This window comes from Streptomyces sp. NRRL B-1140 (genome assembly GCF_001280065.1).
Classification (GTDB): domain Bacteria; phylum Actinomycetota; class Actinomycetes; order Streptomycetales; family Streptomycetaceae; genus Streptomyces.
Map to the genome: position 1 here is coordinate 1 of NZ_LGEA01000148.1, position 57,071 is coordinate 57,071.

48 protein-coding genes, 1 pseudogene and 1 riboswitch (1 of these 50 running past the window's edge) are annotated in these 57,071 nt (G+C 71.9%); of the genes and pseudogenes, 15 read left to right on the forward strand and 34 right to left on the reverse strand.

Going from position 1 to position 57,071, the window contains the following annotated elements; translation table 11 throughout:
* Positions 1-19 precede the first annotated feature (19 nt).
* Positions 20-2,206, reverse strand: a complete 2,187-nt coding sequence (locus ADK65_RS33310) for an ATP-binding protein (RefSeq protein WP_063788077.1) — start codon at positions 2,204-2,206, stop codon at positions 20-22.
* A gap of 606 nt (positions 2,207-2,812) precedes the next feature.
* The gene (locus ADK65_RS33315; protein WP_053674797.1) at positions 2,813-4,078 is read right to left on the reverse strand and encodes an MBL fold metallo-hydrolase; all 1,266 of its coding nucleotides are present in this window, start codon (positions 4,076-4,078) and stop codon (positions 2,813-2,815) included.
* 138 nt (positions 4,079-4,216) lie between these two features.
* Between ADK65_RS33315 and ADK65_RS33320 the strand changes: the two genes are divergently transcribed.
* Entirely contained in the window at positions 4,217-5,497 is a 1,281-nt protein-coding gene (locus ADK65_RS33320) for a glutamate dehydrogenase (protein WP_078956274.1), read from the forward strand.
* The gene (locus ADK65_RS33325; protein ID WP_078956275.1) at positions 5,494-6,105 is read left to right on the forward strand and encodes a TetR/AcrR family transcriptional regulator; all 612 of its coding nucleotides are present in this window, start codon (positions 5,494-5,496) and stop codon (positions 6,103-6,105) included. The genes ADK65_RS33320 and ADK65_RS33325 overlap by 4 nt, the downstream gene beginning before the upstream one ends.
* A 172-nt stretch (positions 6,106-6,277) precedes the next feature.
* Here the strand turns inward: ADK65_RS33325 and ADK65_RS33330 are convergent, their stop codons facing one another.
* The 3 genes from ADK65_RS33330 to ADK65_RS33340 form a co-directional block, all read right to left on the reverse strand.
* Positions 6,278-7,063, reverse strand: a complete 786-nt coding sequence (locus tag ADK65_RS33330) for an SGNH/GDSL hydrolase family protein (protein WP_053674801.1) — start codon at positions 7,061-7,063, stop codon at positions 6,278-6,280.
* 308 nt (positions 7,064-7,371) lie between these two features.
* Positions 7,372-8,274 (reverse strand): M23 family metallopeptidase, encoded by a 903-nt coding sequence (locus tag ADK65_RS33335; RefSeq protein ID WP_053674803.1) that lies wholly within the window; start codon positions 8,272-8,274, stop codon positions 7,372-7,374.
* 4 nt (positions 8,275-8,278) lie between these two features.
* A riboswitch (cyclic di-AMP (ydaO/yuaA leader) is annotated at positions 8,279-8,435 on the reverse strand.
* 314 nt (positions 8,436-8,749) lie between these two features.
* Positions 8,750-10,825 (reverse strand): alpha-galactosidase, encoded by a 2,076-nt coding sequence (locus tag ADK65_RS33340; protein ID WP_053675179.1) that lies wholly within the window; start codon positions 10,823-10,825, stop codon positions 8,750-8,752.
* Between the two features lie 179 nt (positions 10,826-11,004).
* Between ADK65_RS33340 and ADK65_RS33345 the strand changes: the two genes are divergently transcribed.
* Positions 11,005-11,802, forward strand: coding sequence for a tyrosine-protein phosphatase (locus tag ADK65_RS33345; RefSeq protein ID WP_053674804.1), 798 nt, complete (start codon positions 11,005-11,007; stop codon positions 11,800-11,802).
* Positions 11,803-11,818: 16 nt separating this feature from the next.
* On the opposite strand, the gene ADK65_RS33350 is transcribed toward ADK65_RS33345, so the two are convergent.
* From ADK65_RS33350 to ADK65_RS33440, 20 genes are all read right to left on the reverse strand, one after another.
* Positions 11,819-11,938, reverse strand: coding sequence for a DUF6126 family protein (locus tag ADK65_RS33350; RefSeq protein WP_053674807.1), 120 nt, complete (start codon positions 11,936-11,938; stop codon positions 11,819-11,821).
* Complete coding sequence (locus ADK65_RS33355; RefSeq protein WP_053674809.1) at positions 11,935-12,582, reverse strand: helix-turn-helix domain-containing protein; 648 nt, start codon at positions 12,580-12,582, stop codon at positions 11,935-11,937. Before ADK65_RS33355 ends, ADK65_RS33350 begins: the two co-directional genes overlap by 4 nt.
* Before the next feature lie 61 nt (positions 12,583-12,643).
* Positions 12,644-14,059 (reverse strand): aspartate aminotransferase family protein, encoded by a 1,416-nt coding sequence (locus ADK65_RS33360; protein WP_053674811.1) that lies wholly within the window; start codon positions 14,057-14,059, stop codon positions 12,644-12,646.
* Positions 14,056-15,951 carry a 1-deoxy-D-xylulose-5-phosphate synthase gene (gene dxs, locus ADK65_RS33365; RefSeq protein ID WP_053674813.1) on the reverse strand — a complete coding sequence of 632 codons (1,896 nt, stop codon included), beginning with the start codon at positions 15,949-15,951 and terminating at the stop codon, positions 14,056-14,058. Before dxs ends, ADK65_RS33360 begins: the two co-directional genes overlap by 4 nt.
* A gap of 28 nt (positions 15,952-15,979) precedes the next feature.
* Entirely contained in the window at positions 15,980-17,137 is a 1,158-nt protein-coding gene (gene ispG, locus ADK65_RS33370) for a flavodoxin-dependent (E)-4-hydroxy-3-methylbut-2-enyl-diphosphate synthase (protein ID WP_053674815.1), read from the reverse strand.
* A 4-nt stretch (positions 17,138-17,141) separates the two neighbouring features.
* Positions 17,142-18,164, reverse strand: coding sequence for an adenosyl-hopene transferase HpnH (hpnH, locus tag ADK65_RS33375; protein ID WP_053674817.1), 1,023 nt, complete (start codon positions 18,162-18,164; stop codon positions 17,142-17,144).
* Positions 18,165-18,169: 5 nt separating this feature from the next.
* Entirely contained in the window at positions 18,170-18,811 is a 642-nt protein-coding gene (locus ADK65_RS33380; protein ID WP_053674818.1) for a 1-hydroxy-2-methyl-2-butenyl 4-diphosphate reductase, read from the reverse strand.
* Positions 18,811-20,868 carry a squalene--hopene cyclase gene (gene shc, locus ADK65_RS33385; protein WP_053674820.1) on the reverse strand — a complete coding sequence of 686 codons (2,058 nt, stop codon included), beginning with the start codon at positions 20,866-20,868 and terminating at the stop codon, positions 18,811-18,813. The genes ADK65_RS33380 and shc overlap by 1 nt, the downstream gene beginning before the upstream one ends.
* 122 nt (positions 20,869-20,990) lie before the next feature.
* A complete protein-coding gene (locus ADK65_RS33390; RefSeq protein WP_107092439.1) occupies positions 20,991-22,124 on the reverse strand; it encodes a polyprenyl synthetase family protein in 1,134 nt (377 codons plus the stop codon).
* A complete protein-coding gene (hpnE, locus tag ADK65_RS33395; RefSeq protein WP_053674823.1) occupies positions 22,124-23,533 on the reverse strand; it encodes a hydroxysqualene dehydroxylase HpnE in 1,410 nt (469 codons plus the stop codon). The genes ADK65_RS33390 and hpnE overlap by 1 nt, the downstream gene beginning before the upstream one ends.
* Entirely contained in the window at positions 23,530-23,664 is a 135-nt protein-coding gene (locus tag ADK65_RS40055) for a DUF6380 family protein (RefSeq protein ID WP_420709131.1), read from the reverse strand. The genes hpnE and ADK65_RS40055 overlap by 4 nt, the downstream gene beginning before the upstream one ends.
* Positions 23,661-24,611: a presqualene diphosphate synthase HpnD gene (hpnD, locus tag ADK65_RS33400; protein ID WP_053674825.1), complete on the reverse strand. Its 951-nt coding sequence runs from the start codon at positions 24,609-24,611 to the stop codon at positions 23,661-23,663. The genes ADK65_RS40055 and hpnD overlap by 4 nt, the downstream gene beginning before the upstream one ends.
* Positions 24,608-25,510, reverse strand: coding sequence for a squalene synthase HpnC (gene hpnC, locus ADK65_RS33405; protein ID WP_053674827.1), 903 nt, complete (start codon positions 25,508-25,510; stop codon positions 24,608-24,610). The genes hpnD and hpnC overlap by 4 nt, the downstream gene beginning before the upstream one ends.
* Before the next feature lie 362 nt (positions 25,511-25,872).
* Positions 25,873-26,664 carry an ABC transporter ATP-binding protein gene (locus ADK65_RS33410; protein ID WP_053674829.1) on the reverse strand — a complete coding sequence of 264 codons (792 nt, stop codon included), beginning with the start codon at positions 26,662-26,664 and terminating at the stop codon, positions 25,873-25,875.
* Positions 26,657-27,586 (reverse strand): ABC transporter permease, encoded by a 930-nt coding sequence (locus tag ADK65_RS33415; RefSeq protein WP_053674831.1) that lies wholly within the window; start codon positions 27,584-27,586, stop codon positions 26,657-26,659. The genes ADK65_RS33410 and ADK65_RS33415 overlap by 8 nt, the downstream gene beginning before the upstream one ends.
* 105 nt (positions 27,587-27,691) lie before the next feature.
* The gene (locus ADK65_RS33420; protein ID WP_053674833.1) at positions 27,692-28,564 is read right to left on the reverse strand and encodes a glycosyltransferase family 2 protein; all 873 of its coding nucleotides are present in this window, start codon (positions 28,562-28,564) and stop codon (positions 27,692-27,694) included.
* A gap of 5 nt (positions 28,565-28,569) precedes the next feature.
* Positions 28,570-29,349, reverse strand: coding sequence for a CDP-alcohol phosphatidyltransferase family protein (locus ADK65_RS33425; protein WP_078956276.1), 780 nt, complete (start codon positions 29,347-29,349; stop codon positions 28,570-28,572).
* The gene (locus ADK65_RS33430; protein WP_053674835.1) at positions 29,327-30,388 is read right to left on the reverse strand and encodes an iron-containing alcohol dehydrogenase family protein; all 1,062 of its coding nucleotides are present in this window, start codon (positions 30,386-30,388) and stop codon (positions 29,327-29,329) included. The genes ADK65_RS33425 and ADK65_RS33430 overlap by 23 nt, the downstream gene beginning before the upstream one ends.
* Positions 30,376-31,128 (reverse strand): sugar phosphate nucleotidyltransferase, encoded by a 753-nt coding sequence (locus ADK65_RS33435; protein WP_053674837.1) that lies wholly within the window; start codon positions 31,126-31,128, stop codon positions 30,376-30,378. Before ADK65_RS33435 ends, ADK65_RS33430 begins: the two co-directional genes overlap by 13 nt.
* A complete protein-coding gene (locus ADK65_RS33440; RefSeq protein WP_053674839.1) occupies positions 31,125-32,939 on the reverse strand; it encodes a DUF5941 domain-containing protein in 1,815 nt (604 codons plus the stop codon). Before ADK65_RS33440 ends, ADK65_RS33435 begins: the two co-directional genes overlap by 4 nt.
* Before the next feature lie 276 nt (positions 32,940-33,215).
* Here ADK65_RS33440 and galE point away from each other — a divergent pair, with 276 nt between their 5' ends.
* The 3 genes from galE to idi all read left to right on the forward strand — a co-directional run bounded on the left by galE (position 33,216) and on the right by idi (position 36,185).
* A complete protein-coding gene (gene galE, locus ADK65_RS33445) occupies positions 33,216-34,205 on the forward strand; it encodes a UDP-glucose 4-epimerase GalE (RefSeq protein ID WP_053674841.1) in 990 nt (329 codons plus the stop codon).
* 128 nt (positions 34,206-34,333) lie between these two features.
* Positions 34,334-35,272, forward strand: coding sequence for a cation diffusion facilitator family transporter (locus ADK65_RS33450; protein WP_053674843.1), 939 nt, complete (start codon positions 34,334-34,336; stop codon positions 35,270-35,272).
* Between the two features lie 319 nt (positions 35,273-35,591).
* Positions 35,592-36,185, forward strand: a complete 594-nt coding sequence (gene idi, locus ADK65_RS33455; RefSeq protein ID WP_053674845.1) for an isopentenyl-diphosphate Delta-isomerase — start codon at positions 35,592-35,594, stop codon at positions 36,183-36,185.
* A 21-nt stretch (positions 36,186-36,206) separates the two neighbouring features.
* Here the strand turns inward: idi and ADK65_RS33460 are convergent, their stop codons facing one another.
* The gene (locus tag ADK65_RS33460; RefSeq protein ID WP_053674847.1) at positions 36,207-36,713 is read right to left on the reverse strand and encodes an ATP-binding protein; all 507 of its coding nucleotides are present in this window, start codon (positions 36,711-36,713) and stop codon (positions 36,207-36,209) included.
* A gap of 218 nt (positions 36,714-36,931) precedes the next feature.
* On the opposite strand from ADK65_RS33460, the gene ADK65_RS33465 reads away from it, so the two are divergent.
* Positions 36,932-37,687: an enoyl-CoA hydratase/isomerase family protein gene (locus ADK65_RS33465; RefSeq protein ID WP_053674848.1), complete on the forward strand. Its 756-nt coding sequence runs from the start codon at positions 36,932-36,934 to the stop codon at positions 37,685-37,687.
* On the opposite strand, the gene ADK65_RS33470 is transcribed toward ADK65_RS33465, so the two are convergent.
* Together ADK65_RS33470 and ADK65_RS33475 are read right to left on the reverse strand one after the other, a co-directional pair.
* Positions 37,674-38,309: a DJ-1/PfpI family protein gene (locus ADK65_RS33470; RefSeq protein WP_053674851.1), complete on the reverse strand. Its 636-nt coding sequence runs from the start codon at positions 38,307-38,309 to the stop codon at positions 37,674-37,676. The genes ADK65_RS33465 and ADK65_RS33470 overlap by 14 nt on opposite strands.
* Positions 38,310-38,358: 49 nt before the next feature.
* Positions 38,359-39,318 carry a GlxA family transcriptional regulator gene (locus tag ADK65_RS33475; RefSeq protein WP_053674853.1) on the reverse strand — a complete coding sequence of 320 codons (960 nt, stop codon included), beginning with the start codon at positions 39,316-39,318 and terminating at the stop codon, positions 38,359-38,361.
* 113 nt (positions 39,319-39,431) lie between these two features.
* Between ADK65_RS33475 and ADK65_RS33480 the strand changes: the two genes are divergently transcribed.
* From ADK65_RS33480 to ADK65_RS33490, 4 genes are all read left to right on the forward strand, one after another.
* Positions 39,432-40,301 (forward strand): SCO6745 family protein, encoded by an 870-nt coding sequence (locus ADK65_RS33480; RefSeq protein ID WP_053674855.1) that lies wholly within the window; start codon positions 39,432-39,434, stop codon positions 40,299-40,301.
* Positions 40,302-40,375: 74 nt separating this feature from the next.
* Complete coding sequence (locus ADK65_RS39690) at positions 40,376-40,501, forward strand: LPFR motif small protein (protein ID WP_267889763.1); 126 nt, start codon at positions 40,376-40,378, stop codon at positions 40,499-40,501.
* A 99-nt stretch (positions 40,502-40,600) separates the two neighbouring features.
* Positions 40,601-43,000: a Tex family protein gene (locus ADK65_RS33485; RefSeq protein WP_053674857.1), complete on the forward strand. Its 2,400-nt coding sequence runs from the start codon at positions 40,601-40,603 to the stop codon at positions 42,998-43,000.
* 113 nt (positions 43,001-43,113) lie between these two features.
* On the forward strand, positions 43,114-43,662 hold the full coding sequence (locus ADK65_RS33490; RefSeq protein WP_053674859.1) for a putative glycolipid-binding domain-containing protein: 549 nt from the start codon (positions 43,114-43,116) through the stop codon (positions 43,660-43,662).
* On the opposite strand, the gene ADK65_RS33495 is transcribed toward ADK65_RS33490, so the two are convergent.
* Together ADK65_RS33495 and ADK65_RS33500 are read right to left on the reverse strand one after the other, a co-directional pair.
* Positions 43,659-45,299, reverse strand: a complete 1,641-nt coding sequence (locus ADK65_RS33495; RefSeq protein WP_053674861.1) for an ABC-F family ATP-binding cassette domain-containing protein — start codon at positions 45,297-45,299, stop codon at positions 43,659-43,661. The genes ADK65_RS33490 and ADK65_RS33495 overlap by 4 nt on opposite strands.
* A gap of 28 nt (positions 45,300-45,327) precedes the next feature.
* On the reverse strand, positions 45,328-46,350 hold the full coding sequence (locus tag ADK65_RS33500; RefSeq protein ID WP_053674863.1) for a hypothetical protein: 1,023 nt from the start codon (positions 46,348-46,350) through the stop codon (positions 45,328-45,330).
* Positions 46,351-46,417: 67 nt separating this feature from the next.
* Here ADK65_RS33500 and ADK65_RS33505 point away from each other — a divergent pair, with 67 nt between their 5' ends.
* Positions 46,418-47,368, forward strand: coding sequence for an NAD(P)/FAD-dependent oxidoreductase (locus ADK65_RS33505; RefSeq protein WP_053674865.1), 951 nt, complete (start codon positions 46,418-46,420; stop codon positions 47,366-47,368).
* Positions 47,369-47,455: 87 nt separating this feature from the next.
* Here the strand turns inward: ADK65_RS33505 and ADK65_RS37700 are convergent.
* The 3 genes and pseudogenes from ADK65_RS37700 to ADK65_RS33525 form a co-directional block, all read right to left on the reverse strand.
* Positions 47,456-49,153: pseudogene (locus tag ADK65_RS37700) on the reverse strand (BCCT family transporter); the annotation flags it as partial.
* 85 nt (positions 49,154-49,238) lie between these two features.
* The gene (locus ADK65_RS33520) at positions 49,239-50,513 is read right to left on the reverse strand and encodes a M14 family metallopeptidase (protein ID WP_053674872.1); all 1,275 of its coding nucleotides are present in this window, start codon (positions 50,511-50,513) and stop codon (positions 49,239-49,241) included.
* Entirely contained in the window at positions 50,510-52,474 is a 1,965-nt protein-coding gene (locus ADK65_RS33525; RefSeq protein WP_053674874.1) for a Xaa-Pro dipeptidyl-peptidase, read from the reverse strand. The genes ADK65_RS33520 and ADK65_RS33525 overlap by 4 nt, the downstream gene beginning before the upstream one ends.
* A 211-nt stretch (positions 52,475-52,685) precedes the next feature.
* Between ADK65_RS33525 and ADK65_RS33530 the strand changes: the two genes are divergently transcribed.
* Both ADK65_RS33530 and ADK65_RS33535 read left to right on the forward strand, forming a co-directional pair.
* Positions 52,686-54,179, forward strand: coding sequence for a M1 family metallopeptidase (locus ADK65_RS33530; RefSeq protein ID WP_053674876.1), 1,494 nt, complete (start codon positions 52,686-52,688; stop codon positions 54,177-54,179).
* A gap of 194 nt (positions 54,180-54,373) precedes the next feature.
* A complete protein-coding gene (locus tag ADK65_RS33535; protein WP_053674877.1) occupies positions 54,374-55,261 on the forward strand; it encodes an arginase family protein in 888 nt (295 codons plus the stop codon).
* 28 nt (positions 55,262-55,289) lie between these two features.
* On the opposite strand, the gene ADK65_RS33540 is transcribed toward ADK65_RS33535, so the two are convergent.
* Positions 55,290-56,756, reverse strand: a complete 1,467-nt coding sequence (locus ADK65_RS33540; RefSeq protein ID WP_053674879.1) for an amino acid permease — start codon at positions 56,754-56,756, stop codon at positions 55,290-55,292.
* Between the two features lie 218 nt (positions 56,757-56,974).
* Between ADK65_RS33540 and ADK65_RS33545 the strand changes: the two genes are divergently transcribed.
* Positions 56,975-57,071, forward strand: the beginning of a protein-coding gene (locus ADK65_RS33545; protein ID WP_053674881.1) for a MerR family transcriptional regulator. Its footprint extends 626 nt past the window's final position; only the first 97 of its 723 coding nucleotides appear in the window; it begins with the start codon at positions 56,975-56,977; its stop codon lies beyond the right edge, outside the window.

Here is a 57,071-nt window from a genome sequence, read left to right on the forward strand (position 1 = left end):
GGGTGGGAAAGGGGGGTGGTCATCCGGCGGGCGCGCTCCCGTCCTGCCGGGTGCCGGCCGTGCGGTGGCCGGAAGGGGATCCGGGCGTGGGCCCGCTCGAGGGGGACAGCTCCGGGGGGAGCGCCTCGAGGTGAAGCGGCCGGACGGGCATCGGCTCCCTGGGGACGGACCCGCTGGGTGCGGGGTTCATGTGGGCCGGCCCCACGGCGGACGGATCCGTGTGGGCCGAGCCCACGGGGGTGGAGTCCAGAGGGGACGGGCCCCCGTGGGCGGAACCGGCGTGGGACGGACCGGTGTGGGCCGGGTCCGTGTGGGAGGACTCCATGGCGTCCCACTCCGTGTGCCCGGCCTCCATGTTCTGCTGGGCTTCCGCGAGGCTGATGCCGCGCTGGAAGGCCGCCATCAGACCGGGGTCGTGGCCCACGAGGCGGTCGGGGTCCTGGCGTGGTGTCGGGCCGTCGCGCAACTGGGGCGCGATGTGCTCCTGTGCGCGCCGACGGGGCAGTTGGGGCTTGCCCATGGTGCCGCGCACGGTGCCGTTGAGAGGGGTGGGCAGCGCGGTGACGTTCTCGGCGAGCACACGCCGGTCGTCGGCGCTGATGCCGGGTTGGGCCTCGGCCGGGGTCGGACGCTCCCGACGGGCACCGCGCAGAGGCAGGGGCGCGGGCCGGCCGGCCGGCGCGCTCCCGTCCGGGGCCGGTTCGGTCTCCGGTACGTGTCCCGTCGGGGCCCCGGGTGCCGCGGACGGCATCGACGCCCCGGGTCCGGAGGTGGGCCGCTGGTGGGGAGAGGCCCCGGATCCGGCCCCCTCGTCCGGGGGCCGCCCGGCGGACGGGGCGCCGGTGACGGCACTCGGCCCGGCTGGGCCACGCCCGGCCCGGCCTTCCCGGCCGGCCGATGGCCCCGCCACGGCAGGCGGCTGCGCACCCGCCGTTCCGCCCTCCGGCTGCCCCGCTCCCGCGGGCGTCCCAGCGCCGGACTCCGCCCCCGCCTCTGCTCCCAGCAGCGCCTGCGGTACGACGAGCACCGCCTGCACTCCGCCGTAGATGTTGGTCTGGAGCCGGACGGTGATGCCGTGCCGCCGGGCGAGCTGGGAGACGACGAAAAGGCCGATGCGGCCGTCCGCCAGGAGCCGGGCGACGTTCACCTGGTCGGGGTCGGCGAGCAGCGCGTTCATCCGCGTCTGCTCCTCCAGGGGCATGCCGAGTCCGCGGTCCTCGACTTCGACGGCGAGCCCGGAGGTGACGAGGTTGGCGCGCAGCAGGACATGGGTGTGCGGGGCGGAGAACACCGTGGCGTTCTCGACGAGTTCGGCCAGGAGGTGGATGACGTCGGCGACGGCGTGCCCCCGCAGCTGTCCGTCGATCGGCGGCACGAGCTTGACCCGGGAGTACTGCTCGACCTCGGCGATGGCCGACCGCAGCACCTCGGTCATGGAGACCGGGTTGCTCCACTGGCGGCGCGAGACGGCTCCGCCCAGCACGGCGAGGTTCTCGGCGTGACGGCGGATACGGGTGGCGAGGTGGTCGACGTGGAAGAGCCCCTTGAGCAGGTCGGGGTCCTCCATCTCGTTCTCCAGCTCGTCGAGGATGGAGATCTCGCGGTGCACCAGGGACTGCAGGCGCCGTGCGAGGTTGACGAACACCTCGAGCTTCTGTTCGCTCCCGGCCTGGCTGGAGAGCTGGGAGGCCTGCACGACGGCGGTGACGGCGCCGTCGTGTGCGCGGGACAGGTCGGCGGCGAGGAGGTCGAAGTCGTCGGCGTCCTCGGAAGGGCCGCCGGTCCGGCTCTGCGGTGCGGGCTGCGGCGGGCCGTCGCCGCGGCGCAACGTCTCGACCAGGGTGCGCAGATCGGCCTCGCGCCGGGCGGTGCCGCGGCGCAGCGCGCCGATGCGGTCGTGCACGGAGCGGGCGGCCCGGTCGGCCGCGACGGCGGCGACGACGATGCCGACGAGGGCCACGAAGACCGCGCCGCCGAGCACCGCCCAGAGGATGGGGCCCGGCCGGGTTCCGGTGGACCGGACGGTGAAGAGCACGGCGGCGCAGCCGCTGAGCGCGACGGCGACGGGGGGCAGGATCGCGAGCCGCAGCAGCTGAGGCCGTATGTGGGTCTCGGGCAGCGCGGGTGCGGTGCGGACGGCGGGCCGCCCGTGCCGCCCGCCCTCGCGGCGGTCTGCGTGCGCGGCGGGTGCGCGGAGGTGAGCCATCGGTGTCCTCGTACTGGTACGTCGGGCCTGGGTGCCGGGAGAGCTCGCGGGCGTGCGAGCGGGTTCGCGCGGCCGCTTGCGCGCGCCCCGGGACGCGCGCCCGGACTCCCCTCGCTTCCGCCCGCCCCCGGCGCCACCGGGGCCCGCGTGCCGGCCCGGGCCGCGGGCCCCGGTCGCCCGAGCGCCGGTTCCGGCACCCCCCGCGCCCCCGGTCGCGGCGTCGCCGGTCCAGGCATCGGTGTCTCCGGCCGCGCCCGGGCCGGCGTCGGTGGCGCGCGGGCAGCGGGGATCCCCGTCGTGCCGACTCCCTCGTCCGCCCTGCGCCCGCACGTGCCGGCCCCCCGCTTCCCGATCCGCCCTGTTTCCCGACGGCCACTGACAGTAGTCGTCAGCGCATCATGTGCGGTGGGCAGTTGACAAACTCATACGGTGAGCGTCCCGCTCTGGTATGAGGTCTCGTACGACAGACCGATAACACCCGTCCGCGTCCGAGCCTGAACAACAAGAGATCGATCCGACCTGGTCAGAAGCGGTCACGCAGAGACGGCGAGGGCCGGGGAGCTTCTCGCTCCCCGGCCCTCGCCGCCGGTCTGCCGTACGCCCGGGTCAGCCCGCCGCGAGCGTCTCGGGGTCCTCCGTGCCCTTGCCTGCACCACGAGAACCGTCACTCACCGTGTCGGCCTGGGCCATGGCTGCCCTGTCCGACGCGGTCTTGATCGTGGCGTCGGCGAGGGCTTCCGCGGCCGGGAAGCCACCCGCCGGGGCGAGCGCCACCCCACGCCACCACGGCTCGGACGGGACGTTCTCGGCGGCGGGCTCGAACGGCTCACCGGGGCGCGGCAGGGCGACCCCGGCGCCCACCGCGCGGGCGGCCGCGAGCGTCCCCTCGCCGGGCTCCGCCCACGGGTGCGTCGCCAGGTTGAAGGTGGCCCAGTGGATCGGCAGCATCGGGCCGTGCTCCGGGCCGCCCTGGAGGTCGAGGTGGGCGCGCATGCCCTCCTCGGGGGTCATGTGGATGTCGGGCCAGAAGTCGGAGTACGCACCGATCTGGATCATTGTCGCGTCGAACGGCCCGTGCGCGGCGCCGATCTCCTTGAAGCCGTCGAAGTAGCCGGTGTCGCCGCTGTGGTAGATCCGGTGCTCCTCGCCGGCGACGACCCAGGAGGCCCACAGGGTGTGCTGGGTGTTGCGCAGCCCCCGGCCGCAGAAGTGCCGGGCCGGGGTGGCGGTCAGGGTGAGGCCGCCGATCCCGGTGGACTCGTGCCAGTCCAGCTCGCGCAGCCTGCCGGTGGACACACCCCAGTGCTCCAGGTGCGCGCCGACGCCGAGGGGCACGGCGAACAGCGTGTCCGTGCCCGCGAGTGCCTTGATGGTGGGCATGTCCAGGTGGTCGTAGTGGTCGTGCGAGATGACCACGACGTCGACCGGCCCGAGGGCGGCGAGCGGCAGGGGCACGGGGTGCAGCCGCTTGGGGCCCGCGAAGGAGAAGGGCGAGCAGCGCTCGCCCCACACCGGGTCGAACAGGACGCGCCGGCCCTCCACCTCCGCGAGCACGCTGGAGTGTCCCATCCAGGTCAGCCGGAGCCCGGTGGCCGGGGGCCGGGCCATGTCGGCGAGAGTGGTGGGATGCACCGGGACGGTGCCCTTCGGGGCCCGGCGGGGCCGGGTGTCCTTGTCGAAGAAGACCTTCGCGAAGTCCAGGGTCGAGCCCGAAGGCCGGGTCCGCGTGGGGCCGCCGGGGTTCTGGAAGACCCCGTCCTTGAAGTGGGGCGATCTGCGGATGCGCGCCATGCGCTCACCGCTCGGGTCGGCGCCGAACGCTCCGGGCTGCAGCGCGCGGAGCCCGGAGTTCAGGGTGCGGAAACCGGCCACGGTACCTCCAGGTGGAGTCGGTCAGGCTTTCCATTATGGTCGGCCCCTCCGACAACACCGGATCACAGGGGTCCCACCGGAACCGAACCGGGGCGATACTGACCGCTGATTCAGTGACGTACGTCGCGAAGGAGCCCGATGGCCACCCCTCTGTTGTCCCTGACCTGGACCGATCACCTCACGGGACGGCAGGGCTTCCTGGTCGTCGACCGGCTGGTTCGCGGGGTGGCCAGCGGCGGTCTGCGGATGCGCTCCGGCTGCACGCTGGAGGAGGTCACAGGTCTCGCCCGCGGCATGACCGTCAAGGAGGCCCTGCACTACGACCCGGCGAGCCGCTACGTCCCGCTCGGCGGCGCCAAGGGCGGCATCGACTGCGACCCCCGCGATCCGGGCGCGTATCCGCTGCTGGTGCGGTACCTGCGCGCGATGCGGCCCTACATAGAGAGCTGCTGGACGACCGGCGAGGACCTGGGGCTCACCCAGGACGTGGTCGACCGTGCGGCGGCCGAGGCGGGGCTGGTCTCCTCGATCCAGGCCGTGTACCCCCTGCTCGACGACGAGGACGCGGCCCGGCGGCGGCTGCGGGACGCGTTCGCGGTGGAGGTCGACGGCATCGGTCTGGACGAGCTGGCCGGCGGCTGCGGTGTCGCCGAGGCGACCCTGGCCGCCCTGGACCGGGCCGGCGTGCCGTCCGCCGGGACCAGGGTCGCCCTCCAGGGATTCGGCACCATGGGCGGGGCCACCGCGCGCTTCCTCGCACGCGGGGGGCTCACGGTCGTGGCCGTCGCCGACCTCGAGGGCACGATCGCCAACCCGGCGGGCCTGGACGTCGAGGCGCTGCTCGCGGCCCGGGACGCCCACGGCACGGTGGACCGTTCCGCGCTGCGTCCCGGCGACCGCGAACTGCCGGGCGACGCCTGGCTGGCGGCCGACGCGGAGGTACTGGTGCCGGCCGCCGTGTCGTACGCGATCGGCCCCGGGAACCAGGAGCGGATCACCGCCCGCTGGGTGGTGGAGGCGGCCAACATGCCCGTGTGTCCGGAGGCGGAGCTGCTGCTGACCGCGCGCGGGGTGACCGTGCTGCCGGACGTCGTGGTGAACTCGGGCACGAACGCCTGGTGGTGGTGGACGCTGTTCGGGGACATCGGCGCCGATCCCGAGGAGGCGTTCGCGTACCTCCGCCGCTCGATGCGGGCCCTGGTCGAGCGGATGCTGGCCCGGGCCCAGGCCGACGGGACCACTCCGCGGTCCGCCGCACACGCGATCGCGGCGGACCGACTGCCGCTGATCGCCGAGCGGTTCGGCTGGTTCCGGCAGGCTCCCGCCGGCTCCCCGACGGCCGTCGTCGCGAGCCCCGCCGAGCAGGCCGAAAACGCCCCGTCGAGGGGCCGCCCCGCCGTGGGTAGGGTGACGGTGTGACGAGAGTCCGGTTGAGTGTGGCTCAGCGGCGCGGGGATCTGTTGCGGGCCGCCATCGAGCAGATCGAGGCGAGGGGTGTGGCGGCGGTCAGGATCGCCGACGTGGCCTCGGCGCTCGGTGTGAGCAACGCGCTGGTCCTCTACCACTTCTCCTCGAAGGAGCAGCTGGTCGCCGCCGCGTTCCGGCACGCGGCGGAGGGCGACCTGGCGCATCTGCGCAAGCTGCTCGGCCGCCGGTCGCCCGCGCTGCGCCGGCTGCGGTCGGCCGTACGGTGGTACGCCCCGACCGGGCAGGCCAAGGGCTGGCGGCTGTGGATCGAGGGCTGGGCGGCGGCGCTGCGCGACCCGGCGTTGCGGGAGGTCGCCCAGGACCTCGACCGGCAGTGGAAGGCGGCCCTCGCCGAGGTCATCGCGGAGGGCGTGGCCGCGGGCGAGTTCCGCTGCCCCGACCCGGCCGGCACGGCCCTGCGTCTGACCGCCCTCCTCGACGGTCTCGCCGTCCAGCTGACGTCCTACGCCGGCGCGGTGCCGCGTGCGCGGGCCCAGGAATGGGTCGAGGAGGCCCTGACCCGCGAACTGGACCTCACGGCAGAGCGGCTGACGCCTTAGCCGGTGTCCTTCGGATCACGATGGGGCCACGGGGCGCACCGGCCCGTTCCGGCACCGTCCCTCCGAGCCGCGCCGGGCCGATCCAAAGGGCCCGCGCTGAGCCTCGACTCCTGTGCGTGCGGCCCGCGTCGGTGCACCCGGCCGGCGCGGCCCGCACGTGCAGAAGTCTCGCTCACGCCACCGAGGCGATCCGCATCCTGATGTCGTCCGGCGACAGCGCCCCCTTGGCCGTCACATGGTCGCCCGAGGACTCCCCGCGCAGCCGGCGCCCGATCCACGGCACGAGGAACTCGCGTGCCCAGGCGACGTTGTCACGCCGCACGTCGAGAGCGCCGCGCGGGGGCAGCGGCGGCCACACCTGCTCGGGGTCGGCCGGCACCTCGAGGCCGAGCACCTGGCCCGCGCGCAGCGCCACGCGTGTGTGCCCTTCGGGCGACAGGTGCAGCCGGTCGGCGTCCCAGGCCCGGCGGTCCTGCACACTGCGCAGGGACCACAGGTCGAGCACCGGGCAGCCGTACCGGTCGGCGATGGCCCGGACGTGTCCGTTGTACGTGGCGATCTTGCCGCGCAGATGCTTGAGCACGGGCACGCCACGGGTGTCGAACCCGGTCGTCACCATCACCGTGCCGGACACCGCGGTGAGTTGGGCCAGCGCCCGCTCGAAGCGCTCGGCCACCTCGTCCGGGTCGGTGCCGGGGCGGATGATGTCGTTGCCCCCGGCGCAGAACGAGACGAGGTCCGGGGCCATGCCGACGGCCCGCGGAACCTGGTCCGCCACGATCTGGTCGAGGAGCTTTCCGCGTACGGCGAGGTTGGTGTATCGGAAGTCGCCCTCGGGCCTGCGGTCGGCGAGCAGGACGGCGAACCGGTCGGCCCACCCGACGAACGACCCGTCGGGGCCGGGGTCGCCGACGCCCTCGGTGAAGCTGTCCCCCACCGCCACGTACGACCCGATCACTGCTTTGCTGTCACTCTTCGAATCGTCTGCCACAGCAGCCCATGATTCACCTTCGAATGTGACTTACGCGACCGTAGGAAAGGGTTGACGGGCGGTGAGATAAGCCACTCCTAAAGTGTTCGCCAACTCCGGAATACCCCGCTTGTCAGGGATGTTTCGGGGGGAGCCGCCGAACCCGGAATGCACTGATCCGGAAATGGCTCCGGAGAGAAGTTGCCGAGGCCCGAGACCGCACACACCGAAGGCCGGACCCGGGGGGTCGGGGTCCGGCCTTCGGTCGCGTGTCAGGCGGGTGGTCGTGCGGTGGGTCAGCCGACGGAGACGCCGTGCGAGCGCAGGAAGGCGACCGGGTCCACGTCCGAGCCGTAGTCCGGCGTGGTGCGGATCTCGAAGTGCAGGTGCGGTCCGGTCACGTTGCCGGTCGCGCCCGACAGGCCGACCTGCTGTCCGGCGGTCACGGTCTGGCCGGCCGAGACGGAGAGCTGGGACAGGTGGGCGTACTGGGCGTAGTAGCCGTCGGCGAGCTTGATGACGACCTGGTTGCCGTACGCGCCGCCCCAGCCGGCGGACACGACCGTGCCCGCGCCGACGGCCTTGAGGGAGGTGCCGGTCGGGACGACGAAGTCGACACCGGTGTGGTAGCCGCTGGACCACATGCTGCCGGACATGTGGTACGGGGTGCCGATGGTGGCGCCGGCGACCGGGAGGGTGAAGCCGCTGGAGTTGTTCTCGGCGGCCGCCGGCTTGGCGGCGGTCTCCGCCTTCGGGGCCGCATCGGCGGCGGACGGCTTCGGGGCCGATGCCTTCGGCGCGGAGGGGGCCGAGGCCTTGGGAGCGCTCGCCGCCTTCTTGCCGATCGACAGCTTCAGGCCCGGGTGGATCAGCGACGGGTCGGAGCCGACGGCGTCGCGGTTGTCCGCGTAGAGCTTCTTCCAGCCACCGCTGACATGCTGCTCCTCGGCGATCTTCGCGAGGTAGTCGCCGGCCTTCACGGTGTACGTGCGGGAACTGTTGGCCTTTTCCGCGGCCTTTTCCCCGGCGGCGGGAGCGGACTGGACGGCCTTTTCCGGGGCCGACTGCGGGGTGGCGGCGTGAGCGCCGGCGGCCCCCATGAGCGGCAGGGCCAGGGCGGCGCCGCCGGTTCCGGCGACGGCGATGGAGCGGGTGAAACGCTGGGTCTTGGGGCGGCGGTGCTTACCCTTCGCGGGCATGGCGAATTCCTCTCCGTCGCCTGCGAGGTGAGCTGTCGGGTGCGGGCTGGAGATGCCCGGCCGCGCCGGTGCGCGGCTGAACCCCAAGCCGTTCCGGGAACCGGAACAGGCGTCTTACCTGTGGGTCCCCCGCTCCTGCCGTGCTTCGGGTCAGTGTGTGCGGGCTCCGGGCGGCGGCAGGATTAGGCGTCCGTCCGGATTGGTGTGGAACGTAAGCGACCACGACGCAATAGGACAAGCTTGCGGTTGCCCGTGACGGTGTTTTTCTTGACGCGTCGCCACATGTTCCGTCACCGAGCGTGGATTACCGATCTCCCGCTTCGTGCAATGGCCCTGAATTTTGCGGGAATTACGTGAACATGGCGACAGCGGATCGTCACGAATATGACGATGGTCACGCGCCCCGACCTCATCTCCTTTACGATCGGGGCACGTTATCCCTAATCGACTAAAGCTCCCCATTCGGACAGAATGACTACTTCCGCTTAAGACGGACGATCGCGGCGTCCAGATCCCCCCGCAAGCCGACCCGCAGCCCGTGATGAAGCAGTACGGCCCCTCGGTGAACTTCGCCCGTTTCGAGACATTCATACGAATGTGCCGGGTCAAGGCCGCGCAGCCGGAGCGCCGGAACGGGCTCGCCGTAACGCTGCGCCTGGAGCCAGGCGAAGACGACGGTCTCCTCGCCGAGGACGTACTGCACGGCGCTCAGCCCGCCCTCCGGCGGCCGCAGCCGGTACTGGTCGCCCCGCTGCACCGCGGGCCGGATCTCCTTGTAGAGCCTCACCCACTCCGCCGCCTCCGCGAGCTCCTCAGGCGTCCACTTCGTGAGGTCACCCCCGACCCCGAGCACCCCGGCCATGGCGCTGACGAACCGGAACCGCAGCGAGCTGGCCCGGTGGTTGAGCATGGCGTTCGGACTGTCGGTGACCCAGGCGGCCATGACCCGGGCCGGATGGATCTGGCTGAAGCCGTGCTGAATGGCGAGCCGGTCGAGGGGGTCGGTGTTGTCGGAGGTCCACACCTGGTCCGTGCGGCTCAGCACACCGAGGTCGATCCGTCCGCCGCCGCCCGAGCAGGACTCGAAGGCCACCCCCGGATGGGCGGCCCGCAGGCGGTCCAGCAGGGTGTACAGGCCGTGCACGTGGTCGACCCAGAGCCGCTGCGGGTAGGTGTCGTCCGGCCAGCCGGCATCGGTGAAGCAGCGGTTGAAGTCCCACTTCACGTAGTCGATCGGCGCACCGGAGAGGAGTCCGTCGAGCTGCTCCCACAGATACTGCCGGACGTCCTCGCGGGCGAGGTTGAGCACGAGCTGGTTGCGGAACTCCGTCCGCTCGCGCCCCGGTTGGTACTGCACCCAGTCGGGGTGCGCGCGGTACAGGTCGCTGTCCGGGTTGACCATCTCGGGCTCGACCCAGATCCCGAACTGCATGCCGAGGCCGTGCACATGGTCGGCGAGCGGCTTCAGGCCGCCCGGGAAGCGGTCGGGGTTCGGGGTCCAGTCGCCGAGACCGGCGCGGTCGCTGGTGCGTGCCCCGAACCAGCCGTCGTCGACCACGAACAGCTCGACGCCCATGGCGGCGGCCCGCCCGGCGAGCTCCCGCTGCTGCTCCTCGGAGATGTCGAACTCGGTGGCCTCCCAGGAGTTGAACAGCACGGGCCGGTCCCGGTCGGCGTCCGGGATCACATACGCCCGCTGGTAGGCGTGCCAGGCGCGGCTCGCCCCGCCGAAGCCGCCGTCGCTGAAGAGCCCGGCGAAGACGGGGGTCGTGTACGACTCCCCCGGGCCGAGCGTCAGCAGGCCGGAGTCGTCGTGGCCGGCGCCTCCGGTGATCTGCACGCGCGCGTCCGGGAGCTGTGCCACGGCGATGCGCCAGGACCCGGACCAGCCCAGGGCGCAGCTGTAGACCTCGCCGCGTTCCTCGGTGGCGTCGGTGTCGAGGGCGACCCAGGGCAGGTGCTGGTGGGAGGTGTGGCCGCGACGGCTGCCGATGACCTTCTCACCGTGGGTGAGGCCGGAGCGGGTCAGCCGGGACTCGGCGCCCCAGCGGCCGTGCAGCTGGGACAGACGCCAGCTGTCGCGGTCGGGCAGTGTCCAGGTGGCGGAGTCGGCGCGCAGCAGCTCGACGGCCGGCCCGTGGTTGTGCAGGGTCACCCGGCGTTCGACGACATCCGCCGAGGGGCGCATCCGGTAGTGCAGGGTCACGGCCAGGTCGCCGTCGCGGAACCGGAGCCGCAGCTCGCCGTCCTCGGCGTCATGCCCTTCGTAGGTCCACTCGGTGCCGCGCCGCTCGGCCGTCCGTACGGACAGGGCGGGGCGCACGAAGCGGGGGCCGCCTTCGACCGGGTACTCCTCGCGTCCGTCGAGCGGGGACTCGAAGGGCCAGTAGTCCGGCAGCGGCCGGACGGCCAGGGCCTCGGCGTCGGCCAGGCCGATCCGGGGGCCCCAGTGCAGGTGCAGCAGCTCGTCCCGGTCGGTGACATGGACGGCATAACTGCTGGCCTGCCCCGAGAGCACCCATGTACGACCGTCTTCGGAGATCTCCAGCATCATGCCCTCACATATTCGAACAAGCCCGATCAGGTGCGACCAGGCGGCAACATCATGGGTGGCCACGGGGCTTCCGGGCAACGCCTGTGGACAACTCATTGCCCCAGGCAGGCATGTCGTATCGTCGAGAGACGCCCGTCGCCGAGCCGCGCCGACGGCGCCGAAGGGGAGGAGCCCTCGTGACACAGCAGGTCCCGTCGACCGAGCCCGAGCTGGCCGGAGTGCGCAACTTCCGTGACGTGGGCGGGCTTCCGACCGTGGACGGGCGGCGGGTACGCCAGGGCGTGCTGTTCCGCAGTGGCCACCTCGCCCACGCGACCGGGGAGGACGCCGCCTTCCTGGCCGGTCTGGGCCTGCACACGATCTTCGACTTCCGCAACGCGGCCGACCAGAAGCTCGAGGGTCCGGACGTCGAGCTGCCCGGCGTGCGCAATGTGAACCTGCCGCTGAGCGACCCCGCCGACGGCGCCGAGTTCTGGAAGATGGTCCGCGACGGCGACCTCGACCAGCTGCGCGAGATCCTCTCGGACGGCAAGGGCGCGGGCCGCATGATCGCCTCGTACCGCACGATCATCAAGCACCGCACCGACGAGCACTCCCGGGTGCTGCACGCGCTCGCCGAGGACAGTGTCCCCGCGCTGATGCACTGCGCGGCGGGCAAGGACCGCGCGGGGCTGTCCGTCGCGGTGACGCTGCTCGCCGTGGGCGTCGAGCGCGAGGCGATCGTCGAGGACTACCTGAAGTCGAACGCCAAGCACCGCCGCTACAAGGTGCACCGCTCCAGCTCCGCCGCTTCGGCCTACTCCCCCGAGGTCATGGAGCTGCTCAGCCCCCTCTTCGACGCGCGCGCCGAGTACCTGACCGCGGCCTTCGACACCATCGAGGAGACGTGGGGCGGCGTCGACACCTACCTGGAGAAGGGGCTGGGGCTCACCGCGGAGACCCGGGAGCGGCTGCGCGAACGGCTCCTCGACTGAGGCGCGCGGGCGGGGGCTATCTGGCCCCGACCTCGAACAGCAGGTAGACGAAGGCGGCGAAGATGTGACCGGCGATGAGGTAGACGAACAGCCTCACCCACAGGGCCCGGGGGAACTTCTCCTCCATGTTGCTCATGACACGTCTCCGGGGGTGGGGCCCAGGCACAGGGCGGCCGTGGGGCTCTGCAGCAGGGTGTGGACGAAGAGCAGGTCGACGCCGTCGTGGTCCTCGGCGGCGATCCGGTGCGGGGTGAGCGAGTCGAAGTGGGCGCTGTCGCCGGCCGCCAGCCGGTGCGTGGTGTCCCCGAGGCGCAGCCGGAGCCGGCCGCGCAGCACGTGGAGCCATTCCTCGCCGGGGTGGACGCGCACGATGTCGCCCTGCGAGCCGTGGGGGACGTGGACGCGCAGGGCCTGCATCCCGCGGCCGGGGGCACCGGCCTGCCGGTAGGTCCAGCCGCCCGCGGCGGTGGGTTCCATGTCGGCCGCGCGGATGACGGCGTCCCGGTCGGCGACCGTCTCACCGAGCAGCTCGGAGACGGTCGTACCGTAGATGCGGGCGAGTGCGAGCAGCATCGGCAGCGACGGTTGGCGCTGTCCGGTCTCCAGCCGGGAGAGGTGGGCGGGTGACAGCCCGGCGGCACGGGCCGCGGCCTCCAGCGTCAAGGAGGCCTGGCGCCGCAAGGCCCGTAGTTGCGGCGCCACCACGGCGGGCAGCGCGCCGGAGGCCTGGCCGGCCGGCGAGTCGGCCCCTCGGGGCCGCTCGGTCTCGGAGGAGCTCATGCCTCCATTCAGCCGGAGCGTTGCCTCAGCGGCAAGTTTCTTGCCTCCGAGGCAAAACGGCTCAGCGGTTGGCCACCGCCTGTTTCACGAGCGTCTTGCCGAAGTCCCACACCAGCCCGCCGTTGTGCGCGTCGTCCATCACGGCCGTGAAGGCGTCGACGAACCGGTCCACCTCACGCTCGCCGATGATGAGCGGCGGGATCAGTTTGATCACCTCCATGTGGTCGCCGGAGACCTGGGTGAGGATCCGGTGCTTCTGCAGCAGCGGCACGACGACCATCTGCGCGAAGAGTCCCTTGCGGGCGGCCTGGAGCATGGTCCAGCGGCTGCGCAGCTTCAGCGACTGCGGCCGGCCGAACTCGATGCCGATCATCAAGCCCCGGCCGCGGACCTCGGCGAGCATCTCGTAGCTGTCCGTGAGCGCGGCCAGACGGGACCGCAGCCGCTCCCCTGTGGTCCTGACGCCGGCGACGATCTGCTCGTTCTCCATCACCGACAGCACCGCGAGGCCGGCCGCCATCGCCTGGGCGTTGGATCCGAAGCTCGCCGAGTGGACCAGCACCCGGTCCATCGACGAGTAGACCTTCTTGAAGATCCAGTCCTTGCCGATCGTGGCGCCGACCGGTACGTAGCCGCCGGAGAGTGCCTTGGCCACGCACACCAGGTCGGGCTCCACGCCGTCCTCGTGCTGGTAGGCGTAGAAGTCGCCGGTCCTGCCGAGGCCCGTCTGCACCTCGTCGGCGATGAGCAGCGCCCCCCGCCGGTGCAGCAGCTCCTGCGCGGCCCGCAGCCAGCCGGGCGGGCCTGTGAGCACGCCCTTGCCCTGGATCGGCTCGACGATCAGCGCGGCGACGTCGCCCTTCCTCAGCTCCCTGTCCAGTGCGTCGAGGTCGCCGAGCGGGACGGCCGTGTCGGGCAGCAGCGGGGCGAACCCGTCGCGGAAGCCGGGTTCCCCGTTGACGGACAGCGAGCCGGTGGTCAGCCCGTGGAAGGCGTGCGCGCAGTACAGGACCCTCGGCCTGCCCGTGGCGAACCGGGCGAACTTCAGCGCGCCCTCGACGGCCTCGGTGCCGCTGTTGCCGAAGAACACCCGGTCCAGGTGCGGGCTGTGCGCGAGCAGCTTCTCGGCGAGCAGGCCCGGCAGCGGCTGGCAGTCGAACCGGGTGAGATCGGCGAGAGAGGCGTCCAGGACGTCGTGCAGCGCCTTGCGTACGACGGGGTGGTGGCGGCCGAGGCCCATCACCCCGAACCCGGCGAGCATGTCCAGGTAGTCGTTGCCGTCCGCGTCGTAGAAGTAGGCGCCCTCCGCGCGCTCGTAGACCTTGTCGAAGCCGATGGTGTGCAGCATGCGCGGGAGCTGGTGGTTGAGGTACCGGGTGTGCAGCTCGTAGCGCTCGGCTCCGCGTTCGGCCAGCAGCTTGCCGAGGTCGAACTCCCCGGCCCGCGACGACTCCGACGCGGATTCGGCGGTGGTCATTCCTGTGGCTCCTTGGACAGCTCTTCCTTGACGGCAAGGCTCGCGCCGATCCGTCCGGCGACCTCGACGGGTGTCAGGCCGATGTCGGCGAGCACCTCGCCGCGCTTGGCGTGCGCGAGGAACTGCTCCGGGATGCCGAATCGCCGTACCGGTACGTCGACGTCGGCATCGCCCAGGGCGAGCGCCACGGCCGAGCCGACCCCGGCGGCGCGGCTGTTGTCCTCGACGACGGCGACCAGGCGGTGCCCGGCGGCCAGGCCCGGGAGCGCCGGGTCGACGGGCTTGACCCAGCGGGGGTCGACGACGGTGCAGCCGATGCCGCGCGCTTCGAGCAGCTCGGCGGCCTGGAGGCAGACCGGCGCCATCACACCGACGGCCACCAGGAGGACCTGCGGCTCGGCGGAACGGTGCAGCACGTCCAGTCCGCCCACCCGGTCCAGCGCCGGGACCGACGGGCCGACGGACTCCTTCGGGAAGCGCACGAGGGTCGGCGCGTCGTCCACGGCGACGGCCTCGCGCAGCTGGGCGCGCAGCTGGTCGGCGTCGCGCGGCGCGGCGATGCGCAGTCCGGGCACGACCTGGAGGACGGACATGTCCCACATGCCGTTGTGGGAAGCCCCGTCGACGCCGGTGACCCCGGCCCGGTCGAGCACGAAGGTCACCCCGCAGCGGTGCAGGGCCACGTCCATCAGGAGCTGGTCGAAGGCGCGGTTGAGGAAGGTGGCGTAGACGGCGACGACCGGGTGCAGACCCCCCGTCGCCAGGCCGGCCGCGGACACGGCCGCGTGCTGCTCGGCGATGCCGACGTCCCACACCCGGTCCGGGAACCGTTCGGCGAAGGCACCGAGGCCGACCGGGTGCAGCATGGCGGCGGTGATCGCCACCACGTCGTCCCGTTCCTCGCCGATCCTGACGATTTCCTCGCCGAACACCGAGGTCCAGGAGGGGCCGCCCGCCGGGGAGAGCGGTGCGCAGGTCAGCGGGTCCATCACGCCGACGGTGTGGAAGTGGTCCTCCTCGTGGGCGAGGGCGGGTTCGTAGCCGCGGCCCTTCTCCGTCAGGCAGTGGACCAGCACCGGGCCGTGGAAGCGTTTCGCGCGCCGCAGCGCGGACTCCACGGCCCCGGTGTCGTGCCCGTCGATCGGCCCGACGTACTTCAGGCCCAGGTCCTCGAAGAGACCTTGCGGTGCGAACGCGTCCTTGAAGCCCTTCTTCGCGCCGTGCAGGGCTTCGTAGAGGGTGTTGCCGACCAGTGGCGCGCCCTGGAGCAGGTCCTTGCCCCAGGCCAGGACCCGCTCGTAACCGTCGGTCGTGCGCAGCGCGGCGAGGTGGTTGGCGAGGCCGCCGATGGTGGGGGCGTAGGAGCGTTCGTTGTCGTTGACGACGATGATCAGCGGGCGGTCCTTGGCGGCGGCGATGTTGTTCAGCGCCTCCCAGGCCATGCCGCCGGTGAGGGCCCCGTCGCCGATGACCGCGACGACATGGCCCTTCTCCCCCTGCACCCGGCGGGCCTTGGCGAGCCCGTCGGCCCAGCCGAGCGCGGTCGAGGCGTGGCTGTTCTCGATGACGTCGTGCTCGGACTCCTCGCGCGAGGGGTAGCCGGACAGGCCTCCCTTGCCGCGCAGCTTGGAGAAGTCCTGGCGTCCGGTCAGCAGCTTGTGGACGTAGGACTGGTGGCCGGTGTCCCACAGGATGCGGTCGGCCGGTGACTCGAAGACCCGGTGCAGGGCGATGGTCAGCTCCACCACGCCCAGGTTGGGTCCCAGATGGCCGCCGGTCCTGGCGACCGCGTGCACCAGGAACTCCCGGATCTCTTCGGCCAGTTCCCCCAGTTCCGCCGCCGTCAGCGCCTTCAGGTCGTGTGGTCCCCGGATGTTCTCCAGAATCGTCACGCTCGGGCCCCTTCGGATTCCGTGCCGCTCAGCTCACGGTGACGGCCGGCTCCCCCGGCCCCGCGCCGTCCTGCTCCATCTGCTCGGCGATCTTCATCGCCTCTTCGATCAGCGTCTCGACGATCTTCGACTCGGGGACGGTCTTGACGACCTCGCCCTTGACGAAGATCTGCCCCTTGCCGTTGCCGGAGGCGACGCCGAGGTCGGCCTCCCGCGCCTCGCCGGGGCCGTTGACCACGCACCCCATGACGGCGACGCGCAGCGGCACCTCCATGCCGTCGAGCCCGGCCGTGACCTCCTCGGCGAGCTTGTAGACGTCGACCTGGGCGCGCCCGCAGGACGGGCACGACACGATCTCCAGCCGGCGCTCCCTGAGTCCGAGGGACTGCAGGATCTGGATGCCGACCTTGACCTCCTCGGCCGGCGGCGCGGACAGCGACACCCGGATCGTGTCACCGATGCCCCTCGACAGCAGCGCCCCGAACGCCACCGCCGACTTGATCGTGCCCTGGAACGCCGGGCCCGCCTCCGTGACGCCCAGGTGCAGCGGGTAGTCGCACTGTTCGGCCAGCTGCCGGTACGCCTCGATCATCACGACCGGGTCGTTGTGCTTGACGGAGATCTTGATGTCCCGGAAGCCGTGCTCCTCGAACAGGGACGCCTCCCAGAGCGCGCTCTCCACGAGCGCCTCCGGGGTTGCCCTGCCGTACTTCTGGAGCAGGCGCCGGTCCAGCGACCCGGCGTTGACGCCGATGCGGATGGGCGTGCCGTGGTCCTTCGCCGCCTGGGCGATCTCCTTGATCCGGTCGTCGAACTGCTTGATGTTGCCGGGGTTGACGCGGACGGCGGCGCAGCCCGCCTCGATGGCGGCGAACACGTACTTCGGCTGGAAGTGGATGTCCGCGATCACCGGGATCTGCGACTTGCGCGCGATGGTCGCCAGCGCGTCCGCGTCGTCCTGCGTGGGGCAGGCGACCCGGACGATCTGGCAGCCGGACGCGGTCAGCTCCGCGATCTGCTGCAACGTGGCGCCGACGTCCGACGTACGGGTCGTCGTCATCGACTGCACCGACACCGGGGCCCCGCCCCCGACCGCCACCGGCCCGACCTGGATCCGGCGCGAGAGGCGCCGCTCGGCGACCGGCCGGGCCGGCACCTCGGGGACGCCCAGCTGGACAGCGGTCATGACGTCACTCCCGGTTCCCGGAGACCGTCTCGCGCAGGGCGCGCAGCGACTCCTTCAGTGATCCCATGGTGGCGAGGACGGCGGTGGGCTCGTAGCCGCAGTGCGCCATGCAGTTGGCGCAGCGCGGGTCCTTGCCCCGGCCGTACTTGTCCCAGTCGGTGTCCTCCACGAGCTCCCGGTACGTCGGCACGTAGCCGTCGCTCATCAGGTAGCAGGGGCGCTGCCAGCCGAAGAGCGAGTAGTTCGGGATCGCCCACGCGGTGCACGGGAAGTCGACCTTGCCCTCCAGGAAGTCCAGGAAGAGCGGTGAGTGGTTGAGCCGCCAGCGCCGCCGGTTACCGCCCGAGAAAGCCTTCTTGAACAGCTCGCGGGTCTGCTCCACGCCGAGGAAGTGCTCCTGGTCGGGGGCCTTCTCGTAGGCGTAGGCGGGCGAGATCATCATCTCGTCGACCTGGAGGTCGTCGTTGAGGAAGTTCAGCACCTCGATGATGGTCTGCGGGGTGTCGGTGTTGAAGAAGGTCGAGTTGGTGGTGACCCGGAAGCCGCGCCGCTTGGCCTCCTTGATCGCCTCCACGGCCTCGTCGAAGACGCCCTCCTTGGCGACCGACTCGTCGTGCCGCTCCCGCAGCCCGTCGATGTGCACCGCGAAGGCGAAGTAGGGCGACGGCGTGAACTGGTCCATCTTCTTGCGCAGCAGCATCGCGTTGGTGCAGAGGAAGACATACTTCCGCTTGGCCACCAGCTGACGCACGATCTCGTCGATCTGCGGGTGCATCAGCGGCTCGCCGCCGGCGATGGACACCATCGGGGCGCCGGACTCCACGACCGCCCCCACGGCCTGGGCGACAGGCATCCGCTGCTTGAGCACCCCGGCCGGATGCTGGATCTTGCCGCATCCCTCGCATTTGAGGTTGCAGGCGAACAGTGGCTCCAGCTCGACGATCAGCGGGAACTTGTCCCGGCGGCGGATCTTCTGTTCAGCCAAGTATGTAGCGACCTTGATGGACTGTCGGAGCGGCATGGCCATCTGGCTCACCTCCTGGGGAGCAGCAAGGAACGGTGCCATTCAAAGAAAGCGGGAAGAACGGAACGAAGAACACGGAAAGCTGATATTCCACCGCGCACCGTGCCGATCCGGACGAGTTCATGTTCAGGAGCGTCCACGACCACCCGGACGGCCGCAACCGGGCGCTCGCCCGCGCGCACGGCGCTCAGGAGCGTGACGGCGGATTCCATGTCGACCGCGATCGCGCCCGTCGCGCGCAGGGCGGACCGTTCGGGGCCGCGTACGACGTGGTCGGAGCCGGTCAGCGGCCCGGTGTGCACGGTCCGGCCGGGCAGCGCCCGGGCCAGCTCCTTGACCAGCCGCTCGGTCCCGACGCAGGGTGTCGTGCCGCGCGGGTCCCGGGTCTCCTCGGCGACGACCAGATCACCGGGATGCATCCCCGGCGCGAGGCCCGCACAGAAGCCGGTGGCGAGGACGGCGGCGTCGTGCAGGGCCGGATCGGCCAGCACACGGGTGACGGCCCGCTCGGCGGCCGCCGGCCCCATGCCCGTCCGCAGCACCGTGACCGGCCCGCCGGCCCCGCCCCGGCCGCCCGCGCGCAGGGCGAACTGCTCGATGCCGAGCGCGCAGGCGATCAGCAACGGGACCGGAGCGGGCTGCGCGCTCATCAGCTCCCCTCGGCCCCGGCGAGCGGCGTGCCGGCCCCGCTGCCCCGGTGCCCCTCGGCTCGACCGATGCCCGTGACCCTCTCGGCGAACGGCTCTCCGCGCAGATAGCGGCCGAGCGCGGTGAGCGGGAACACCTGCCGGTAGAGGTGGTAGTTGATCGAGAAGTCCCACGGGAAGCCCGTCCCCGTGAAGTACGGCTCGTCCCAGGAGCCGTCCTCCCGCTGTGTGGCGGCGAGCCACTCGACGCCGCGCTCGACGGCCTTGGAGTCCCGCTCCCCCGCCGCGAGCAGGGCCATCAGCGCCCACGCCGTCTGCGAGGCGGTCGAGGCGCCCTTGCCGCTCCACTCCCCGGCGTACTTGTAGGAGCGCAGGTCCTCGCCCCAGCCGCCGTCGTCGTTCTGGACGGACTCCAGCCAGGACACGGCCCGCCGGATCGCCGGGTGTGCGGCGGGGAGACCGGCGGCGGTCAGCGCGGGCACGACGGACCCGGTGCCGTAGACGTAGTTGACGCCCCAGCGCCCGAACCACGAGCCGTCCGGTTCCTGCTCGGCGAGCAGCCACTCGATGCCGCGCCGGGTGCGCGGGTCGTGGGCGAGGCCCTCCACCGCGAGCATCTCCACGACGTGCGCGGTGACGTCGGCGGAGGGCGGGTCGATGACCTCGCCGAAGTCGCAGAACGGCAGCCGGTTCGGGAAGGGACTGGTGTTGTCGACGTCGAAGGCGGCCCAGGCCCCGTTCTTCGACTGCATGCCGAGCGTCCAGCGCAGGCCGCGCACGACGGCCCGGTCCAGCCGCTCGGGGTCGTGGTGGGTGATCCGGCGCAGGGCGAGGATCACCTCGGCGGTGTCGTCGATGTCGGGATAGTTGTCGTTGTGGAACTCGAACGCCCAGCCGCCGGGCCGAAGTCGGGGCCGCTTCACGGACCAGTCGCCGGGCCGGACGATCTCCTCCCCCAGCATCCAGTCGGCCGCCTTCACCAACTGCGGGTGGTCGGAGGGCAGTCCGGCGTCGGCGAGGGCGATGGCGGCCAGGCAGGTGTCCCACACGGGTGACTGGCAGGCCTCGATCATCCGGGCCCCGTCCTCGCGCCACACGGCGAACCGGTCCAGGGACGCCAGCCCCTCGCGCATCACGGGGTGTTCGAGGTCGTAGCCGAGCAGGTGCAGGGCGATGATCGAGTACACGGCCGGGGGCTGGATGCCGCCCCAGCAGCCGTCGTTCTCCTGCCGCTCGATGATCCAGCGGGCGGCGCTGTTCATGGCGGCTCTGCGCAGTCTGCGCGGGGCGACCTTCCGCAGGGCGTGCAGGCCCTTGTCCATCCGCTGGAACGCACCGTTCCAACTGAACGGCGGAGCAAGGGGTTTCGGCGGGTTGGGCCGCTCCGGGTCGGTGTGCAGCTCGTCGAGCGGGAAGGGCGCGGGGCGTACCGGCCGCTTCGCGGAGACGATCGTCAGCGGGACGATGGTCTGCCGCGCCCAGCAGCCGAAGTCGTAGATGTTGAGCGGCACCCACGTCGGGAGGAAGACGAGCTCCGGCGGGAGTTCGGGCAGGTCCTCCCATTTCCACCAGCCGAACAGGGCCAGCCAGATCCGGGTGAAGACCCGGGCGGCGGCGATACCGCCCTGCGCGCGGATCCAGGCGGAGGCCTTCGCCATGTGCGGGGAGTCGGGCGCGTCACCGGCGAGGCGGAGGGCGACGTACGCCTCGATGGTGGCGGACAGGTCGCCCGGTCCGCCGTAGAAGGTGGCCCAGGTGCCGTCCTCGCCCTGCTCGCCGCGGATGAAGAGGGCGGCGGCCTGCGTGGTCCTGTCGTCGCGGATACCGAGGAACTGACGGAGCAGCAGGTCCTCGGCGTCCATCGTGACGTTGGTCTCGAGGTCGCCCTTCCACCAGCCCTCCGGGTCCTGGAGGGAGAGCAGGAAGCCGGTGGCGCGCCGTGCGGCGCGTGCGGCGGCTTCCGGTACCCCGGCCGCCCCGGGGGTGCGTGTGTCGGTGTCGCTGGCCGCGGCGGCTCGGGGTGGCAGGGCCCCGGTGCTTCCGCCGGTCGTCGCTGTCATGGCTTCCCCTTCGTGCAGTCCTGCATGGCGTGCATCTGCTGTGGGTCCGCCGTCGGCCGGTGCTCCGTGACGACTCACGGCACCGGCCGGCGACTACGCGAGGGCTATTCGGCCGATAGTGATCATCTCTTTCGTACGACGACGAAGTCCGCGAGGGCCGTGAACTGGTCCCGCACCCGGTCGGGCATGTCGACGGCGTCGAGGGCTTCGATGGCGATGGTGTGCTGACGGCGTGCCTCGTCGGCGGTCCACTCGCGGCCGCCGGCCTCCTCGATGAGGGCGGCGCGGGCCGCGAACTCCTCCTCGGAGAAGTTCTCGAAGTCGTGCGCCTTGGCGTCGGCGGCGAGGATCTCGCCGAGCCGCTCGGAGGCGGAGCCGCCCGCCGCCAGGGCGGCCACGACCGGCAGGGACTTCTTGCGCTGGCGCAGATCGCTCCAGGTCTGCTTGCCGGTGGAGACGGGGTCGCCCCAGATGCCGAGCAGGTCGTCGACGGCCTGGAAGGCGAGGCCCAGGTGGTAGCCGTACTTCTCCAGGGTGTCGGCGGTGTGGTCGTCGGCACCGCCGAGGACCGCGCCGATGGAGCTGGCACAGGCGAGCAGGGCGCCGGTCTTGTTGCCCTCCATCTCCAGGCACTCCTCGACGCTGACGCGGTCGCGGTGCTCGTAGGAGATGTCCTGGGCCTGACCGTCGATCAGGGCGCGGCTGGCAGTGGTCAGGCGGCGGGTGGCGCGGCCGGCCTCGACGGTGCCGAGTTCCAGGAGCACCTCGTTGGCCAGGGCGAACAGGGCGTCGCCGACCAGGATGGCCTGGGCGGGCCCGTGCACCTTCCACACCGTGTCGCGGTGACGGCGCTGCTCGTCGCCGTCCATGAGGTCGTCGTGCAGGAGGGAGAAGTTGTGGACGAGTTCCACGGCGACGGCGCCGGGGATGCCCGTCTCGGGAGCGGCCGACATGACCTCGGCGGACAGCACCGCGAGGGCGGGGCGCACGGCCTTGCCGCCGTCCCCCTCCGCGGGCCTGCCCTGGGCGTCAATCCAGCCGAAGTGGTAGGCGGCAACAGTGTCCATGGGAGGGGCCAGGCGGTCGACGGCCGCCCGCAGTACCGGAGTGGCCAGGGTCCGGCCGCGCTCCAGCAGCGCGGTCACGTCCACCGCCTCGGCAGTCTTCGAGGCCGGGGGCACAGTGGGCACAGTCTCTCCTCTTGTTGCGGTACCGGGGGTGCGGGGGACGCCCGCCGCGCCGGCCTGGGCCGGCATCACGCCGCCTCCTCGAAGTCGAAGAGGTGGCGAGGGCGGGGCCGGCCCAGGGCGCCCAGCACGGCGTCCGCCGCGCTCACACCACTGCGGACCGCACTCTCCATGGTCGCGGGCCACCCGGTGGCGGTCCACGCTCCGGCCAGGCAGAGGCCGGGTGCCTTGGTGCGGGCGCCGGGCCTGAGGCGGCCGACGCCGGGGGCGGGAGCGAACGTCGCGGTGCGCTCCCGGGTGACGAAGAAGTCCTTCACTTCCGCGCCGCGGGCCGGCGGCAGCAGCCGCTCCAGCTCGGGCAGGTACCGCTCGCGCAGCACCGCCACGGGCGCGTCGATCTCGTCCTGGGCGGCCGACTGGGACACGGCGAGGTACTGCCCCTCGCGCAGTCCGGACGCCTCGGTCCGGTCGAAGACCCACTGCACGGGGCTGCCGAGGGCCGTGAAGAAGGGCCGGCCGAGGACCTTGCGGTCGTACACGACATGGACGTTGAGGATGGGCGCGGTGCCGATCTCCAGGAGCCGTTCGGGTGCGTCCAGGGCGCCCGCGGGCAGCAGGCCGTGCGCCTCGCGCTGCGGTACGGCGAGGACCACGGCGTCGGCCTGAAGCGTCTCGCCGGGAACCTGGACGGACCACTGCCTCTCCCCGGTCCGCGAGACGGAGGTGACGCGGGTACGGAGCACGGTGCGCACGCCCGCGGAGTCGAGCGCCTTGCGGGCCAGCCGGTCGTGCAAGTCGCCCAGCGGGACCCGCGCCCAGCCGATGTCGGCCGCGCCCGGGTCGGACAGCAGACCGGTCTTGAACACCATCGCGGCCAGCGCCAGCGAGGCGTCGGAAGCGACCGCGTTGAGGGTGGCCACCCCGACCAGGTCCCACAGGGCCTCCACGGCGCGCGCCGACTGGCCGTGCGCCGCGAGCCACGTGCCGAAGTCCTGCGTGTCGAGCGCCGGGTCGGTCAGGTCGAGTCCCTTGAGCGCGAGCGCGGCCCGGCCCACCCTGGCACGGTCGGCGAGCGACAGATGCGGATAGGCGGCGAGGCTGCGGCCCAGGTGCAGCGGCACGGGCAGGGCGTCCCGCCTGAGCCGGCCGAGCCGACGCCCCTCGGGGCGGGCGAGGTCCAGGACGGGAACATCGAGCCGGTCCTGCAGCGGAGCCAGCGCCGCGCCCTCGATGCGGTCGAGGAACCAGCGGTATGCGGTGCAGCAACGCAGGTAGACGTGCTGGCCGTTGTCGACGGTGAGGTCGCCGCGCCGGAAGGAGAAGGCGAGTCCGCCGAGGCGCGGTCTGCCCTCCAGCAGCGTGACCCGCACCCCGGCGTCGGCGAGCGCGAGCGCCGAGGTGACACCGGCGAGCCCGCCGCCCACCACGACGGTGTGCCGCCGTGGTGCGACCGCTCCGGACTGTGTGTCGTGGGTCATCGCGCACCCTCCCCCGCGGCCCGGGCGTGCTGCTCGAACGGTGCACGACCGGCCCTCTCCGTCAGGGACGCGGCCCCGGGCCGGAGGGTTGCCCGCCGCTTCTCGCCGATGGCGGCGTCCTTGTCCGTCACGCACGCCTCCTGACGGTCCGCCGGGTCACATGCCGGGCGTCGAGACCGGACAGGCCGCGCACGGCGACGTACGCCTTCTCCCGGCCCGGCAGGGAGACCCGGCCGCGCAGCACGGCCTGCGGGTCGCGCTCGATGCGGTCGAGGAGGCGACGGTAGATGCCGGCCATGGCGGCGACGCAGGCGCCGCTGCGCCGGTCGAGCATGGGGAGCAGCCGGTAGCCCTCGGCGAACAGGGCGCGGGCCCGACGCACTTCGAAGTGCACGAGGCCCGCGAAGTCGGAGCCCTCCGGTGGCCGCGGCCCGCTGAAGCCGGCGGAGCAGCCGAACTTGGCGAGATCGTCGGCGGGCAGGTAGGTCCGCCCGCCCACGGCGTCCTCGCGGACGTCTCTGAGGATGTTGGTGAGCTGAAGCGCGAGCCCGAGCGTGTCGGCATACTCCGGCGCTCGGTCCACTCCGCGCGCCCCCGGTTCCGTGCCGAACACGCCGAGCGAGAGACGGCCGATCGCGCCCGCTACGCAGCGGCAGTAGACCTTCAGGTCGTCCCAGGTCTCGTACGTCTCGCCGCGGACGTCCATCAGGACGCCGTCGATGAGCTCGTCCAGGCCGCCGAGCGGGATCGGGAAGGCCCCGGCGGCGTGCGCGAGGGCGACCGCGACCGGATCGGTGTCGTCCTCGTCGACGCGGTCCTCGCGGATCCGGGTGAGCAGCGCCCGGGTCTCCTCCAGCCTGGCCACCTTGACGTCGTCGGCGAGCGCGCCGTCACCGATGTCGTCGACCCGCCGCGAGAACGCGTACAGCGCCGACATCGCCCGGCGCTGAGGCGTCGGCAGCAGCCGGATGCCGTAGGCGAAGTTACGGGCCTGCCGTCCGGTGACGGCCTCGCAGTAGCTGTAGGCGGCGAGTACCGGCGGTGACGTGTGCGGTTCCGACTCCACGGTCCGGATCACCCCTCTCCTCGCAGAGTCACGCCCACCTCGCGCAGCAGCCGGACCTTGCCGGGCGTGGGCGGGCCGGGAAGTACGTCGTATCCGGCGGCGGCGATCGCGTGGACGGCCGCCCTCCCCCCTGCCACGAACCCTGCGAGCAGCAGCTTCAGCCTGCCGTGGACGCTACCCACCAGGGGGGCGCCTTCATTCAGGAGATCCCGGGCCCTTTGCGCTTCGTACGCAATCAACGCACGGACCGACGCTCCTGCGGATTTCGTGGCGAGATCCGCTTCCTGGACGTGGAAGCGTTTCATGTCGGCCGCGGGCAGGTAGACCCGGTCGCGGGCGAGGTCCTCGGCGACGTCCTGGAGGTGCTCGACGATCTGGAGGGCCGTGCAGATCATGTCGGAGCGGCGGATCCGCTCGGGCGTCGAGGTGCCGGTGACGGCGAGGACGAGACGCCCGACGGGGTTGGCGGACAGCTCGCAGTACGCGAGCAGGTCGTCATAGGTCTCGTAGCGGCTGACCAGCTGGTCCTGGCGGTTGGCGGCGATCAGGCCGAGGAACGGGCCGGGCGTCATGGAGCAGCGGCGCACGGTCGGCTGGAGGCGGCGCAGCAGGGGGTGGCGCGGCGTCGAGCCGAAGACCCTGCGCAGGTCCGCCTCGAAGGCGTCGAGCAGCACCAGCCGGTCCTCGGCCTCCTGCGGGCGGACACCGAGCAGCCGGGCGTCGGCACCGCCGGGGGCGAGGTCGCCGTCGCCGATGTCGTCGACGAGACGGGCGAAGCCGTAGACGGCCATGAGGTCGGTGCGCCAGGCCCGGGGCAGGAAGAAGGGGGCCACCGGGAAGTTCTCGCCGGCGGCCTTGTCGAGCGTGCCGCGCTCCGGATCGAGGGAGCGCGCCGTGCCGGTTCCCGTCACCGCCGGCTGCCCGGCGCGGGGACGGCACGTGCTGCGTGGAGCTGGGGAGTTTCCGTAGCCATCGCCGTCACATCTCCCGTTCTACACTGCCGACCCAATACGCACTATTTCGGACACGCCGCCTCGCCGTCCGCACGGTGGCCCGACGGGCGGTGTCGCGCATTATCGCCCTGATTGCCGTGTTTCGGGACCGGTACAGCTTACGTTGTACAACGCGACACGGTTCGTCAGGGTGTCCCGCACATCACGAGAACACACCGATTGGCCCCAAGATTCCTGAGATGGGCCGGAGTTGACGTTTCCTTTGCAGACGCCGGGCCCCGCCGGAGCAGTTCCGTCGGGGCCCTGTCCGAAAGCGCGCGCTACTTGCCCGTGAACTTCTCGTACTCCTTGAGCACCTCGTCGGTGGGGCCGTCCATGCGCAGCTCACCGCGCTCCAGCCACAGGACGCGGTTGCAGGTGTCGCGGATGGACTTGTTGTTGTGGCTGACCAGAAACACCGTGCCGGCTTCCTTGCGCAGCTCCCTGATGCGGTCCTCGGAGCGCTTCTGGAACTTGCGGTCGCCGGTCGCCAGGGCCTCGTCGATCATGAGGACGTCGTGGTCCTTGGCCGCCGCGATGGAGAAGCGGAGCCTGGCCGCCATGCCGGAGGAGTAGGTGCGCATGGGCAGGGTGATGAAGTCGCCCTTCTCGTTGATGCCGGAGAAGTCGACGATGTCCTGATAGCGCTCCTTGATCTCCTCGCGGGACATTCCCATGGCGAGGCCGCCCAATATGACGTTGCGTTCGCCGGTCAGGTCGTTCATCAGGGCCGCGTTGACGCCCAGCAGCGAGGGCTGTCCGTCGGTGTAGACCTTGCCCTGCTCGGCGGGGAGCAGACCGGCGATGGCGCGCAGCAGGGTCGACTTGCCGGAGCCGTTGGAGCCGATCAGGCCGATCGCCTCGCCGCGGTACGCCACGAAGGAGACGCCCCGCACGGCGTGCACCTTGCGCACGCCCCGCTCCTCACCACGCTTGACGATGCGGCTGAGGGCGGCGGTGGCGCTGCCCTTGCCAGTCTTGGCGCCGTTGACGCGGTAGACGATGTGCAGGTCGTCCGCGACGACGGTGGGGATACGCGCGTCCTGCTGCTGGTCGGTCTTCTGCTCAGCCACGGCCGTACCTCTCCTCCGCCTTCCAGAAGTACACGAAGCCGCCGATGGCGAACAGCACGGCCCAGGCGCCCGCGGCCGCCCAGACGTGGTCGGGCATGTACTTCGAGTCGTACTCGTCGATGAGCGCGAAGCGCATCAGGTCCATGTAGATCGCGGCGGGATTCCACTGGAGGATGTTCGCGATCCACTGCGGCTTGTCCGCCAGGAAGATCGGGATGGAGAACATCACGCCCGACGCGTACATCCACGTCCGCATCACGAACGGCATCAGCTGCGCGAGGTCGGGGGTCTTTGCGCCCGCCCGGGCCATGATCAGAGCGAGGCCGGTGTTGAAGCAGAACTGCAGCACGAGCACGGGCACGATCAGCAGCCAGGACAGGTCCGGGTAGTGGCCGAAGCCGATCGTGACGGCGAACAGCACGATCATCGAGAACAGCAGCTGCTGGAGCTGCTGCAGCGCGAAGGAGATCGGCAGCGAGGCGCGCGGGAAGTGCAGGGCGCGGACCAGGCCGAGGTTGCCGGAGATCGCACGCACCCCCGCCATGACCGAGCTCTGCGTGAAGGTGAACACGAACACGCCCGTGACGAGGAACGGGATGTACACCTCGCGGGGCAACCCCCGGTCGGCCTCCAGGAGCAGGCCGAAGATGAAGAAGTACACGGCAGCGTTCAGCAGCGGCGTGGCCACCTGCCACAGCTGGCCGAGCTTGGCCTGGCTGTACTGGGCGGTCAGCTTCGCCCGGGAGAAGGCGAGGATGAAGTGCCGCCGGTCCCAGAGCTGACGGACGTACTCGATGAGGGACGGACGGGCGCCACTCACGGTCAGCCCGTGCTTGGCGGCGAGTTCCCTCGCCGTGAGGCCCTCGTCGGGCGCCGCGGGCGGGGTCACCGCGACCGTGGCGTCGTGCGTTGTCTCACTCACTAGTGGAAACTTTCGTCTTCGAGATGCTCGGCCTGTGCCGGTCCGGCACGCGCCGGGGCCAGGGTACGGCCCGGGGGCTCCCGGGCGTTCCCGGATACGAGCTTGTCAGATGACGGGGGGCCGGCCCAGCCGGGTCAGCCGCCACACCGTACGCCACTTCATGGGCCGGCGGGGACCGCACGAGGCGGTCCAGCCTTCGCGGAATCCGCCGAACCAGGCCCGCAGCGCGCTGCGGGAGGGGCGGCGCAGCAGAGTGAGCAGCAGCCACACGCCGAGGTAGACCGGCACGAGGGGCGCGGGGAGGTTGCGGCGGGCCAGCCAGACGCGGTTGCGGGCGACCATGCGGTGGTAGACCGCGTGCCTGGAAGGGGCGGTCGTCGGGTGGTAGAGCACCATGTCGGACCGGTAGTCGATCATCCAGCCCGCGTCGAGGGCCCGCCAGGCCAGGTCGGTCTCCTCGTGGGCGTAGAAGAACTCGTCCGGGAGCCCGCCGACGTCGGCGAAGACGCGGGTGCGCACGGCGTTGGCACCGCCGAGGAAGGTGGTCACGCGCGAGGAGCGCATGGGGTCGGAGGCACGCAGCCGGGGCACGTGGCGGCGCTGGGTGACGCCGGTCTCCGGGTCGGCTATGCGAAAGCTCACGATGCCGAGCTTCGGGTCGGCCTCGAACGCCGTGCGGCACAGCTCGGCGGTGTCGTGGCTCGCGAGCAGTCCGTCGTCGTCGAGGAAGAGCAGGATGTCGACGTCCCGGCCGGAGGGGCCGAAGGCCTCGATGCCGACGTTGCGGCCGCCGGGGATGCCGAGGTTCTCGGGCAGCTCGATGGTGCGGACGCCCTCGGGGACGTCCGGGACCGGTGAGCCGTTGCCGACGACGACCACCTCGACCGGGTCGCCGTCCTGCTTGGCGACGGAGTCGAGCAGGGCGCGCAGCTCCTCGGGCCGGTTGCCCATCGTGATGATGACGGCACCGACCTTCATGCCGCTCACTTCAGCCTGCTCGAGGCGAGGATGGACACGAGGTGCAGCAGCGTCTGCAGCAGGGCAATGCCGGCCAGCACGGCGACGCCGAGCCGGGTGAAGAACAGGTCGCCGCGCATCTGGTCCACGATCGCGAGGACCAGGATCAGCAGGGACGCCTCGATGCCGAGGATCAGCCGGTGGAACTTGAAGGCGGCGGCGGCCCTGCGGGCCAGCGCCATGCCGGAGGAGCGCATCTCCGCGGCGGCCTCCTGGACCGGCGGCTTGCCGGCCTGGTGGCGGGCGACGCCGACGAGGTCGGTCTCGGCCTTGATCAGGATGGCGCCGAGGGCGGCCAGGGTGCCGAGGAAGGCCCACAGCCAGTCGATGCGGCCGCTGCCCCACAGGTCGGCGGCGCGCAGACCGAAGCCGGTGAGCACGGCGGCGTCGGTCAGGTAGGCACCGACGCGGTCCAGGTAGACACCGTTGAGCGAGTACTGCTTCTTCCAGCGCGCGATCTCGCCGTCGACGCAGTCCAGCAGCAGGTACATCTGGACGCACACCACACCGAGCACGGCGCCCGCGATCCCCGGCACGAGCAGTGCCGGGGCCGCGAGCACACCGAAGACGGTCATCAGGTACGTGAGCTGGTTGGGTGTGACCCTGGTGTTCACCAGGTAGCGGTCGACCCGCAGGGACACCTCACGCATGTAGAGGCGTCCCATCCAGTGCTCACCGCTGCGCCGGTCCTTCACCCCTGCGGGGTGAACGACGGGGCGTAGTTCAGCTACCGATGGCCTTGACATAGTCGGCGTAGATGTCCTTGATCTGTTCGGTGTTCAGGTCGAGGTGTTCGAGGATGGTGTAGCGGCCGGGCCGGGTCTCCGGGGCGAACTCGACGGCCTTGACGAACTCGTCCGTCGTGAAGCCGATCTCGTCCGGCAGTACGGGCAGGCCGTGCCGGCGCAGGACCTCGGCCATGTACGCCGACTCCTCCCGCGCCCCGCGCAGCCACATGGCGAAGGCCGCGCCGAGACCGCACTGCTCGCCGTGGGCGGCGGCCCGCTTCGGGTAGAGCAGGTCGAAGGCGTGGTTGATCTCGTGGCACGACCCCGAGGCCGGCCGCGAGTCACCCGAGATCGACATGGCGACGCCGGTGAGGACGAGCGCCTCGGCGAGTACCTGCAGGAAGTCGTTGTCGCCGACCCCGCCCGGGTGCCGGAGCACCGCCTCGCCCGCCTGACGGGCCATGGCGGCGGCGAGTCCGTCGATCTTCTCGCCCTTGACGCGGTTGGCCAGTTCCCAGTCGGCGATCGAGTTGATGTTGGAGATCGCGTCACCGATGCCCGCGCGCACGAAACGCACCGGGGCCTCGCGGATGACGTCCAGGTCGATGACGACCGCGATCGGGTTGGGCACACCGTAGGAGCCGCGGCCCGCGTCGTTGTCGAGGGTGGCGACCGGCGAGCACAGGCCGTCGTGCGCGAGGTTCGTCGGCACGGCGACCAGGGGCAGGCCGACGCGTGCCGAGGCGAACTTGGCGCAGTCGATGATCTTGCCGCCGCCGAGGCCGACGACCGCGTCGAAGTGGCCGGCCTTTATGTCGCTCGCCAGCCGGACCGCGTCGTCGAGGGTGCCGCCGCCGACCTCGTACCAGGTGGCGCCGGGCATGCTCGGCGAGATGCGCTCGCGCAGCCTGGCGCCGGAGCCGCCGCTGACGGCGACGGCGAGGCGGCCCGAGTGCGAGATGCGCTCGTCGGCGAGGACGCACGCCAGGTCCTCGAGGGCACCCGGGCGGATGTCGACGACGAGCGGTGAGGGGATGAGCCGGGTCAGTACTGGCACGCGATCTCCCGTCCGCGGGCGAGGTCGTCGTGGTTGTCGATCTCCACCCACTTGACGTCGCCGATCGGCGCCACGTCGATGCGGAAGCCGCGGTTCACGAGCTCCTGGTAACCGTGCTCGTAGAACTGCTGCGGGTCGGTCTCCCACACGGCCTTGAGCGCGTCGGCCAGCTCGGGGGCGGCGTCGCCCTCGATGAGGGTGACGCCGATGTACTCGCCGGTGGCCTCGGCGGGGTCCATCAGCTTGGTGATCTTCGTCATGCCCTTCTCGGGGTCGACGACGACCTTCATCTCCTCGTCCGCGAGGTCCTTGACCGTGTCGAGGGCGAGGATGATCTTCTTGCCGTCGCCGCGGGCGGCCAGCAGCGTCTTCTCGACGGAGACCGGGTGGACGGTGTCGCCGTTGGCGAGGATCACCCCGTCCTTGAGGGCGTCACGCCCGCACCACAGGGAGTAGGCGTTGTTCCACTCCTCGGCCTTGTCGTTGTCGATCAGGGTGAGCTTGAGGCCGTACTTCTGCTCAAGGGCTTCCTTGCGCGCGTACACGGCCTCCTTGCGGTAGCCGACGATGATCGCGACCTCGGTGAGACCGATCTCGGCGAAGTTGCCGAGGGTCAGGTCGAGGACCGTGGGTTCGCCTTCTATGCCCGCGGGGCCCACCGGCACCAGTGCCTTGGGCAGGGTGTCGGTGTAGGGGCGCAGACGCCGTCCGGCGCCGGCCGCGAGCACGAGGCCGATCATGCGGTTTCTCCTTCATCGTGTACGGCGGGTGCGCCGCCCTGGTGGGCGCCGACCCAGAAGCGGATGCTCTCGACGAGCACCACGAGGGCCACCGCCACGGCCAGTGCCGTGAGCGCGACCTTGAACTGCGAGGCGGTGAGCAGCGCGGCGAGGACGGTGACGAGCAGCGTCCGCCCTTCGTGCCCTCCGATGGAGCGCACCAGCCAGGCCGGGGGCGCTCCGGCGTCGCCGCGGATGCGGTAGACGGTGTCGTAGTGATGGTAGGCGACCGCGGCCACCAGCCCGAAGACCGCGGGGAGGGCCCCGTTCACGTCCGCCTTGGCCGCCAGGACCAGGACCGTGCCGTACTCGGCGGCGCGCAGGAACGGGGGGACCAGCCAGTCGAGGGCGCCCTTGAGGGGGCGGGCGACGGCGAGGCCCGAGGTGAGGGCGTAGGCGAGGGCCGCGACGACCGGCCAGGGACCGCCGAAGTCCGTCAGCGCCGCGGTGAGGACGACGGCGAGGCCGCCGAGCAGGGCGACGACGGGGGCGGTGAAGCCAGGCAGCCCGCGGGCGGGCTTCTTGAGCGCCTCGGCGAAGCCCTGGGCGAGAGGGCCGCTGTCGGCGAGGTCGGCCAGGGCGGCGGCCGCCCGGTCGGTCCGCCTGGCCTTGCGGGTCAGGGAGCGCAGCACGCGCCCGGCCGTGGTGTACGTCGCGGCGAAGGCGCAGCCGGCGAGCAGCGCGTAGAAGGTGATGCGGGGCGTGGTGAGCGCCGTCAGGACCGCGATCATCGCCCAGCGCTCGCCGATGGGCAGGACGATCATGCGGCGGACCCAGACCGTCCAGCCGACGCTGTCGAGCTTGTCGGAGAGGGCGGCGGTGGGGCTCGTGTTGGCGGTGGCGTCGTGGTTGGCCTCGTTGAAGGAGAAGTCCACGACGTGCCGGCAGGTCTGCAGGACCATGGCGCCGAGGGCGAGGGCCCATACGTCGTCGCCGCCCCGTGCGGCTCCGAGGGCGAGGCCCGCGTAGTAGGCGTACTCCTTGGCCCGGTCGAAGGTGGCGTCCAGCCAGGCGCCGAGCGTGGAGTACTGCAGCGAGTAGCGGGCGAGCTGGCCGTCGGTGCAGTCCAGCACGAAGGACGCGATCAGCAGGACGCCGGCCGCGACGAAGCCGCCGCGGGTGCCGGTGGCCGCGCAGGCCGCCGCTATGAGGGCGGTGATCAGCGAGGCGGTGGTGACCTGGTTGGGGGTCAGGCCGCGGCGGGCGCACCAGCGGGCGATGTAGCGGGAGTACGGGCTGATGCAGTAGGTGGTGAAGAAGCCGTCGCGGGCCTTCACGGCCGACTTCAGGCGTACGGCCTCGTCGTCGACGTCGGTCACCGCCTGCCGTGCCTCGTTGCGCGCCTGCGGGTCGGTGGGGACGGCGGCGACCAGGCTGCCCAGCTCGGGGCGGTGCACGGCGGTGCCGTCGGCGTCCAGGGCGGTGAGGATGCGGTCGGCGAGGCTGTCGACGAGGGTGGTGCCGCCGCCGGCGGAGTTCTCGCGGGCCATCGCCCGGGTCAGCGCCTGGCGCCCGGCGGGCTGGGCGGTGACGGCGCCGGGGATCGCGGCGAGCGGGAAGCGGGGGTCGGTGAGGCCGAGGCGCAGCGCGTGCACGTGGCCCACGAAGCGGGCGTCGACCAGGGCGACCCGCTCGTCGCCCGGCACCTCGGCGAGGAGGGTCTCGGCCTCGGCGGCGTCGCTCGCGGTCCGGAGGTCGAACCCGAGGGACCGCAGGTCGGCCTCGATCGACGATCCGGGGACCGGCTGGCCGGTGAGGATGGCGGTCGACAACCGAATTCACTCCCTGGGTACCGGCGCGTCGACGCCGGTGACGTACATGATGGGGCGCCTTCTCCGGTGGCTGCCGGGCGGCGTGTCGGCAGAGGCTATCGGATGCCGGGAGGGCCACGTTCACCGCCCGTTCGGCGGATGGATCGACGCGGTTCGCACGAGCCTTTGCCGCGATCATCATCGTGGATCCGGGGCCCGCCTCACAAACCGTGGCTGTTAAGCGGACATCGGGGACATGGGGCAGGCGGTGGCCGTGGCCGCATAGGGTGGGCGACCATGACGTGGCTGATCACCGGCGGTGCCGGCTATATCGGAGCACATGTGGCCAGGGCCATGACCGAGGCCGGGGAACGCGTTCTCGCCCTGGACGATCTGTCGGCCGGGGTGCCCGCGCGCCTGCCTGCCGAGGTTCCGCTCGTGCGGGGCTCCTCGCTGGACGGGTCGCTGCTGAAGCGGGTCTTCGCCGAGCACGGCGTCACGGGTGTGGTGCATCTCGCGGCGCGCAAGCAGGTCGCCGAGTCCGTCGCGCAGCCCACGCGCTACTACCGGGAGAACGTGGGCGGCCTGGCGACCCTGCTGGAGGCTGTCGCGGGAGCCGGGATCCAGCGTTTCGTGTTCTCCTCGTCGGCCGCCGTGTACGGCGATCCGGGTGTGGACCTCATCACGGAGGACACTCCTTGCGCGCCGGTGAACCCGTACGGCGAGACCAAGCTGGCCGGGGAGTGGCTGGTGCGGGCTGCGGGAGAGGCGCACGGGATCTCCACCGTATGTCTGCGCTATTTCAACGTGGCGGGCGCCGCCGCGCCGGAGCTGGCCGACACGGGCGTCTTCAACATCGTCCCGATGGTCTTCGACCGGCTGACGCGCGACGAGGCGCCCCGGATCTTCGGCGACGACTACCCGACCCCGGACGGCACCTGCGTCCGTGACTACATTCACGTCGCCGACCTGGCCGAGGCCCATCTCGCGGCGGCCCGCCGGCTGGCCGGGGACGGCGGCAAGGGTGATCTGACGGTCAACATCGGCCGCGGCGAGGGTGTGTCCGTCCGTGAACTCGTCACGATCATCGGTGAGGTCACCGGCGACCGCCGGCCTCCGCTCGTCGAGGAGCGCCGCCCCGGGGACGCCCCCCGTGCGGTGGCCTCGGCCGCCCGGGCGGCCGCCGAGCTCGGCTGGAGCGCCCGGCGCGGGGTGCGCGAGATGACCGAGTCGGCCTGGCGGGGCTGGCAGCTCCACCACGGCTCCAGGCCCCCCGCGGCGCCCTGACCTGCGTGTCGTTTCCGCAGGTCAGGGCACATGACAACGGTGTTCAGTGCCGCGTTGCACATACCCCCTCCCCGTAGTTCACTGGGGCCCCGAGCACGAGCAGGCGGACACAGGGAGGCTGACTTCTCATGGGGGCTGGGCACGATCACGGGCACGCGCACGGCGCGGGGGCCGGCGGTACGGCGACCTCGGCGTACCGCGGCAGGCTGCGTGTCGCGCTGGCGATCACGCTCGGCATCGTGGTCGTGCAGATCGTCGGGGGTGCGCTGGCCGACTCACTGGCGCTCGTCGCGGACTCCGCGCACATGGCGACGGACGCCCTGGGCCTGGGCATGGCGCTGCTCGCGATCCACTTCGCGAACCGGCCGCCCAGTGAGCGGGCCACCTTCGGCTACGCCCGGGCCGAGATCCTCGCCGCCCTGGCCAACTGTCTGCTGCTGCTCGGGGCCGGCGGGTACGTCGTGTACGAGTCGGTCCAGCGCTTCATCGACCCGGCGGAGACCGAGGGCCGGCTGGCTCTGCTGTTCGGCGCGATCGGCTTGGTGGCGAACCTGGTGTCGCTGTCGCTGCTGATGCGCGGGCAGAAGGAGAGCCTGAACGTGCGCGGCGCTTTCCTGGAGGTGGCGGCCGACGCGCTCGGTTCGGTCACGGTGATCGTCTCGTCCGTGGTGATCATGCTCACGGGCTGGCAGGCCGCGGACCCGGTCGCCTCGCTCGTCATCGCGCTGATGATCGCGCCCCGGACGTGGAAACTGCTGAGCGAGACGCTCTCGGTGCTGCTCGAGGCCGCTCCCAAGGGTGTCGACATGGCGGAGGTGCGGTCGCACATTCTCGCCACGGACGGTGTGGAGGACGTGCACGATCTGCACGCCTGGACGATCACCTCCGGTATGCCGGTGCTGTCGGCGCACGTCGTCGTCAGTTCGGAGATTCTGAACGCCATGGGCCACGAGAAGATGCTCCACGAGCTCCAGGGCTGCCTCGGCGACCACTTCGACGTGGAGCACTGCACCTTCCAGCTGGAACCGAGCGGGCACGCGGAACACGAGGCACGGCTCTGCCACTGACCCGGCCGCTCCGGAGTTGTACGACGCGGGCGCGGCGGTGGGCAGGCGGGAGCAGGTGGGGCGCACTCTGCGACGTGCGCGCCGACGGACGCAACCCTCCGCCTGACACCCGCGCCTTGAGCCCCACAACCCGGGGAGGGGCGAATTTCCGCCTGCCCGGCCGGGCACGATCATCTACCGGGTCCCTTTTCCCGGCGTCCGACCGGTGCCGGCCGCGGTCCGCGCCGCCGCGCGGGACATGCGGGCGTGCCGCGAAGTGCCGGGAGTGCCGGATTCGTACGGCAGACTTGGGGCGCGAAGACCGATGTGAAGGATGGGTATGCCGATCACACCTGCCACCGCGACGCACAACCCGTCGAACGGCACCGCAGACGCGATTTTGCTGGAACTGGTCGACGAGGACGGCGTGACGATCGGCACCGCGGAGAAGCTCGCCGCCCACCAGCCGCCCGGACAGCTGCACCGCGCGTTCTCGGTGTTCCTCTTCGACGAGTACGGCCGGCTGTTGCTCCAGCAGCGCGCGCTGGGCAAGTACCACTCCCCCGGTGTGTGGTCCAACACGTGCTGCGGCCACCCCTACCCCGGCGAGGCGCCCTTCGCGGCGGCGGCACGGCGTACCTTCGAGGAGCTCGGCGCGTCCCCGTCCCTGCTGGCGGAGGCGGGCACGGTCCGCTACAACCACCCGGACCCGGAGTCCGGCCTCGTGGAGCAGGAGTACAACCACCTCTTCGTAGGCATGGTGCAGGCCGTGGTGCGGCCGGACGCGGAGGAGGTGGCGTCGACGGTGTTCGTGACCCCGCCGGAGCTGGCGGAGCGGCACGCCAAGGACACCTTCTCGTCCTGGTTCATGACCGTCCTGGACGCGGCCCGGCCGGCGATCAGGGAACTGACGGGCCCGTCGGCCGGCTGGTGACCGGGTCCCGGTGACGGGACCTCAGACGAAACGCGCGGGCTGGAGCGGCAGGGCGGCCCAGATCACCTTGCCGCCGCTCGCGGTGTGCTCGACCTCGCACACACCGCCCGCCTCCCGGGTCACCTCGCGCACCAGGAGCAGTCCGCGCCCCCCGGTGCGGCCGTGGTCGGCCTCGAGCGCGGTCGGCCGGTACGGATGGTTGTCCTCGACCGACACCCGGAGCCACTCGGCACCGACGGCCAGCTCGACGGCGATCGTCGGGGACAGCACGGCCGCGTGTTTCACGGCGTTCGTGACCAGCTCGGAGACGATCAGCAGCAGCCCTTGCGCCACATCGTCGGCGACCGGCACCGCCTGACGCAGCAGCAGGTCCCGCACGGCGTGCCGTGCCTGGGGGACCGAGGCGTCGACCGCCGGTGCGGTGAACCTCCAGACCCCTTCGTAGGGCAGCGGATCCGCGGGCCCCGGGCCGAGGGGCGCCGCGCCGCCCTCTGGGCGTGGACCGAACCCACGCCCGTCGTCGTCCATAGTCCGGTCGCCACCCTCGCGCTCGATTGTCGCCACACACCGAGTGTTGGGAACGATGCGCCTCGCGCCCCGGAACTGAACAGAAGTCAGCACGTATCGAGCGCTTCTGACCGTTGGCGTATGACACGGTCAGTTGTGGGACTGGTCCTGTCCCTGTTGTGCCGTCTCGGTGAACTATTCGGGTTGTACGGGTTTGGCATCCGGATAGCATCCGGCGCATGGAGCCGCAGCTGCAGCACCGCGTGACCGACTCGGTCGCGACGGTCGTCATACGTCATCCCGAGAAGCGCAACGCCATGACGGCCGCGATGTGGCGCTCCCTCCCTCCGCTGCTGGAGGAGCTCGCGGGCGATCCCGCCGTGCGGGCGCTGGTGCTGACCGGTGAGGGCGGCACGTTCTGCGCCGGGGCCGACATCTCCACGCTGCGGGGTTCGCCCGAGGAGGCGCAGGGGCTGGCCGTGCGGGCCGAGGAGGCGCTGGCCGCGTTTCCGAAGCCGACGCTGGCGGCGGTCCGGGGCCATTGCGTGGGCGGCGGCTCGCAGCTGGCGGCGGCCTGCGATCTGCGGTTCGCCGAGGAGGGGGCGCTGTTCGGTGTGACGCCCGCGAAGCTCGGCATCGTGTATCCGGCCTCCTCGACCCGGCGACTGGTGTCCCTGGTGGGGCCGGCCACCGCCAAGTACCTGCTGTTCTCCGGGGAGCTGATCGACGCGCGGCGAGCGCTGCGCACCGGGCTGGTGGACGAGGTGCTGCCCGAGGGCGAACTCGGCAAGCGGGTCGCGGAGTTCACCCGGGTCCTCGCGTCCCGTTCGCAGCTGACACAGGCGGCGGCCAAGGAGTTCGCGGACGGGCGTACGGACCGGGACGACCACTGGGCCGGGCAGGCGCGCGCGAGCGGCGACACCGCGGAGGGTGTCGCCGCCTTCCTGGAGCGCCGGCAGCCGCGGTTCGGCTGGAGCGTGCCTACGTCAGGATGACGCCGGAGTGCGTGCGGAACAGTTCGACGAGGTGCGCGGGGGCCTTCCCGGGTGAACCGGCGTCGTAGGGCGGCTGCGGGTCGTACTCGGCGGCGAGCTGGACGAGCTGTGCGTGGTCGTCGCCCGCGATCCGGCCGAGCAGGGTCAGTCCCATGTCGATGCCGGAGGAGACGCCGGCCGCGGTGACGTACTTGCCGTCGGTGACGACCCGTTCTCCCGTGGGTTCGGCGCCGTGGCGCTTCAGTTCCTCCAGCGCCAGCCAGTGGGACGTGGCGCGCCGGCCCCGCAGGAGTCCGGCGGCGGCGAGCAGCAGGGAGCCCGTGCACACGGATGTCGTCCAGGTGCTGGTGGCGTCGGCGGTGCGCAGCCAGGTGAGCAGGGGGCCGTCCGCCGCCAGCGGCAGCGGGCCCGGGCCGCCGGGGACGACGATGATGTCGGGGCGGGGGACGTCGGCCAGGGCGCGGTCGGCGGTGATCGCGAGGTTCCCCGAGTCGTTCCGTACGGGGCCGGCCTCCTCGGCGACGAAGACGGTCTCCGCGTCCGGGAGCCGGCCGAGGGTCTCATAGGGGCCGACGGCGTCGAGGGCGGTGAAGCGGTCGTAGAGGACGATGGCGATCTGCACGGAGTTCCTTCCGTCGGCGGATGTGGTGCGTTCGGGGTGTCCGGGGCGTTCAGGGCGTGGTCGCGGGGCGGAAGCGGCGGCGGTATTCGGCAGGGGGCGTTCCGAGCGTCCTGACGAAGGCGCGGCGCATGGCCTCGGGCGTGCCGTAGCCGCTGGTGCGGGCGATCTCCTCGATGCCGTCGCCGGTGTCCTCCAGCAGGCGCCGGGCGTGTTCCAGGCGGACGCGGTCCACGTAGCGGCCCGGTGTCATGCCGGTCTCGGCGCGGAAGGCGCGGGCGAAGTGGCGGGGCGAGAGGCGGGCGCGGGCGGCGAGGGTGTCGACGCAGAGGTCCGCGGCCGGGTGGTCGGTGATCCAGCGCTGAACGTCCCGGAGGGGCTCGCGCTGTGCTGTCTGGGCTGCGAGCTGGGCGCTGAACTGGGCCTGGTTGCCGGGGCGGCGCAGGAACACCACCAGGTGGCGGGCGATGGTCAGGGCGGCGTCCCGGCCCAGGTCCTCCTCGACCAGGGCGAGGGCGAGATCGATGCCGGCGGTCACGCCCGCCGAGGTGGCGATGTGCCCGTCGCGTACGTAGACGGGGTCGGGGTCGATCTCGACGGCCGGGTGGGCGCGGGCGAGCCGGTCGCAGTACGCCCAGTGGGTCGTGGCGCGGCGGCCGTCCAGCAGGCCCGCCTCGGCGAGCACGGCGGCACCGGTGCACACCGAGACCAGGCGCCCGGCGCGCGGTCCGCGCTCGCGCACCCAGCCGACCAGGCGCGGGTCCGGCCGCAGGCTGCCCGTGCCCCCGGGCACCAGGAGGATGTCGGGGTCGGGCGCGCGGGCCAGCGGCTCGTCGGGGACGAGGGTCAGACCGCTGGTGGTCCGCACGGGTGCCCCGTCGAGTGAGGCCGTGCGGATCCGGTACGCACCGGGGGCGAGCAGGTCCGCGCCCGCGAAGACCTCCAAGGGGCCGGTGACGTCCAGACTCTGCAGGCCGTCGAAGAGGACGGCGAGAACCGTGCGGGGGGCCATGCCGTCGATTCTTCGCGGGGCGCCGCGTGGCGGCAAGGACGAGTACCCCACCTTTCCTGCCATGCGGCGCCCACCCGTGGAGCACATACCAAGCGGTTGGTAACCTGCCGGGCATGACGACTGCCGCTCTGGAGCCGCGCGCCGGCCGACGCTGCCACACCGTGCTCAACTCCCTGCACGCGACGCACTACTTCTCACCCGACCTCGGGCGCGAGCTGGGCGCCGTCGGGGTCACCGACCCGCGTGCCGTGAACTTCGCCGTGCGGGCCGCCGCCTTCGGACCGGTCGGGGCCGGGGTGGTGACGGCCGCCTTCTACAACTACAAGCACGAGCTCGTGGCCCGGTACGTGCCGGCGGTGTGGGAGACCGCCACCCCGGGGCAGGTCCTGGCCGCACGCACGCGTGCCGTCGACGCGACACTGCGCCGCCTGATCGGTGAGGAGGCCCTGGCATCGGCGGAGATGGCCGAGGCCGCCCGGCTGGCGCTGCGCGCCGCCGAGGCCTGCTCGCGCGCGGCGCGGCCGCTGTACTCGGCACACGCCGACCTGCCCGTCCCCGAGGAACCGCACCTCGCCTACTGGCACGCGGCGACCCTGCTGCGCGAGCACCGCGGCGACGGGCACCTGGCCGCGCTGATGTCCGCGGGCCTCGACGGCCTGGAGGCGATGGTGACCCACACGGCGACGGGCAAGGGCATGGCTCCGAAGTGGGTGTGCGCCACCCGGGGCTGGAGCCGGGACGAATGGGAAGCGGCGACGGACCGGCTGCGGGCGCGCGGGCTGCTGGAGGCCTCGGGCGACCTCACCGAGCGGGGCGTGGCCCTGCGCCGGGAGATCGAGGAGGAGACGGACCGTCTGGACCGCGCCCCGTACGAGCATCTCGGCCCGGACGGAGTGGCCCGGCTGACCGAGCTGGGCGGGGTCTTCGCGCAGGCGGCACTCGGGGCGGGGGCGTACCCCGCGGATCTGATCGGCAAAGGGTGACGCATAGTGACGCGTCTTCGAGGTACCCGCACTCCACCGGCCGACGAGGTCGGGAGTGGAGAAAGGGGAATTTCGTGTTCCGTGCTATCGCAGACGTGCTGCGCCAGATCGGCGGCGCCATCGCCACCGTCGTGACCCTGCCCTTCCGGGCCCTGGCCCGGCTGTTCGGCGGAGCCTCGTCCTCCACCCGCAGGGCCTGATCCGCAATCCGACCTGCCGGGTGCCGCCCTGATCCCCATGTGCCGGTGCCACCTGCCACAATTGCCGCGCAACCTCAGCGGAGAAGGCGGTACGGGATCGTGACGACACCCGGGTCCAACGGGTCCATCAACACAGTGTCCATCGAAGGCAGGATCGCCGAGGAGCTCGGCGTACGGGAGCGGCAGGTCAGGGCCGCCGTGGAACTGCTCGACGGCGGTTCCACGGTGCCCTTCATCGCCCGCTACCGCAAGGAAGCGACGGAGATGCTCGACGACGCGCAGCTGCGCACCGTCGAGGAGCGACTGCGCTATCTGCGGGAGCTCGAGGAGCGGCGGACGGCGATCCTGGAGTCGGTGCGCGAGCAGGGCAAGCTCACCGAGGAGCTGGAGGCGAGCATCCGGGGCGCCGAGACGAAGGCGCGCCTGGAGGACATCTACCTCCCGTACAAGCCCAAGCGGCGCACCAAGGCGCAGATCGCCCGCGAGGCCGGGCTGGGGCCGCTGGCGGAGGGGCTGCTAGGCGATCCCACCGTGGATCCCCTCGCCGCGGCCGCCGCGTTCGTCGACGCCGACAAGGGCGTCGCCGACCCGCAGGCAGCCCTCGACGGCGCCCGCGCGATCCTCACCGAGCGGTTCTCGGAGGACGCCGACCTGATCGGCGAGCTGCGCGAGCGCATGTGGGTGCGCGGGCGGCTCGCCGCCAAGGTGCGCGACGGCAAGGAGGAGGCGGGCGCGAAGTTCGCCGACTACTTCGACTTCGCCGAGCCGTTCACCGAGCTGCCCTCGCACCGCATCCTCGCGATGCTGCGCGGCGAGAAGGAGGAGGTCCTCGACCTCGTCCTGGAGCCCGAGGAGCAGACGGACGGCCCCTCCTCGTACGAGGGGATCGTCGCCCAGAAGTTCGGGATCGCCGACCGGGGCCGCCCCGGGGACAAGTGGCTGAAGGACACGGTCCGCTGGGCGTGGCGCACCCGCATCCTGGTCCACCTCGGCATCGACCTGCGGCTGCGGCTGCGTACGGCCGCCGAGGACGAGGCGGTGCGGGTCTTCGCCGCCAACCTGCGCGACCTGCTGCTCGCCGCCCCGGCGGGCACCCGCGCGACGCTCGGCCTCGACCCCGGTTTCCGTACCGGTGTGAAGGTCGCCGTGGTCGATGCGACCGGCAAGGTCGTCGCCACGGACGTCATCCACCCCCACGTCCCGGCCAACCGGTGGGACGAGGCCATCGCCAAGCTGGCCCGCCTCGCCAGGGAGCACGCGGTCGAGCTGGTCGCCATCGGCAACGGCACGGCGTCCCGCGAGACCGACAAACTCGCCGGGGAGCTGATCGCCAAGCACCCGGAGCTGAACCTGACGAAGGTGATGGTGTCCGAGGCCGGCGCGTCCGTGTACTCGGCGTCCGCCTTCGCCTCGCAGGAGCTGCCCGACATGGACGTGTCGCTGCGCGGCGCCGTGTCGATCGCCCGCAGGCTCCAGGACCCGCTGGCCGAACTGGTGAAGATCGACCCGAAGTCGATCGGCGTCGGCCAGTACCAGCACGACCTGTCCGAGGTGAAGCTGTCGCGTTCGCTGGACGCGGTGGTGGAGGACTGTGTGAACGGCGTGGGCGTGGACGTCAACACGGCGTCGGCCCCGCTGCTCGCCCGGGTCTCCGGCATCACCTCCGGGCTCGCCGAGAACATCGTGGCGCACCGGGACCAGAACGGGCCCTTCAAGGCCCGCGGCGAGCTGAAGAAGGTGGCGCGGCTCGGCCCGAAGGCGTACGAGCAGTGCGCGGGCTTCCTGCGGATCCGCGGCGGCGACGACCCGCTGGACGCGTCGAGCGTGCACCCGGAGGCGTACCCGGTGGTCCGGCGCATGGTGAAGACCGCCGGGCAGGAGGTCGCCTCGCTGGTCGGCAACACCGGGGTGCTGCGCTCGCTGCGGCCGCAGGACTTCGTGGACGACACGTTCGGTCTGCCCACCGTCACGGACATCCTGAAGGAGCTGGAGAAGCCGGGCCGCGACCCGCGCCCGGCCTTCAAGACGGCCGCCTTCAAGGAGGGCGTGGAGAAGATCTCCGACCTGTCGTCCGGGATGATCCTGGAAGGCGTCGTCACGAACGTCGCCGCGTTCGGGGCGTTCGTCGACGTCGGTGTGCACCAGGACGGCCTGGTGCACGTCTCCGCGATGTCGAAGACGTTCGTGAAGGACCCGCGGGACGTGGTGAAGCCCGGCGACATCGTCAAGGTGAAGGTGCTCGACGTCGACATCCCGCGCAAGCGGATCTCGCTGACGCTGCGTCTGGAGGACGAGGCGGCCCAGCAGGGACAGCAGGGCGGCGGCTCGGGTGAGCGCCGGCAGCGGGGCGGGCGTCCGCCGCAGCAGCGGCAGGGCGGACGTGGTGGCGGCCGTGGCGGTGGCGGCGGTTCGCGTCAGGCACCGCCGCCTGCCAACAGCGCGATGGCCGATGCGCTGCGCCGCGCGGGGCTGGCGGATCCCAAGGGCGGCAAGCGCTGACTGTTCCTTCCGGGAGACCGTGGGGAGCTGCGGGCCCGTTGTGGCTGGTCGCGCAGTTCCCCGCGCCCCTGGGAAAGAGGCGCTTCGCGCCCCTTCCGTTCTAGGGTTGCTGAATGCGTGCCATCACCTGGGAAGTATCCGGGAGCAGGGGGTTCGAGACCGCCTGGGTCCAGATCGCAAATGGCGTACTGCGGGCGCGTGGGCGAGCCGTCGGGACCATTCCCGAGCCGTACTGGATCACGTACGAACTCGATACGGCCGACGGGTTCGTGACCCGCCGGCTGCGGGTGACGGCCGAGACCGCGGACGACGTGCGCACCCTCGGCCTGCGGCACGACGGTCACGGCCGGTGGACCGCGGACGGTGAGCCGCTGCCCGCCGTCGACGGGGCCCTCGACTGCGATCTCGGGCTGTGCCCGCTCACCAACACCATGCCGGTGCTCCGCCACGGGCTTCATCAGGTGCCCGGCGAGCGGGAGTTCCTGATGGCCTGGGTGTCGGTGCCGGACCTGACGGTGCGGCCGTCGCGGCAGACGTACACGCATCTCGGGCCCGGGCGGGCCCGGTACTCCTCCGGTGACTTCCGCAGCGATCTCGAGTTCGACGACGAGGGATACGTCGTCGACTATCCGCATCTGGCCAGGCGTCTGACGGCCCGCTAGCGCTCGGTCACCTTGCCGCCGGCCACCTCCAGGCGGCGGGTGACGTGCACGGCGTCCAGCATGCGGCGGTCGTGGGTGACCAGCAGGAGGGTGCCCTCGTAGGCGTCGAGGGCGGACTCCAGTTGCTCGATGGCCGGCAGGTCGAGGTGGTTGGTCGGCTCGTCGAGGACCAGCAGGTTGACGCCCCGGCCCTGGAGCAGCGCCAGCGCGGCCCGGGTGCGCTCGCCCGGGGAGAGGCTCGCCGCGGGGCGCAGGACGTGATCGGTCTTGAGGCCGAACTTGGCCAGGAGGGTGCGGATCTCGACCGGTTCGGTGTCCGGGACGGCCGTGCGGAAGGCGTCGAGCAGCGACTCCTCGCCGTAGAACAGTTTGCGGGCCTGGTCGACCTCGCCGAGCAGGACGCCCGAGCCGAGTGCGGCGTTCCCGGCGTCGAGCGGGACCCGGCCGAGGAGGGCGCCGAGCAGCGTGGACTTGCCGGCGCCGTTCGCGCCCGTCACCGCCACCCGGTCCGCCCAGTCGATCTGCAGGGAGACGGGGCCGAGGACGAAGCCGTCCCGGCGCACCTCGGCGTCCCGCAGGGTCGCGACGACGGCGCCCGAGCGCGGGGCCGACGCGATCTCCATCCGCAGCTCCCACTCCTTGCGGGGCTCCTCGACCACGTCCAGGCGCTCGATCATGCGCTGGGTCTGGCGGGCCTTGGCGGCCTGCTTCTCGCTGGCCTCGCTGCGGAACTTGCGGCCGATCTTGTCGTTGTCGTTGCCCGCCTTGCGCCGCGCGTTCTTCACGCCCTTGTCCATCCAGGAGCGCTGCGTCTGCGCGCGGTCCTGGAGGGCCGCCTTCTTGTCGGCGTACTCCTCGAACTCGTCGCGGGCGTGCCGGCGGGCCACCTCACGCTCCTCCAGGTAGGACTCGTAGCCGCCGCCGAAGAGGTTGATCTGCCGCTGGGCGAGGTCGAGTTCGAGGACCTTGGTGACGGTGCGGGTGAGGAACTCGCGGTCGTGGCTGACGACCACCGTGCCGGCGCGCAGGCCGCTCACGAAGCGTTCGAGGCGCTCCAGGCCGTCCAGGTCGAGGTCGTTGGTCGGCTCGTCCAGGAGGAAGACGTCGTAGCGGGACAGGAGCAGGGAGGCGAGTCCGGCGCGGGCCGCCTGGCCGCCGGACAGGGACGTCATCGGCTGGTCCAGGCCGATCGCGAGACCGAGGCTGCCGGCGACCTCCTCGGCGCGTTCGTCGAGGTCGGCGCCGCCCAGCCCGAGCCAGCGCTCCAGGCCGGCGGCGTAGGCGTCGTCGGCGCCGGGTGCCCCGTCGACCAGGGCCTGGGTCGCCTCGTCCATGGTCCGCTGGGCCTCGGCGACGCCGGTGCGGCGGGCGAGGAACGCCCGTACGGTCTCGCCGGGCCGGCGGTCCGGTTCCTGCGGGAGGTGGCCGACGGTGGCGGTCGGCGGGGACAGGCGCAGTTCGCCCTGCTCGGGGGTGGTGAGGCCGGCGAGCATACCGAGCAGGGTGGACTTGCCCGCGCCGTTGGCGCCGACCAGGCCGATCACGTCGCCGGGCGCGACGACCAGGTCGAGCCCGGTGAACAGGGAGCGGTCGCCGTGGCCGGCGGCGAGGTTCTTGGCGACGAGGGTGGCAGTCATCAGGGCGCCGATCCTAGTCGCCGCCCGCTCACCGCCACACGGCCGCCACCAGGACGCTTCCGGCGGTGCGCGCCACTACGAACGACCGGCCCCGGGCGGCCTTCGGGTCGAGGGCGAGGCGGTGGCGGCCCGCTTCGAGGACTCCGTCGAAGATCTCGTGGGTGTGGGTGCGGGAGAGCCGGTCGAGGCGGTAGGCGGTCAGGGTCACCCGGCAGGCGGAGGTGACCTCGACGTCCGCGGAGCCGTCGGTCGCGGTGAGGCCGGTGAGGCGGCGCTGCCCGGCCGGGCTGCGGTCCAGGGCGTGTTCGGTCTGGGCGACGAGGAGCGGCACGATCGGGGCGAGGCCGTCGACGTGGACGACCGGGACCCCGGCGCACTCGAAGGCACGACGGACGGCGGCGCGTTCCCGCTCCCCGGCCGCGTGACCGAGGACGACGGCGCCGTAACCGCGCAGTTCGTCCGCGGGTACGCCGTCGGCGTCCTGGGCGATGTCGGCGCCGACGCCGATGGTGCGCAAGGCGGCGGCCAGCTTGGCGAGGACGGCGACGCGGGCACCGATCAGCAGGACGCGGCGCCGGGGGTCGGGCGCGGAGCCGTCCAGCAGGGCGCTCAGCGCCGCCCGGTACTCGGCGCCGCGGAAGCGGAACGGGCCGATGCCGTGGTAGCCGTTGAGCTCCAGGTCGGCGTGTTCGTCGGTCTGCCAGGCGAAGTCCCGCCAGACGAAGTCCCCGCCGTCGCCGCGGATCACCGCGGTGACGGCGCCGCAGGCCAGGTCCTCGCACTCGGGGCAGCCGTAGACGACGTAGCGGCCGCCGGGCAGCGGGGCCGGGCTTTCCAGCAGCAGGCTGCGGACCTGCGCCGTGAAGATCGCGGGTGGGACGTCGGAGGCGAGCGGGGAGACCGCGTCGAGGTCGGAGAGCCGGAACAGCAGGGGGCGTCCGTCGACGATGAAGTCCACGAAGTCCCGGTGGACCTGGTAACCACCGTCGTTGCGTACTCCCCCGGCCCGCATCGCGGGTGCCAGGCCGAAGGTCGCGTACTCGGCACACATACGGTGAGTATCCCCACACCGCGCATGATGTGAGCACGGCATATCGGATTCCGCTACGGTCCGGGGCATGACGCGTGAACCGAGTGGCGAGATCGTAGTGGTGGGCGGCGGGGTCATCGGGCTGACGACCGCCGTGGTTCTCGCGGAGCGGGGCCGGCGGGTGCGGGTGTGGACGCGGGACGCGGTCGAGGCGACCACCTCCGCCGTCGCGGGCGCGCTGTGGTGGCCGTACCGGATCGAGCCGGTCGCGGCGGCGCGCGTGTGGGCACTGCGGTCGCTGGAGGTGTACGGGGAGTTGGCGGCAGGAGCCGAACCGGCCGGCGTACGGATGGCCGAGGGAGTGCAGGGCGAGGTCTTCCTCGACGAGGCCGACGCGTGGCTGGCCGGCCGGGTGCCGGGGCTGCGGGCGGCCACGCCCGACGAGTACGCGGGGACGGGCCTGTGGGCACGGCTGCCGCTGATCGACATGCCCGCCCATCTTCCGTGGCTGCGGGAGCGGTTCGTCGCCGCGGGCGGCGTGGTCGAGACGCGTACGGTGTCGGCCCTCGCGGAGGCGGACGCGCCCGTCGTGGTCAACTGCACGGGGCTCGCCGCGCGGGAGCTCGTGCCGGACCCCTCCGTGCGGCCGGTGCGCGGGCAGTTGGTCGTCGTGGAGAACCCCGGGATCGACACCTGGCTGGTCTCCACCGACGCGACCGGGGAGCACGCGTACCTGTTCCCGCAGCCGGGCGGGCTCGTCCTCGGCGGTACCTCCGAGGAGGACGCGTGGTCGCTGGAGCCCGACCCCGCCACGGCCGAGGCGATCGTCCGCCGCTGTGCGGCCCTGAGGCCGGAGATCGCCGGCGCCCGCGTGCTGGGGCACCGGGTGGGCCTCAGGCCCACGCGGCCGGCGGTCCGGCTGGAGCGTGACACCCTGCCGGACGGGCGGCTGCTGGTGCACAACTACGGCCACGGCGGCGCGGGCGTCACCGTGGCCTGGGGGTGCGCTGAGGAAGCGGCCCGACTGGTCACCGACTGAGACGCGCGGCGCCTCGTACGGCGTGTTCGGATCCCGCTGGGTGGCCCGTACGCCGTTCGGACGGCGGCGGGCGGCCCGGGGGTTTGGAACCCCGGCCGCCCGCCCCCGGGCCGCGCGGAACTCGAACTCGCCGTCGTACTTCTTGTGGCCCTCCATGACGGCCATCTCGACGGCCTCGGAGCCCATCTGCTCACGCACGATCACCGGGTCGCGGCGCAGGTCGCGCATGAGGGCGACGCACATGAAGATCATCACGATGACGAACGGCGCGGCCGCGAGGATCGTGAGGTTCTGCAGACCGGTCAGCGCGTCGCCCTGGCCGCTGCCGACCAGGAGCATGATCGCGGCCACCGCGCCGGTGACCACGCCCCAGAACACGACCACGAAGCGGCCGGGTTCGAGCGCGCCCTTCTGCGACAGGGTGCCCATGACGATGGAGGCCGCGTCGGCGCCCGAGACGAAGAAGATGCCGACGAGGATCATCACCAGCAGGCTCGTGACGGTGGCGAGGGGGAACTGCTGGAGCACGCCGAAGAGCTGGCCCTCCGGGGTGGCCTCCTTGCTGAGCTGCCCCTCCTCCTGCATCTTCATCGCCGAGCCGCCGAAGATCGCGAACCAGATCAGGCTGACCGTGCTGGGCACGAGGATGACACCGCCGACGAACTGGCGGATCGTACGGCCCCGGCTGATGCGGGCGATGAACATGCCGACGAACGGCGTCCAGGAGATCCACCACGCCCAGTAGAAGACCGTCCAGCTGCCCAGCCAGTCGGCGACGCCCTTGCCGCCGCTCGCCTCGGTCCGGCCGGCGAGCTGGGGCAGGTCGCCGAGGTAGGCGAAGACGGAGGTGGGCAGCAGGTCCAGGACGATGATGGTCGGGCCCGCCACGAACACGAACAGGGCGAGGATCAGCGCCAGCACCATGTTGGTGTTGGACAGCCACTGGATGCCCTTCTCCACACCGGAGATCGCGGACGCGACGAAGGCCAGGGTCAGCACCGCGATGATCGTGACGAGCAGTCCGGTGCTCACCTTGTCCATCCACTTCAGCTCCTGCACACCGGAGCCGATCTGGAGCGCGCCCAGGCCCAGGGAGGCGGCGGAGCCGAAGACGGTCGCGATGATCGCGAGGACGTCGATGGCCCGGCCGATGCCGCCGTTGGCGTTCTTCCTGCCGATGAGCGGGGTGAACACCGCGCTGATGGTCTGGCGGCGGCGCCTGCGGAAGGTGCTGTAGGCGATGGCGAGACCCACCACGGCGTAGATCGCCCACGGGTGGAGCGTCCAGTGGAACAGCGTGGTGGCCATGGCCGTCTCCATGCGGTCGCCGGAGTCGGCCGGGTTCGTGCCCGGCGGGGGCGTGCCGTAGTGCGACAGCGGCTCGCTCACGCCGTAGAACATCAGGCCGATGCCCATGCCGGCGCTGAACATCATCGCGACCCACGACACCGTGCGGAACTCGGGCTCCTCGCCCTCCGCGCCGAGGTGGATACGGCCGTAGCGGCTGATCGCGAGCCAGAGGGCGAAGACGACGAAGCCGGAGGCGGCGAGCATGAACGCCCAGCCGCCGTTGTGCATCAGCCCGCCGAGCATGCTGGTGGAGACGTTCTCGAGCGAGTCGGTCGCCGTCGCGCCCCACACCACGAAGGCGAGGGTGAGGGCCGCCGTGACGCCGAAGACGATGCGGTCGGTCTGCGGCCGGTCCTGGCCGGGCAGGCCCGCTTCCGACCCCGGCAGCGCGGCTCCCTCCGGGGAGTCCTTGTCGCTTGGTCGTTCTTGCGTCACAGGCGGAACCTTTCATCGGGACAGCGGGGGAGGATGTAGGCCCTCCGTAAACGCTGCTACCACGGGTGGCGCAATTTCACCCCTCTCAACATGCGGTTTCGTATGAACCTCCTGTCAGGTGGTACTCGGCCCGGTCGTCGAGCAGCAGCGGCACGAGTGCCCGCAGGGGCTGGCGCAGCGGGACGAGCACACCCTCACCGTCCTTGCGCACCCGCACCCCGTGCAGGGCGAGTTCGTCGCCGACCTCGGCGTACTGGGCGGCGGTGAGCCGGTAGCCGCAGGGTGGGTTCGAGATGATTTCAGCTGGTTCGGGCGGGTCGTTGTCGGCGCCGCCCACGTAGACGGGGCCGGTGTCGGTGTAGCCCGCGAGGCGGGCCCGTGCCGTCGTCGCCTCGATGCGCGCGCGGCGTTGACCGGTGTAGTCGAACATGCCGCCCAGCGCGTTCAGTTGGGAGGTGACCCGGCGCCGGTTGTTCAGCGCCTCGTCCGCCTTCTCCGCCTCGGTGAGCGGGTCGACGCGGCTTTCGATGAGCAGCCCGACGGAGTGCTTCACACCGGACATGTTGCGCAGAATACGCTCCTGCCCGTCTCCGGCGACCTGTTTGACCGGCTCGCCGGTACCGGGGTCGGTCCAGATGCCGTAGGTGCCCGTCGAGTGGCCGGCCCGCCGGGCGGCGGGTCGTACGTACGCCTCGGACAGTGTCCTGGCCTCGTCGTGGACCGCCTCGTGGGTGTTGAGGTTGCGCGGCCAGAGGTCGAAGAGGTCCTTGTCGTAGAACCGGGGTGTGGCGCCGTACTCGTGCAGGTCGTAGACGATGTCGGGGCGCTGGTCGCGGATGAGGGCGGCCAGGGCACGGCCCTCGGCGGTCTTCAGGGCGAGGTGGTCGCGGTTGATGTCGACGCCGTCGCTGTTGCCGCGGGTGTCCGCCGCCCGGCCGTCCGGGTTGGCGGTGGGCACGACCAGGACCGTGGTGCGGTCCAGGAAGCGGCGGGTCCGGCTGTCGTCGGCGTACGCGAGGTCGCGGACGGTGGTCAGGCAGGCCTCGCGGCCGGAGGGCTCGTCGCCGTGCTGGCTGCAGACCAGCAGGACCTTGTTGGTGCTCGGACGGTTGCCGATCCGCACCAGCTGGAGCGGGCGGTCCTGCTTCGTCGTGCCGAAGCGGGTCACGGAGACGCGGCTGCCCGACCGGTCGACGGCCCGGAGGAAGTCCTGCTCCTCGGGCTGCGTTGTCCAGCGGGCACCGTCCGACTGCTCGAAACCGGTGCGCGGCGGGGAGCCGGTGGCCGCCTGGGCCGGGGCGGTGACCAGGCAGGCCGTGAGGGCCGCGGTGGTCAGGACGAGGGCGCCGGCGCGGGTCATCGGGTTCCCTCCGGGACGCGGTGCGTGGTGCGCGGCTCCCGAACGCCGTCCAGGGGGGTGGCGTCCGGGGTGGCGGTCGCGGTACCCGTGGTGGCGCGCGCGAAGGCCGCGGCCCCGCCGGTGAACGGGACGCGTGCCGAGGTGCGGGCCAGGTCGAGCGTGAGTTCCGGCTGGTCCGAGGGAGGGTCGATGAGGCCCTGGTCGGTGCCCCCGACGATCAGCGCGAGGCGGTGGCCCTTCGGGACGACGTGATCGGTCGCCGCGAGGTCGATGGTGATCGTGTACCGCTTGCCGGGGGTGAGCGGGGAGCCCTTGTCGTCCGAGGCGTGGTTGCCGAGGTCGGCCCAGCCGCGGCTGACGACGGTGAAACCGACGTCGGCGGTCTTCGCCTTGGTCTCCTTGAAGCAGGAGCTGTCGCCCGCGGTGCTCGCGCCCCAGCAGGTGCGGTCCGTGAGGGTGGTGATGCCTTCGCCGGCGGCGGCGTAGTCGCGGATGGTGGCGGGGCCGACGTCCACGAGGACGGCGGAGAGGTGGGCCGTCGGGGTGGAGGGCGTTGCGGTGACGGTGACCCGGGAGGAGCCGGCCAGGCGCAGGGCGCGGGTGAGCGGTCCGGTGCTGAAACCGGCCTTCTCCGGTGTCGGCTCGTCGAGCCGGGCGGCCCAGTCGGTCTCGCCCCGCTGCGGGTCGTCGGTGAAGGTCTCGGTGCCGTGGCCACGGTGCAGGCCGAGGGTGCCGACGCCGGCCTGGGGGCCCCGGTCGGGGCGCAGGGTGGCGGCGCGGGTGCCGGCCGGCGGCCAGGTCCTGGAGGTCTCCCACCGGTCGGGGGCACGTTCGATGTCGGCCATGGGTTCGCGGTCGATGCCGTTGTCGTAGCCCATGAGTTCGTGGTCGAACCAGCGGTGCAGGGTGTCGACCCAGGCGCCGCGGCGGAAGTCGAAGGGGTCGACGTGGCCGGTTTGGGAGAGCCAGATCTTGCGCTCGACGCCGTTCTTCGCGAGGGCGTCCCACCACTGGCCGACGTGCTTCATGCGGACGTTGAGGTCCTGCATGCCGTGCACCAGGAAGACGCTGGCCTTGACCTTGCGCGCGGCCTTCACGTAGTCGCGCTCGGCCCACAGCGGGGTCCGGTCGCCGGTGCGCGGGGCTCCGTCGACGAGCTTTTGCTGGACGGCCGCGCACTTGGCGCGGGCGTCGGGGCTGTCCACGTAGTCCGACAGCCACTCGGGGCCGGAGTCGTAGAGCGGGGCGCCCTGCTGGAAGTAGTAGTCGTACCAGGAGGAGATGGCGCTGATCGGGACGATGGTCTTCAGGCCCTTGACGCCGGTGGCGGCGACGCCGTTGGCGATGGTGCCGTCCCAGCTCTTGCCGATCATGCCGGTGCGGCCGTTGGTCCAGCCGGCCCGGGCCCGGGTGCTGCCGGTGCGGCTGGTGTAGGCCTTGGCGCGGCCGTTCAGCCAGTCGACGACGGCCTTCGCGGACTGGATGTCGGAGCGGCCGCCGACGTCGACACAGCCGTCGGAGCGATTGGTTCCGGCCAGGTCCACACCGACGAAGGCGTAGCCGCGCGGCACGAAGTAGTTGTCGTAGTAGAGCGGCATCCGGGCGACACGGCCCTGCGCGTCGTACGTCTTCTTCTGGCTCTCGTTGCCGCGCCCGCAGCAGGAGTAGTACGGACTGGCGTCCATGACGACGGGGACCTTGCGGCCCTGCCGGGCGGTTTCGCGGGGGCGGACGATGTCGACGGCGACCCGGTCGGTCTTCCCGTCGCGGTCGCCGTCGAGTCCGGTGTCCACCCAGACGGCCTCGCGGATGGCGTTCCCGAAGGAGAAGACGGGTTCGCTTCCGCGCGGGGCGGCCGGCGCGGCCTGTGCGGCCGCCGGGGTGAGCAGGGTGGCCAAGAGGGCGGCCGAGGCCGCCGTCGCGAGCGGTCTCCAGGTCGTGAAGCGCGTGCGTTTCGGCATGCGCCGGACGGTACATCGGTGAACTCCCGTTCAGAAGGGGGCAGCTGACGGACCGGCGTGTCCCGGACGGACGTCCGGGGCGGGTGTCTCATGTCGGCCGAATGGCGATCGTGTGACAGCGGAGGTCATGGACATGATTGGGGGCGCAGGGAGTCAATAGGCTCCGGACAGACCCCGGAAGACCTCGGGAACCTACGACTTGGAGCCTTGCGTGCACCGCAGAATCATCGCGCCGGGAGCCCTGGCGGCGACCGTTCTCCTGCTGGCGATCCCGGCATCGGCCGCCTCCCGCTCCCCCGGCGCGCCGGGTATCGGCGACCCCTACTACCCGGCCTACGGCAACGGCGGATACGACGTCTCCCACTACGACCTCCGGCTGAAGTACCGGCCGGCCTCGGACGAGCTGGAGGGCACGGCCACCCTCGTGGCCCGCACCACCCAGGACCTGTCGAGCTTCAACCTGGACTTCCTGCTGGACGTCGCCGAGGTACGGGTCAACGGCTCGAAGGCCTCGTTCCGGACCTCGGGCGAGCACGAGCTGGAGATCACACCGAAGAGCCCGCTGGCCAAGGGGGCGCCGGTCACCGTCGTCGTGCGCTACAGCGGGGTGCCGTCGTCGAAGCAGGCCTACGGCTTCACCAGCTGGCACCGCACGCCGGACGGGGGCGTCGCGGCCAACGAGCCGGAGGCGGCGGCCTGGTGGTTCCCGGGCAACGACCATCCGCTGGACAAGGCGACCTACGACGTGTCCGTGCTGGTCCCTGACGGCACGCAGGCCATCTCCAACGGCACGCTCCAGTCCAAGAGTTCGAAGCTCGGCTGGACCCGCTGGAACTGGCGGTCCGACAAGCCGCAGGCCACGTACCTCGCCACGCTCGCGGTCGGGAAGTTCGACATCACGACCGGCACGACCGAGGGCGGCATCCCGGTCCTCAACGCCTACAGCAAGGATCTCGGCGCCAATGCCGGGGCGGCCCGGGCCAGCATCGAACGGACCGGGGAGATCGCGGACTGGCTCGCGGGGTACTTCGGGCCGTACCCCTACAACGCGCTCGGCGGGTACGTGCCGAACACGGACACCGGATATGCGCTGGAGACCCAGACCCGGCCGTTCTACAGCCCGCGGCAGTTCGCGAACGGGTCGAACGTGTCGGTCGTCGTCCACGAACTGGCCCACCAGTGGTACGGCGACGAGGTGTCGCTCAAGGGCTGGAAGGACATCTGGATCAACGAAGGCTTCGCCCGGTACGCACAGTGGCTGTGGTCCGAGCACGAGGGCGAAGGCACGGCGCAGGAACTGGCGGACTATGTGTACGCCTCGCATCCCGCCGACGACCCGTTCTGGACGGTGAAGCCAGGGGATCCCGGCCCGGAGAACCAGTTCGACATCGCGGTCTACGACCGTGGCGCACTGGCCGTCCAGGCGCTGCGCAACCGGATCGGCGACGAGGCGTTCCTCGCGATCCTCAGGGGGTGGCCGTCGAAGTACGCCCACGGCAACGCGTCGGTGGCGGACTTCCAGCGGTACGCGGAGGAGGTGTCGGGCAAGCCGCTGGCCGCCCTGTTCGACACCTGGCTGTTCCAGCGGTCGAAGCCGGGGGCACCGGCTGCCCGGGCCGCCGCGGTGGCCGAGGCGTCGAAGGGCGTGGCCCAGCCCAGGTCGTGGAAGCGGATCGCGGCGACGAACGGGGTGCACCGGCACTGACGTCGTCGAGCGGGGGGACCTGCGCGGCCCGGCCCGGGGCCTGGGCCGCGCAGGTGAGTCCCGTGCAGTCCGGGCCGCGGCGTCGGCGCCCCGCCGTCGGGAGGTACCCGGCCTGCCGGACGGGGCCCGGCCGTCTACGGTGAGCTCATGCGCCGTGACGAGTGAGGCCGCGGCCGCTGACGAGGGAGCCGGCGTTGCGGAAACTGGCGATCATCGAGGCCCCCTCCGCGCTCGGGCTGCGCCCCACCGGTGTGGAGGACCTGCCGGGGGCGCTCCTCGGGGCGGGGCTGGCCGAGGCGCTCGGGGCGGTGCACGCCGGGCGGGTCGAGCCGCCGCCGTACGACTCGGAGCGGGATCCGGGAACGGGTCTACTGAACCCGGGCGGCATCGCCGCGTACTCCGTCGCGCTGGCCGACGCGGTGGGCGAGGTCCTCCACGGCAGCCGGTTCCCCGTGGTGCTGGGCGGCGACTGCAGCGTGCTGCTCGGGACCCTGCTCGCGCTGCGCCGCCGCGACCGGCACGGCCTGCTCTTCCTGGACGGCCACTCCGACTTCTACCAGCCCTCGGCCGAACCGGCCGGCGAGGTGGCCTCCATGGAACTCGCCCTCGCCACCGGGCGCGGCCCTCGCGTGCTGGCCGACCTCGAGGGCCGGGGTCCGCTCGTGCGGGACGAGGACGTCGTCGCGCTGGGTTTCCGGGACGCGGAGGAGTCAGCGGGACACGGGATGCAGCCGCTGCCGCCCGCGCTGCACGCGATGGAACTGGACACCGTGCGTGCGCTGGGGGCGGCGGATGCGGCCCGCCGGGCGGTCGAGCTGCTGAGCGGTGGCGGCGCGGACGCCGGGTACTGGGTCCATCTCGACGTCGACGTGCTGGACGACGCGCTGATGCCCGCCGTCGACTACCGGCAGCCGGACGGCCTGACCTGGCAGGAGCTGGAGACCGTCCTGCGCACGGCCCTGTCCGGCGGCGGCGCCGTCGGCCTCACCGTCACGATCTTCAACCCCCGGCTGGACCCCGACGGCACCCTGGCCCACCGCCTCGCCGGTTGCCTGGCAGGGGCCTTCGACAGCCAGGGCTGAGCCGACGGCTGCCAGGGGCCCCGCCCCGCTACTTCGTCAACTGCGACAGTTCCTGCTCCGCCGTCTGCGAGACCCGGCGGCGGACGCCGAACCAGCCGGCGACCAGCATGACCGCGATCACCGGGACGAGCAGGAGCGTCTTGCGGCCGACCTCGGGGTCGTTCCACATCATGCCGAGGCAGGCCAGCAGGAAGACGATCGTGGCGATCTCCGTGACCGGGGTGCCCTTGAGACGGAACGAGGGGCGGCTGATCAGGCCCGCCTTGGCGCGGCGGACGAAGACCAGATGGCAGATCATGATGATCACCCAGGTGCTGATGATGCCGAGGGAGGCCACGTTCAGCACGATCTCGAAGGCCTGGGAGGGCACCAGGTAGTTCAGGCCGACGCCGAGCACACACACGGCGCAGGTGAGCAGGATGCCGCCGTAGGGCACCTGGCTGCGGTTCATGCGGGCGGTGAACTTGGGCGCGGAGCCGGCCATCGCCATGGAGCGCAGGATGCGGCCCGTGGAGTACAGGCCGGAGTTGAGGGAGGACATGGCGGCCGTGAGGACCACCAGGTTCATCACGTCGCCGGCGGCCGGGACGCCGATCTTCGACAGCACCGTGACGAAGGGGCTCTGGTCGGCCGAGTAGACCGATCCGGGCAGGAGCAGGGCGAGCAGGACGACCGAGCCGACGTAGAAGAGGCCCACGCGCCACATGATCGAGTTCACCGCGCGCGGGACGACCTTCTCCGGCTCGGCGGTCTCGCCCGCGGCGACACCGACCAGCTCCAGCGCGGCGTACGCGAAGATCACGCCCTGCATGACCAGGACGACCGGCATCATGCCGTGCGGGAAGACGCCGCCGTTGTCGGTGATGACGCTCAGGCCCGGTGTCCCGCCGCCGACCTTCTGCTGCGTGGCGAGCAGGAAGATGCCGATGAGCATGAAGCCGACGAGCGTCGCGACCTTGATGATCGAGAACCAGAACTCCATCTCGCCGAAGATCTTCACCGAGATCAGGTTCACCACCAGGACCACCGCGAGGGCGACCAGCGCGAGCACCCACTGGGGGATGTCGGTGAACAGGCTCCAGTAGTGCGTGTAGAGCGCGATCGCGGTGATGTCGGCGATGCCGGTGGTCGACCAGTTCAGGAAGTACATCCAGCCGGCGACGTACGCGCCCTTCTCGCCGAGGAACTCGCGCGCGTACGACACGAAGGAGCCCGAGGAGGGACGGTAGAGCACGAGCTCCCCGAGGGCCTTGACCACGAAGAAGGCGAAGATGCCACAGACCAGGTAGGCGATCGCCAGGGCCGGGCCCGCGTTGTGCAGGCGGCCGCCCGCCCCCAGGAAGAGGCCGGTGCCGATCGCGCCTCCGATGGCGATCATGTTGACGTGGCGGGGCTTGAGGTCCTTGCTGTAGCCGGCGTCGCCCGCGTCCGCGGGCACCTGGGCCGCGTCACTGCGGGATGCGGCTGCTGCCGTGTTCACGGCGTCCTTGCTCACGGTGGATCCACTCTCTGGTGCTCCCGAGCGGGTCGCGCTCGGCTTCCGGACGTACATAAGGTCCGCGCCCTCGGTAAAGGCACAGACCAAGGGGCCACCTTCCCCCACCCTCCGCGGCTCACGCGGTGGCATACGTCACAGAGCGCGACTTCTCACAGCACCTTCACCTGGGGCACCGGAGGTTTCACAGCACTGGTGAGACAGCGATACTGCTGCACATGACGACCGACACCGAGGAGCCGACCCTCACGATCGACGAGCTGGCGGCCCGGGCCGGAGTCACGGTGCGCACGGTCCGCTTCTACGGCACGAAGG

What these genes read in the sequence shown, in the direction of transcription:
- ADK65_RS33310 (WP_063788077.1), bottom strand. Translation starts at nt 2,206, where the DNA reads ATGGCTCACCTCCGCGCACCCGCCGCGCACGCAGACCGCCGCGAGGGC.
- ADK65_RS33320 (WP_078956274.1), top strand. Translation starts at nt 4,217, where the DNA reads ATGGCCACCCCTCTGTTGTCCCTGACCTGGACCGATCACCTCACGGGA.
- ADK65_RS33335 (WP_053674803.1), bottom strand. Translation starts at nt 8,274, where the DNA reads ATGCCCGCGAAGGGTAAGCACCGCCGCCCCAAGACCCAGCGTTTCACC.
- ADK65_RS33340 (WP_053675179.1), bottom strand. Translation starts at nt 10,825, where the DNA reads ATGCTGGAGATCTCCGAAGACGGTCGTACATGGGTGCTCTCGGGGCAG.
- ADK65_RS33350 (WP_053674807.1), bottom strand. Translation starts at nt 11,938, where the DNA reads ATGAGCAACATGGAGGAGAAGTTCCCCCGGGCCCTGTGGGTGAGGCTG.
- ADK65_RS33355 (WP_053674809.1), bottom strand. Translation starts at nt 12,582, where the DNA reads ATGAGCTCCTCCGAGACCGAGCGGCCCCGAGGGGCCGACTCGCCGGCC.
- ADK65_RS33360 (WP_053674811.1), bottom strand. Translation starts at nt 14,059, where the DNA reads ATGACCACCGCCGAATCCGCGTCGGAGTCGTCGCGGGCCGGGGAGTTC.
- ispG (WP_053674815.1), bottom strand. Translation starts at nt 17,137, where the DNA reads ATGACCGCTGTCCAGCTGGGCGTCCCCGAGGTGCCGGCCCGGCCGGTC.
- hpnH (WP_053674817.1), bottom strand. Translation starts at nt 18,164, where the DNA reads ATGGCCATGCCGCTCCGACAGTCCATCAAGGTCGCTACATACTTGGCT.
- ADK65_RS33380 (WP_053674818.1), bottom strand. Translation starts at nt 18,811, where the DNA reads ATGAGCGCGCAGCCCGCTCCGGTCCCGTTGCTGATCGCCTGCGCGCTC.
- shc (WP_053674820.1), bottom strand. Translation starts at nt 20,868, where the DNA reads ATGACAGCGACGACCGGCGGAAGCACCGGGGCCCTGCCACCCCGAGCC.
- ADK65_RS33390 (WP_107092439.1), bottom strand. Translation starts at nt 22,124, where the DNA reads ATGCCGGCCCAGGCCGGCGCGGCGGGCGTCCCCCGCACCCCCGGTACC.
- hpnE (WP_053674823.1), bottom strand. Translation starts at nt 23,533, where the DNA reads ATGACCCACGACACACAGTCCGGAGCGGTCGCACCACGGCGGCACACC.
- ADK65_RS33420 (WP_053674833.1), bottom strand. Translation starts at nt 28,564, where the DNA reads ATGAAGGTCGGTGCCGTCATCATCACGATGGGCAACCGGCCCGAGGAG.
- ADK65_RS33425 (WP_078956276.1), bottom strand. Translation starts at nt 29,349, where the DNA reads ATGTCAAGGCCATCGGTAGCTGAACTACGCCCCGTCGTTCACCCCGCA.
- ADK65_RS33435 (WP_053674837.1), bottom strand. Translation starts at nt 31,128, where the DNA reads ATGATCGGCCTCGTGCTCGCGGCCGGCGCCGGACGGCGTCTGCGCCCC.
- galE (WP_053674841.1), top strand. Translation starts at nt 33,216, where the DNA reads ATGACGTGGCTGATCACCGGCGGTGCCGGCTATATCGGAGCACATGTG.
- ADK65_RS33450 (WP_053674843.1), top strand. Translation starts at nt 34,334, where the DNA reads ATGGGGGCTGGGCACGATCACGGGCACGCGCACGGCGCGGGGGCCGGC.
- idi (WP_053674845.1), top strand. Translation starts at nt 35,592, where the DNA reads ATGCCGATCACACCTGCCACCGCGACGCACAACCCGTCGAACGGCACC.
- ADK65_RS33460 (WP_053674847.1), bottom strand. Translation starts at nt 36,713, where the DNA reads ATGGACGACGACGGGCGTGGGTTCGGTCCACGCCCAGAGGGCGGCGCG.
- ADK65_RS33465 (WP_053674848.1), top strand. Translation starts at nt 36,932, where the DNA reads ATGGAGCCGCAGCTGCAGCACCGCGTGACCGACTCGGTCGCGACGGTC.
- ADK65_RS33475 (WP_053674853.1), bottom strand. Translation starts at nt 39,318, where the DNA reads ATGGCCCCCCGCACGGTTCTCGCCGTCCTCTTCGACGGCCTGCAGAGT.
- ADK65_RS33480 (WP_053674855.1), top strand. Translation starts at nt 39,432, where the DNA reads ATGACGACTGCCGCTCTGGAGCCGCGCGCCGGCCGACGCTGCCACACC.
- ADK65_RS33490 (WP_053674859.1), top strand. Translation starts at nt 43,114, where the DNA reads ATGCGTGCCATCACCTGGGAAGTATCCGGGAGCAGGGGGTTCGAGACC.
- ADK65_RS33495 (WP_053674861.1), bottom strand. Translation starts at nt 45,299, where the DNA reads ATGACTGCCACCCTCGTCGCCAAGAACCTCGCCGCCGGCCACGGCGAC.
- ADK65_RS33500 (WP_053674863.1), bottom strand. Translation starts at nt 46,350, where the DNA reads ATGTGTGCCGAGTACGCGACCTTCGGCCTGGCACCCGCGATGCGGGCC.
- ADK65_RS33505 (WP_053674865.1), top strand. Translation starts at nt 46,418, where the DNA reads ATGACGCGTGAACCGAGTGGCGAGATCGTAGTGGTGGGCGGCGGGGTC.
- ADK65_RS33520 (WP_053674872.1), bottom strand. Translation starts at nt 50,513, where the DNA reads ATGACCCGCGCCGGCGCCCTCGTCCTGACCACCGCGGCCCTCACGGCC.
- ADK65_RS33525 (WP_053674874.1), bottom strand. Translation starts at nt 52,474, where the DNA reads ATGCCGAAACGCACGCGCTTCACGACCTGGAGACCGCTCGCGACGGCG.